The following is a 57,671-nucleotide window of genomic DNA, read 5'->3' as shown; positions in this document are numbered from 1 at the left end:
CTGAGTATGGAGCAGGAATTTGTGCTGTCACTAAGACTAGCTTTACAATACTCATAATATTCACGGTAATTGCCGGCTTTTAGAACTTTAAACCCCTGTTGGATTGTCTCACGAGCAAAAGTAAGTGAGTTTTCATTGATCGGTTTTTCTTTTTGACAATCGTAGGCTTTCCCATAGTGGCAAAGATCTGCAGTAGCAACAACTACAGCATTTTTAGCAATTTCTCGAAGTTGATCTATTCCGGGCAATAACTCAGGTGCACGATTGACAAGAAAAGGATATTTAATGACCAGCTTAGGAATAGCAGAGTCGCGTCTCGAGCTTTCAAGCTCCCAAAGGAGCTTGAAAAAATATAGGGAAAACTCTGCTTTCAAAATGGCATTGTTCTCATCAGGGGAAAAAATACCCCTATAAGGATTAAGTGCAATATCCTCTTCCCTTTCTTCCTTTTTCTTAGCTACCAATAGTTCGTCTGTAAGGGCATGAAGGACTCCAAGCACGACTACAGTTTTTGCACCGCTATTCAAACAGCCATGAACGACGCTTGCAATTTGATGCCCACATTCATTTATGAACGTATGAGGGAAAATAGCACTTCCTCCCCGTTGCAAAGTCCGGGATAAATCCCATTGCTTACCTGCATCAAGGATTTTTAATAAACATTCTTCTCCTAGAGAATCAGCCTCGCTGTAGTATTCTTGAATTGCATTTGCCTTTAAAGGGATCATTTAACCTCTGTTACATCCCATAAGTTGAGTTGATCGCGCACCTTACTTGTTTTTTAAAAGTGTAGAAGTTGCAGATGACAAAGTTTGAGTAGAAACAACCCATCTTGGATCAAAATCAGCAAAATCATATCGCATTCCCCCTCCGGAATATCTTTCAGTTTTGAGGGCTCTATCCTTAATATATTGAATATATTCTCCGGCAGGAATTCTCGCAAAGGTAACCTGATCTACTTTTTGGTTCCCAATAAATTTATCTCTAACTTGCTTTAAAGAGCTTAGCTTTTTAAGATTAGACGCTCTTATAAAACCGGCATACCCTTCATCTCCCCTTTTATGAAGTCGAACTAGAGTCAGATCTTTATGAAGAATCTCCGTCTTGACATCAAAGCCTATCAGATTATTTGCCCTAATCCGATGTCCATGTCTAGTTACATCAAAGCAGCCGATGAATTTATCTCCAAAGGATTTATCATATTGACGTTGCCAAAAACGAATTTGACTCCCTTTAACTACAATATCTTGTCTGCCAATATCTTCCGTTGCAGAAATAACCGTTATATTTTTTCTTACATTTTCTTTAACTAACGGAGGAATCCCATAATCAAAGATGTTTTGAAGTTTCTGAGCAAAACTCAACCTGCCATTACCCATTTCAGCCCCTGTTGAACAGCTAACAAGAATGACTTGAGCTTTGTCATTAAAATTTTTAAGCGCCCAATCACGCACGAGTCGCTCCGGAGACACCCCTCTTAAATTATATCCCAGAGTTGAGGGCTCCCCGTGTACGGCAAGAATGACATGCGAGATGTTTTTATTTGTTTCAGTTAATCGCGCAATTTGATTTGCAGCCCCAATTCGATGAATTTTTTCAAAAACAAGTTTTCTTTCCCTTAAAAAGGGATACACCCAATCGTGAGATCTAGATAAAGCTCTAAATAAATCCCTATTAGCAGAAGCATAAATAACAGTTTCAGGACCATGACTAGCAAGTGCGATCCTATGAAGATTTAAATCTGCTTTCGAAGCAAGCCCAAAATGGCGCATGACCATCCGATCATGAAAATTTTGAGCAAATGTGTTCAGAGTAGGTCTTATTTTCAAAGCGAATGTTTCAAATTGTCTTATTGCAACAGTACTAACTTGTGCAGCGGTTGATTTGATTGTCGATGCAATGCTTCCGAGACGGTTTATCTCCGTTAGTTTTTCTATGCCTGTTTCTTCAACTTCCCGTACATTTGGAACCCACTTAGGAGCGACTCTACTAACAAGCATCGGAAGCGCGATGGCCGATACAACACGTGCACCTATCTCAACTCTTTGAAATCGATCCGCTACCTCAACGGCTTGAGTTAGCTCTTCAACAGGCATCAGTATGTGCTGAGCTGCCGCTTCAGCTATTGAATGGTCAGCAAGAGCAAAAGTATCCGGGCCTGAACCTGCAAGCCTAAGAAGATCAAGCCCCACCCTAGAAACAGCCATCACCCTGTCGCCCATACGATGTTTAGCCTCATCTAAAAGAGGATTGGGGAGTTTTTCTCGAGCAATAAAGGGATTACAAGATTCCTCAATTGCGTGCTTCCCGGCTAGAAGAACGAGCGAATCTCCTGTAAATTGGGCAACACTTTTCCCCACATCTTTGACAAACCCATAAACACCCCGCCCAACAGCTTTTGCATACTTGATAGCATCAGACTCATCTGTTAAAGAGCTTGCTAACTCTCCTCCAACATTTGTACCCTGTTGATCATCCCACCGAATCATCGACAACGACTCATCTCTCGAAGATAGACTTGCACTTTTTAGGCTAGCCAATATCGATTCGGGCCTTTGATAAGCAGCAATCATTGGCCCACGACTCAATTGAGAAGCCATCTCAGGTATAGCTCCATCCATGCTTCTCATAAAAAGAGAGAGCACCAAGCCTTTATCCTTTGCACTAACGGAAGTGACGCTCTCGTTTTCCGGAGTATCATATTCTAATTTTCGTGTGGGGGAAATAGCTTCAGACATGCATTAATCCTAATGTAAAGACTAAAAATCATATAGCATCCTATCATTATACTGAACAGAGATCAGCAATATCAATCATCCAATAAAAATATCATTAAGTTATCCTGCCCAAAACAAATAAAACAACTTTTGAATCACGAGCGGTATATGCGTCCTCTATTACATAAATTCTTTTAGCTTTTATTAATTCAATTAAACTCATAAAATAGCCCCTCCAAATCAATTTCATTTAACTAAGGATATACGATGGCATCCGTACTCGCTATTCCTAGGTCTGCTCCAACGATGATCGAACCGCTTGTTGCGATTGAGCCCCCGAGAATGACCCTCACGCTACATTCAATGCAAGCAGTTGCCAAAAGAATTTTTGAGATCTGCGATGAATGCAAATCTTGGACAGATCCCCTTTCCTGTGAATTACACATATGGAAAACAAGAGCGCAAGGCGTTGATCTATCCGATCTATCCGATGACGATCTGGATAACCTTTCTAAAGACATCGACGAATTGGCAAAAAAGCTGATCAATTCTATTGATGAGGCGCCTCTTGTATCTCCTACCCTCATATGCAACAAGTTTGTCGTTGAACCGTTCATGGTAGAAGAATGGAAAGAGCTATTTGCGGGAGCCAATCCCATTGATAACAGACTCGTATCAGATGCAAAACCCCATTATTTTGCCGCTTGTTTTCTCGAAGCACTCTCTCCTTTTGCTTCTCGATTTGCTAAGCCTCGACAAATCACCCCTTTACCGCCGGATGCTTCTAAAGACGATAAAATACGTCAAGCCATTAAATATAATGACTATGCCGAAAGAGCCTTTACAAAACTCAATAACCAAGAAACACGCATCGTCCTGAATTTATTAGAACAGGCTCAAGCCGAGTCTAATGACAGAGAATATGAGCGTCTTGAGAGCCGCGCTAAAGAAATTGAGCTCCAATTAGAGGCGACGATGGCAGCCTTTTCTTCTCGACTAGAGCATGCCGAAATGACCCATCAAGCTGAAAACGAAATTCACAGTACGGAAATCGGAAAACTTAAAACGGATTGTAGTGCATTGGCAGAAACAGTCGAAACCGAAGTCGCTCATAGAATCACGCTTGAAGCCCAAGTCACGAAGCTCAGGCAAGAACTCAATTGTACACGAGAGCTTCAAGCTCACTATGCAAGAAAAAGCGGTGGTGGTAAATGTTGCTGCATGTGATCCGCATACCGGTTTTAAAACAATAGGAGAGGACTATGTTACCCATAACTCCTAGGGCTGCTGCTGCAGAGGCATTGGTTGCCGCCCCGCGAGAAGAGACACCTCAGACGGGTATTTTAGGTGCGATTCAACTTCTCGCTACCACCCAGCAAGAAAATACGCGAGCTCAAGCTGAAGCCGCTCTACAAAGTAGAATGATCAGCGCCCAAAGAAGTCGCGAAATGACAGAAATGCACCACTCTATAGCCCGTACCGACAAAGAACTTAGAGCCTGTGTAAAACAAGTCAGTAGCGCAATCCGGCGCCTCCCCACTTTTGATGCTGACGCTGCGGCAACCCCTTCCAAGCGCTCAGACAGCATCAGAATGGATCGAAAGGCTTTTGAAGAACATCTTGAAAAGACCATTGCAGCCGGTTATGAGGAGATTAAAGACGCACTTGAAGGCGAGCAATTTGAAAGCGCGGCTGAAATATTAACCCTCTGTGAAGACATTAGCGCTTACACAACCCGTTATGGCGAACCTCTTGTCTCTATGGATATAAAGACAACCGGAACAGTCGAATCCATGCTCTTTTTATGCTCAAAAATCAAATACAGAGCACCCACGCTTCTAACATGGGATGAACTGGAAGGACTCCCCCTCCATGCTCAACCACTAGCTCACAATTTTTTCTTAATCCGAGAATACCTCCTCCCCGCCTACAAAAGCTTAAGGGCTGCTCATCCCCGTTATGATCAGACCAAAGCACAGCTCAATCGAGTCAATTTAGAGCTGCAGTCCCTCTGCCCGAATGCACTCTGTAGCCACATCATTGCATCCCACTTTGGTATACTAAAAGAGGCGTTCGATAGGATCAAAACGTATATCCCAAAAGTAGCAGGGGAAGCTCCAATGATCTCAACGGATGCATGTGAAGCGCAAGATGATGCCGCCTGTTTAATGATTCGAAAACAAATTTTAGAGAGACTTGAAGCCAACCCTCAATTCAAAGATTATATGGAGGTGAAAAATGACATCTATATTCGAGTCCCCTTCCTCTTAAAAATAATTGGCATTGATGAAGCATTAATCGACCGGTTCAAAGAAAGCGCAGCGTCTCTTTTTTCATTGAATACGACTCACCCGGAAACTCCTTTTTTTCAATTCAACGGCGCGCTGATTGAATCGTTAATGGAAACATTAAATACAAACAGCCTAACAGAGAAAATGCTATGACAGGACCGGCCCTTGCTCTCACAGCAGCGCCTTTAATGACTCTTGACGAAGTTCGAGGAGCTATTCAAAAAAGAGCGCTTGTCCGGCAATCAAATCAAGCCGTTTTGGGAGCTATACAGGGCCTCTCAACCACTCATTCCGAACAAAAACAACTGCAACGAATCGCTCTCATACAATCTAAAACCGAAGATGCTATTCAAACGCAATTTGTTAAAGCATTGCCCCGATTTGTCGATCACTCCATGCGATCCGCTCAATCCCTGATGAAAACTCTACAAGATTTAGTCCCTACCGCCCCTTCGCCGGAAGATGACGACTCGGATGCTTCTGACTCTTCTGATGACAACTATCCCGCTGTGCGTCTTCTCAAATACAACGTGCGTCGTCCACTCGAATGGATGTGGATCATTGGTCCTATCTATGCGGAGGTCAAAGCCGCCGTTGCAACAGGTGTCAAATCCGCCATAGAAAGTATAGAGCAATCCCGTCGCCGGAAAACATACAATCCCACTTCGATTCTTTTGTTGTGCGATCATATTGAGTGCTATGAAAGTCGCTATGGAGAGCCTCTTTCTAAGATAGATATCAAAACCATTGGCAAAGTAGCCTCCCTGATCTATCGATGCCTTGAAGAGCCCTACCCCGTTTCACAATTTCTCCCCAAAGAAGACCTTCTCTCAAAGGATGAGCTTAAGCTTTTTCCCCAAACTCGTTTCTTTAAAAAAACTTATACACCCATCCCCCCACTGGCGCATTTTGGCCCCTTCGTATATTCCCAATTCCATCAAGGTATCCAAAAGTTCATTATCGCTCGTAACCTTTCTCTTTTTTGCCGACTTCTTCCCGCTTATCGCCGGTTACGAAAAGCCTGTCCGAGTTATGATAATCACGATTCGGAGCGCTTCTTCCCAATGAACACTAAACTTTCATATTTATCTCCTGATTTTACATACTCTATTCCTAATATTGTCTTAAACAATAGAAAACGCCAAATCCACCTAGCATGCAGTGAATTGCTCTCAGTCGCTGAAAAAGTATCTGATGCTTATGGAAAACTAGAGATCAATCCTACCGACTCCCTTCTTGAAATTAAAGCCAAAGCCCTAGAAGCAAGACGCCACATTGTCGAGTCACTCAAAAAAGATACCACCTTTTCAAACCTTATGCATCAGGTGAATGAAATCTATCGTCGAACATACCCTCTTTTAGAAATGATTGGACTTGAAGAAGAAACAATAGAATCCATAAAACGCTCCCAAGAAACTTCATTTGCGCTGAATACCGAAACGGCCGATGCTCCGCTCTTCTCTTTTACTAAGGAGTGGAGCCCATCACCCTTTGATATCATACTAGATGTAACCAAAGACAGGAAGATCATATGACCCCTTGCGCAAGAGCATCGATGCCTTACATGAACACATTAATTTAGAGGAGATCGTACCCTATGCGCACTAGAATAGCCCATAGTGGAGCCGGCAGAACCATTATTGAAGAGCTTCCGGCTCCGGTTGCACCCGCTTTGCATCTACAGCTTCGATCGCCGGCCATCAGTTTAGTCCATGCGATTAAAACGAAGATCACAAGCCTCAATGATGAGCAGATCAAGTGGCTGGATGCTTGGCTTGATAAATATAAAGAAGCCCCCGATGAACGCTTTCTATGTTTAAAAGACACTCCTGACAATGAGCGATTTCTATGTTTATGTGAACTCCATGAACAATTTTTGATGCCGCTCCATGCTAACTCATCTTATCGTGAACGGCCTATCATCGATGACCTATTGAAAGAAACTCTAAGAGCTCTCGATGCGGCGAGTAAACCCCTAGGCAAAACATCTGAGGCGTGTCTTTCCGACTATAAGAACTCTGCCCTCAGTTTAGTCCACGCGATCAAAGTCAACATCACAGGCCTCAATGATGAACAGCTCAAGTGGCTAGATGCTTGGATGGATAAATATAACAAAGCGCCGGAAGATCGCCGGTATTTATACTTATGCAGGATGTATCAAGCTTTTTTGACGCCGCTTCATGATAAAGCGTCTCCTAATGACCGGTCTATGATTACCCTTCCCTTATCAAATAAACTTTTGGACATCCTCGATGCGGCGAGTAAACCCCTAGGCAAAACGACTGAAGACTGTCTTGCTGATTTTCTAGCTATCAGCAGAGAAGCCCAAATCATCCGAGCTCAAACTAAACAGCTTACAGAAGCTGCAGTTACTCTTGCAAGGCGTGCCGATGATGCCGTTCAAGCTCATTTTGGGGCCGCTCGAAGCGCCTTAGTCGGTGTTGCTGAAACAATCGAAGAAGATGCAACGGCAGGGGCTACCGCCATAAGCACTGTTGTAGAGAGAGTCAATGAATTAGGCGTAGCCATCTTAGCCAATAATACTGAAGCGCATCGACTGGATGAAGCAATCAAACACAACACGGCTGAATTGAATACATCAAAAAATCGCTGGGAGAGTGAAATATGATACCCCCTCTACATGATATCGAAGCCGATTTTGATTATATCGATGCGCGCATGCGCGGGAATGTTCCTATAGTAGATGCCGCGCCCCTCCTGATTGCGCGAGATGATGCGGCTCTAACCGAGCTGACAACGCGCATCATCCATGCCCTCTCTGAAAGAGCAGATGAGGCTGAGGCCTTGTTTGAACAATTATTAGGTCGGGTGGATGCAATGAGTGACTCCATCCACTCTGGAGAAAAACTTAAGTTAAAAGAAGTCACCGAAGCAACCCAATCCCTATTCACAGAATCTAAAAGATTAAAAGAATCGATAATAGCAGCTGAAGAAAAACTCAAAGAACAAAATCGACTAAAGAAAATACTTATTTCAAATCTTAAAGGTCTAGAAGCAAAAGTATCCGGTCTAGTTCTTGACCATTTTTATATCGACGAAGAAGGGAATCGTGTCGATGTTTACCTCTCCCCTCCTCCTTCCGCTCAAGCGCCCGGCTATAATACGGGAGACCCAAGACATCTGACCCCCCAAGACCATCGAGGGATATTTAAAGGGGCAACCGATATAAAAATCCCCCCGCTTGTAGGGCCCGGCCCCATCATAGCGCCTCCGGAAGTAGAGCCATTCGATGTGTCCGCTCATCTTCCCGCATCCACCTTAAGAGCTCTTGAACAAACAGATAACGCATAACAACAAAGGACTTTAAAGCATGGCAATCCCTCCTCTTGTAGCAGCCGCAAACGCCGGAGCCGGTGAAGTGCTTCCCGAAGAAGATCCGGCAGCATTTGTGGCCAATGTCGCATATCTCAGACAAATCCAACCTGAACTCAACGATTTAAAAGTCCTCTTAGACCGTAGCCCGCTCAATGATGCGCTAACACATCATATTCGTGACTGGCATACCGGATTCGACCAAGCAAGAAAAGAAATCCTTCGATCACGCAATTTAACCGGGCCCCAACAAGACGCCGCCTTAATAGCGATCCATAACCACTATGTTGAAGCTTTGCAGGCTTGTCTTCGCGATGATTTAACACAAACTCCTTTAGATAATAATGCCGTTATCGGAACAGACGGGCATTCATACAACTCAATGGAATTGACAATCTATCTCAGTCGTTTCGGCGTACAAGAATTCTATCGAAGCCCATTTGATGTCAGACCTGATGCCGACGCAAGACCTGATGCCGACGCAAGACCTGATGCGTATCCCGTCTTTACAGTTCAGCCCCATTTTATCGCCCAGCATATGGTTGAATGGCTTAAAAAACATGGCATCGAAGCCGATTTTAGAGCACTAAGGCGCGATTATAATGCGCTTGGAGAGAGATTTACTCCTTTGCCCTCTCCCTATAATATCCGCCAGCGGCGAATTCAAATGCAGGCAGAAGATCTTGCAGCTCCCGATCAGGCAGCAAGAGCTCAGGCCTTACGCGAATTTTTAAGCGAAAGAGCCGCAGCAATGGCAGATCCATTTGCCGCTATTGGAGCTCGACTCAATGCTCAACTAGAGGTAATGGGGCGAGGGATTGCAGAACTTCAAGAGCGCGATGCCAGAAGGCATGGAGAGGTGGCTCAAGCGATCGCAGAAATAAGAGAAGCCCATAATGCCCTAGCCGGTATTGTTGAAGAAAATGGGGCTCGTCTCGTCGGGGTTGACGGACAGGTCCAACAGTCTTTCCGCGATAACGCCGAAATTCGAAAAAGCGTCGATAACCTCATTGAAAAAAATAGACACAAGACATCTTGGTTCCAAGAAGCGCTAAGAATTGCAGCCGTTATCGCCATAGCGTGCTGTATACCGGAAGCGTCAATACAGCTTACAGGCGGCAGCACAGCAGGAGGGGCTCAAGCCGGTGCTACAGCAACACGTTCATTCGCTTTCTAATACCATTTATGAAAAATAGAAATAAAAGGAGGGCCTTGCATGATTCTAAAAAAAGACTTCTTCTTTGTGCGTCATGGACAAACGGACTATAATCGATCTTCTAATAAGACAGATCACGGGGATATTTCCTTGAATGCTACAGGCAGGATGCAAGCACTCACGATAGCGCCCCTCCTAAACCAATTTCCCTTTCAAACGATTTGTTGTAGTCCCCTAAAAAGAGCAAAAGAAACTAAAGAGCTTTTAACTCCCGGCAGAGAACATCAAGAAATCTACGCTCTTGGAGAATGTACGGCTGAGATTTGGAGTGGTATGACCTCTTTAGGTCAAGACGCATTCAATAAAGGCTCTTCAACAGTAAGAAGTTTCCTTGAACAAGCCAAAAACGGGCTGAATCAAGCCTTACAACATCCCGGACCCGTCCTTATTATAGCCCACGGTGGAACGCATTGGGCAATATGTTACTGGATGGGTATCGAGGATCACAATTGGGTCATCGACAATTGCAAGCCGGTCCATTTCTCAACAACCCAAAATCCGGACCGATGGACAGCGAAATTGATTTGAACGGAAGCCAAGCTGCCATCTCCCCGGATCCAAGCGGGGAGCTTCTCACGCAGCTTAGAACGGATAGCGATAACCAATATTTCTTGACCGTCAAAAAATGTCCTCTATTTATGGGAGGGGATTTCTTAAAATCATAGACATCTGCGACTTTTCCGGGCCTAGAAAAGCAAAGTGAGTTCGTAAGATTATTGCAACGATCTCTATCTTATACGGCCATTTTTCAAGCCATTTTGGCCGTATCTTGGCCGTATTTACACTAAAATGGCCGTATTCATTAAAATACGGCCATTTTTCCAATGAACGGAATGGGTTAGATAGGACACATGTCGCACTACTCAGCAGACTGCTTCCTACCACAATCCTTGAGCGCTTGACCCAGTGACATTTGCAATTGAGGTGCAATTCTTCCGGGAATGTTAACTTTAGGAAGCTTTTCTCCGGAAAACCCATCGACCCCTCGCGCTACATCTACAACAACAAGCGACGCCCCCACACCAATACCCAAATCATTTTTTTGAGAGTTTTGAAAACGTTTGGCTGCGAGTGTGGCTACCGCCTGCGTAATTCCTTTTTCCGAAAAATATGGTATATCTTTAAGAGAAGATCGCTCTCCTAAACATCTTTTTAGTTCATTGCTCTTTGGAAAAGAGTATTCAACCGTTCTCCGGCTAAGCCCTGAATGACTTTTATCAACAACGCTTCCACGTCCGGATACTGTGGCATTATGACTGCTTTGATTCATAGCTACCCGACTGCCACCGGGTGCTGTTACTGGGGTAGAAACCTTTCCGTCTTCAGACAGAAACTTACGGGTCTCAATATCACGAGTAAGATACCCACTTGCAACTGAACCGGCTTCTCTTAATTCTCCTTGGACAAATGCCGTCACTTTAGCAGTAGAAATCCCGTCGTTATTAATTAATGATCTTGCAGCATCATCAAGCCCTCGTACTTGTGTGCACAGTCTACGTGCAATATCTGATCTTTCTCGAGAGACAGCTTCTTCAGCTAATGCTTGTATGAAACTCATCTCGGGTTCAACAGCTGCAGCAACCCTTTTATCCATCGGCCAAAATGGTTTTCCTCCTTCAATTGAGCAGCGCCCTTCTCGACCTTCAACGTATGTTGTATTGGATCTTGCTATGATACTTTGAAGACCTGATGCAGGAAGCTGCGCCCCTTTAATGCCATCACTTGGTCGTTGTGCAGGAGGCCTGTGGGACCCTACCCGTCTCGGTCTAAAAGACGCATCTTCTCGCCCCATCGTTGGGATAAAAAGGCGGCTTGCCGCATTAAATTGAGTCGTAACATCTCTTTTTCCCTTTGTAGTCAAACCGGGCTTTCCTGAAAGCATTCCATCTTCAGGTCCTTCAACCGGTCTACCCGTTTTAGTTATAGCACTCATTGCCTACCTCTATTATTAGTCATTAAAATTAAGTGTCTTTTTCATCTGAAATTTGATTCAGAGCATCAAATGCCTCATCACAAACCTCTTCCAATTCTAAAGCAGCGTATGTAGCAGCTATTTTATCCTTGATAACCGATGGCGCTACAAATAGCTCCTTAACCTCTTCATTAATCTTAGAAATTCCATCACAGATCCGATCTGCTTGAGCTGACATTCCCTTTTCAACAAGGAATGCCGCGGCGTGCCCCAATCCTCTCATTGTATAAGAGAGAGGTTTTTTGTCTTCGGGTGTATTAAATAGCCTTGGATCCATTTGATAAAATGGTTCTCCCTCTCTAAAAGAACACTGCTTTTTCGATCCCACAAAATCTTGTACTCTTTTAGTAGAAGGATCAAAAGCCGTAACCCTCAAAAACTGCTTTGCGAGCCCTGTCGCCATTGTTGGAATAGGGCATTCAGCAGCCGCTCTAAATTGAGCTCCCACGCGCGCCTTTTGCTCTTCACTTATCCCCTGCTCGTCGGGCCTTTCATCTTCAGGAGCTGTTGATAGACGAGTTGTACTAATTGGAGTCATTGGATGTGTCCTTTTTTTTATTCTTCTTCCGTATGGGCGCTATCTCTTAGACGAGTTTCTCTCGCGCAGTTTTTGAGCTGCTGTGCGACACCGGTTATCGAACTATAGCCGGTGTAGCGCTGGGGCCACATCTCTCTAACACGCTCTCTTAGTTCCCCGGTTGGAATCGCCGTATCGGCAAACTCACTGCTGAGCGACTGCCTGAAGTTTTCCGCGGACCTTTTCGGCAATTCCGTATCTAAACACGCCTTCAACTCTTTCCATTCGGGAAAGACTAAAGCGGGAGTTGTTTTTGTTTCGGGTGGCAACCGTTGCCCTCCTTTATAGAGATCAGCTAATAGTGGCCCATCTTTAATAGGCACGTAAAGTACGGGCTTAAAAGAGAGAGCCCCCTCACTTGCCATAGGAGCCGGACCTGCTAATGCCCATTCAAAAAGGCGGCTCACTCCCTCTTTTTCCTTACGAGAGATGCGAAGATCTTCAGCCCCCAAAGTTTCATCACCTGGATCTTCAGCTTTTACACCCACTGCTGAAACAGACATTTTGTCCCCCTTATTATTAAATAATAGGAGGGGACATTAACATTTTCTTTAAATTGCAGCAATTTAATTATTGCTTAAGGTGCACTCGCAGTATAATATACAACGAATGAAAAAAGACAATGTGGCTATCGTCAAACGCTTGCTAAACAAACACTTTCCCCATCCCGCTATTCCCCTCAAGCATCACAATGCCTACACACTCCTTATTGCCGTCCTCCTATCTGCACAATGCACTGATGCGCGAGTGAATGACATCACCCCGCTTCTATTTAAGGAAGCCGATACACCGGAAAAGATGGCCAGGCTCAGCGCTAAACAAATCGAAGGGATCATTCGCCCCTGCGGCTTAGCAGCGACCAAATCAAAAGCCATTCGCAATTTATCAAAAATCTTAGTTGAACAATATAATGGACATGTCCCGCGTACTATGGAAGAGCTCGAAGCGCTTCCCGGCGTAGGGCATAAAACGGCAAGTGTTGTGATGGTGCAAGCCTTTCATCGCCCTGCCTTCCCCGTTGATACGCATATCTTTCGCTGCGCACAGCGCTGGGGCCTCTCGAGTGGAAAAAATGTCAAACAAGTTGAGGCGGATCTCAAAGAGCTCTTTGCCAAAGCCACTTGGGGCAAAGTCCATCTCCAAATCATTCTCTTTGCCCGCGCTTTCTGCCCGGCGCGCGGCCACAAAGTGGAAAACTGCCCCATCTGCTCCGCCCTACACCAATAAGTTCACCCTTCAAATTCCGAAGCATGACAAGGCTAATCTCCGCAGAATATGCGGAGATTATTCGGCTTATTCTCCGCATATTTTTTAAATCGTTTATTATCAGTTCTTAAAAGGTTCTACACAAAGCACTACACCCCTAACCAAGCCAAATCTATTTTAGCAATGGAGATTTGGCTCAGTATGAAAAACTATACCAAGCCAAATCTCTTGAATCGGTTGCCCCCGGAATGTTGTTTAAGACCGCATTTAATTCGAGTCTGTGTTTATCTTTTATTACGGACAGACTTTAAGAGCCATGACTTGCCCCATATGGGCATACGTTTCAATTTGATTTTGGGTGTTTTCGATGAGGTCTTGAGAAAAGAGGATGCGATTTTGTTCAAAGAGAAGGATGAGGCTTGATCCGCCAAAAGAAAAATAGCCCTTTTCGTCCCCTTTTTTATAGGGCTGTCCGGGAGTGAAGGTTTGATGGATCGATCCGACATGGGTTGCGCCGATTTCAATATAGGCAATCACGCCAAAATCTCGAGTCTCTAAGAGAGTAAGCACCCGCTTATTTTGGGTCAGGTAGCGGATATTGTTCTTTAGGGCAATAGGATTGACGGAATAGAGGGGACCATTGATTAACTTTGGCTCTGAGGGGATGCAATCGCAAGGAAAATGAAAGCGGTGATAATCGACAGGGGCGAGTCGAGCGATGAGCATCGAGCCCCAATCATAGCGCTTGATCAGCTCTTGATCGTAGCCGAGGAGTTCTTTGATATCAATGGATTGTCCTTTAACCCAAATCTCCCCCGATTCATAGGCATTAGGCAAGGCTAAAAAGCGCCCGTCGCTCGGTAAAATAAGAACATCATCCCGCATTTCAATGGGCCTTGCGTCTCTTTTGAGTTTTCGGATAAAAAAATCATTAAACGACTCAAAAGCCTCCACAGGCTTTTCAAATTCATCCGATGTGACATGAAATTTATGGATAAAGGGAATAATTTTTGCTTTGGAAAAACTTCTTTTTTGCAAAAATCCATACCATTTTGATGCCATCGGCAATCGACAAATGAATGGAAGCAAGACTTTGCCAATCCACGACACAAAAGGAGCATTGCCATAGAGAATTTTGAGGAAAGTCCCCCCATAAATTTTTTCTTCGACAACGTTCTTTGTCAGTCTGTCATAGACAAAAAGGCGGTTTTTCAGCCGTCTCGATTGATGTTTCAAACACATTTTTTCAGTAGGAATTGCTGCTTTAAACAAAATGATCTATTATAATCGATTTAAAACGCAAAGGTTAGTTGATTATGGCAGGCATTTTAAAGAAAATTTTTGGAACGGCGCAATCAAGACAGATTAAAAAATACCAAAAAATTGTCACTCAAATTAATGCCTATGATGAAGAGTTCAAAAAACTCTCCGATGACGATTTGAAATCGAAAACGGCCGAATTTCAAGCGCGATTCGCAAATGGAGAATCCCTTGATCATATGCTGCCGGAAGCATTTGCCGTCGTTAAAAACACCTGCCGCCGCTTAGCCGGTACGGAGATCCACGTATCGGGATATAATCAAAAGTGGGATATGATTCCCTATGACGTGCAGCTTATCGGCGGCATTGCCATGCACTATGGCTGCATTGCAGAGATGGAAACGGGAGAAGGAAAAACGCTCACGGCGACGATGCCCCTTTACTTAAGGGCTCTCACAAAAAAACCTGTCCACCTTGTCACGGTCAACGATTATCTTGCAATGAGAGACTGCGAATGGATTGGAAGCATTTTTAAATGGTTAGGACTGCGCATTGCAGCGCTGACAAATGAAACTTCCATAGAAGAGCGTCAACATATTTATGAGAGTGATATCGTTTACGGAACTGCTTCTGAGTTTGGCTTTGATTACTTGAGAGACAACTCAATGGCTCAGCGCAAAGAAGATCTCGTTCAGAGGGGCCACTATTTCGCCATTATCGATGAGGTCGACTCGATCTTAGTCGATGAGGCGCGCACCCCCTTAATTATTTCAGGACCTATGGCTGCATCGAAGCAGATGTATGATGAGCTTAAAAGTCCGGTGAGTGAAATCGTCCGTCTACAGCGCAATTTTTGCAATGAATTGGCCTCAAAAACATCAAAGAAACTCGAAGAGCTCGGCTTAATGCAAGCGAGTGATGAAGCTCTCATCATCCCTAAAGGCAAAGAAAAAGAAGTCGATGACGCCTTTCGCTCATTATGGCTTTTGAGCAAGGGGATGCCCCGCCATAAAACGCTCAAGCGCATTAAAGAGCATCCCGATTTACGAGCACGCCTGGAAACTTGGGAAACAAATTTCTATTCCGATCAAAATAAAGAAGAAAAACTCAAACTCTTATCAGAGCTCTATATCATTATCGATGAGAAAGCATCCGATTATGAATTGACCGACAAAGGGATCCATGCTTGGGCAAATGCCGGAGAGGGAACGCAACAAGACGATTTTGTCATGATGGATCTTGGCGACGAATATGCTAAAATCGATGCGGAGCCGATTTCAGATAAAGAACAGCTCAATCGCAAAATTGCGCTAAGACAAGAAGATGCCGCGAAAAAAGAGCGCGCTCATAATGTGCGCCAACTCTTCCGCGCTCACCTCTTAATGGAAAAAGATATCGACTACATTGTTCAAGACAATAAAATTGTTATTATTGATGAACATACCGGACGTCCACAACCCGGACGCCGTTTCTCTGACGGACTCCATCAGGCCATTGAAGCAAAAGAAGGCGTCTCTATCCAGGGAGAAACACAAACCTATGCGACCATTACGCTTCAAAACTATTTCCGCATGTATGACGGACTGGCCGGCATGACCGGAACTGCAATGACGGAAGCGGGTGAATTTAAAGAGATTTACAAACTGGATGTTCTCGAAATCCCAACACATCGCCGCTGTGTTCGCGCTGATTTTAACGATGAAGTGTACATGACGGAAAGGGAAAAATACCAAGCGATCCTTAAAGAAATCCAAGCAGTCCATGAGAAGGGTCGCCCTATTCTCATCGGAACGGAATCCGTTGAAATTTCTGAAAAATTATCGCGCATTCTGCATACGGCTAAACTCGATCATACGATCCTTAACGCAAAAAATCATGCGAAAGAAGCTGAAATCATTGCCCACGCCGGTAAAAAAGGCGCTATTACCGTTGCAACGAACATGGCGGGACGCGGAACCGATATTAAACTCGAACCCGGCGTTTCCGAGCTCGGCGGTCTCTATGTGATTGGGACAACACGTCACCACTCGCGTCGTATTGACCGTCAGCTGAGAGGCCGCTCTGCGCGTCAAGGAGATCCGGGATCTTCTAAATTCTATGTCTCTTTTGAAGACTCGCTCATGCGACTATTTGCCTCACCGCGCATCACGGCCATCTTACAACGCTATCGCCCACAAGAAGGCGAAGCCATCACTGCAGGCATTCTCAATAAATCCATTGAAACGGCGCAAAAGAGAATTGAACAGCGCAACTATTCCATTCGCAAACACACGCTTGAGTATGATGATGTGATGAATAAGCAGCGGCAAGAAGCCTATACTTTCCGTGAAGCGATTCTCCATGAAGAGGACTCTTTCCTTATTGCTTATGATGTGATTGAGCAGCTGATGACTCAAACGACCATGCAATATTTACAATCAAGAGAGCAAGAAAACAGCTGGGATCCCAATGGCCTTCGTCTTTGGCTTAACGAGCACTTCCCCATCTCTTTTGATGAAACGCTATTCGATGACGATTATATCTCAGCAGAAGCCCTTGAAACTAAAGTGACTGATACCATCATCAACGCCTTTAAGAAAAAACTCGAAGGCGAAGCGCAACTCATTGCCGTTGTGCAAGAGATGTCTCAAAGAGAAATCGATCCCCTATCCGTCTTACGCGATGTGGTTCGCAATCTCTTGATTAAGACATTTGATTCTCACTGGCAAGAGCATCTTCTTGCGATTGATAATCTACGCACGGAAGTGTCAATGCGCGTTGTTGGACAAAAAGATCCTCTGATGGAATTTAAACATGAAGCTTTTGCCCTATTTAATCGCTTTAGCCTCGATTTAAAAATAGATGTCGCTCATGCCCTGTTTGCATTTGAAATGATTTTACCTCAAACACAAGAAATCAAAGAGACGATTCATCGATTGCAAACGCGCTCGATTCCCCATAAGACATATATCGATCTCTAAAGGATAATATGACGGCTGTTCTTCCCTTTGATTCTCCCACACTCCGCTCAAGAACCCTGCTGGGAGCATGTGCGGGGGTGCTCCTTTATGGATATGAGCGGTATCTCAAAACACCCCAATCCTGGATGCAAATCCCCCACACCCCCTTTCGAGTGATTGCCGTGGCAGCACCTGTTTTCTTTGGCATGCAATATATTTTCTCAGCAGCAAAACACCCCCTCACGTCTTTCTTCTGGGAAAATCGTCTTGTTCATGAAATCACTCAATGCCTTCCGGCCTACTTCGTCACCCATTCCCTTGTCAGCCTATTTTTTCAATACCGCCTGTTGGAAAATCCCTATCTCCACTTTCCACTCTACATTGTGTCAGTGGCAAGCACCATCGTCTCCCTTGCCCACACTGTCTTTCATTGGCTTCATCTTATTTCTTTCAATGATTTTACCCGTACAGAGCCTAAAGAGCTCCCTTCTACCGGCTCAATGACTTTGACTTATCATTTAAAAGCTCGAGACATTGACACCCTCTTTACCGTCCGTTTATCCCCTAGCGCCGATGACACATGGGAAGTAAGGCTTGGCAAAGAGGCTCCGCCATTACTTAAGGAAAAAGCGCCATTAGAAATGCTCTTCAAACGCATTAGGCTCGATCTCATTGCAGAAAAGAAAGCTAAAACCCCAAAACTTTTAAAATCCCACGCATAATACCATTTATCAAAAATAACGTTTAGTTGTGCTGCGCCTTGAACAGCATAAAGACCGTCTTTGGTACGCTCAGCAAACGATCAAAAATGGATGGTCTAGAAATGCTTTAGTGATGTGGATTGAATTTGAACTACACAAGCGTAAAGAGAAGGCGGTGAATAATTTCGCTTTAACCCTTCCGGGGCCTCATTCTGATTTAGCTGTTGAATCGCCTAAATTCCAGTAGCATTTTAAGCAAAATCTTTCTAACATCTGGGATGCCAAATCCGACTCCATAATGGAATAAGAGGGATATAACCGGCCCCGATTATAAAAAATTAGGACTCCTTTATAATGAAAAACAATGTGCCTGATAGCGATCTAATTCTATATCAAACCGAAGACGGTCTTACTAAAGTTGAAGTACGACTTCTCGATGAAACTGTTTGGCTAAATCAAGCTCAAATGAGTGAGCTATTCGATAAAGATAAGAGAACGATTTCAGAGCATATAAAAAATATTTTTAATGGGGGCGAACTAATAGAAGATTCAGTTGTCCGGAATTTCCGGATAACTGCCGCAGATGGTAAGAATTATCAGGTTATTCACTATAATCTTGATGTTATCATCTCTGTTGGCTACCGAGTTGCATCGCATAGGGGTACACAGTTTCGCATTTGGGCAACTCAACGATTGAAAGAATTTCTTATCAAAGGATTTGTCTTAGATGATGAGCGATTGAAACAATCTGGTGGGGGTAATTATTTTGATGAGCTTTTGGCTCGCATTAGAGACATCCGCTCATCGGAAAAGGTTTTTTGGCGGAAGGTACTCGATATTTATGCCACCAGCATTGATTACAACCCACGTTCAAACTTATCTGAAGAGTTTTTTGCTATTGTGCAAAACAAAATGCATTGGGCTGCTCACGGATATACCGCGGCTGAAATAATCCATACTCGAGCGGATTCTACAAAGCCAAATATGGGGCTTACCTCATGGACCGGCAACAGTTTACGTGCTCCAGATGTTGGGATTGCAAAAAATTATCTAAACAACCAGGAACTCGAAACTCTTAATCGCATTGTTTCAATGTATCTCGACTTTGCAGAATTACAAGCTCTCAGTCGTAAACCCATGTATATGAGAGAGTGGATAGTCAAATTAGATGATTTTCTACGCATTAGCGATCGAAATATCCTTACCCATGCAGGAAAGATTAGTCATCAAATTGCTCTAAATAAGGCAAAGGCGGAATACGCTAAATACCGGCAACAATTAAATGAGCTTTCTTCTCCAGTTGAAAAGCATTTTATCGAGGCTATTAAAGAAGTTAAACAAATTAACTCGATCAGTCCAAAGAAAAGCTCAAAAAAACGCAAACCTTCTTAATCCCACGGTGCACAGGCGGTGCAACGACTTGCCTATTGCACCATCAAAACCCAATAAAATCCAGTAGCATTTTAGCCATAAATGCCTTATCATCTTACTCATAGCGGTTGGATGGTATTGGGTTGTATGGCGGACCGCCGCCCTCATAATCCGTATTTTGGAGCAATGCGGGTTAGCCCGCATTGCCGTCGATTTTTCGAAGTGATCTTCTGCCGAAAAAAAGAAGAGGCAGTGCAAGCAGGCTATAGATATACCAATACTTACTCTTCCACTGAAGCGTGAGCTCCCCATCCGTTGAAAAAAACAAAATCAGAAGACCGATCGTTAAGAGCTGCGCTCCAATTGTCAGCAAGAAAATAGAGGCCAAATGCATCTTTCCCTCTTGAGACTGAAGGGGGGCTTTTGGATTGGCTTGCTTTACATTGCGCTCAAACTCAGCCTTATGCTCTGCAAAGGGATCGGAAACATTCGTTTGAGGATGGGATCTCTTAAGTTTAATATCGGGAGCATAGGGTGGATCATACCGATTGGCGAATGAAGAGGCCGCCGGGGGTTCATCATCAGGTGATGCAATGGGCTCAGATAAAAGTTGTCCACAAAAAGGGCACTCTTGTGCATCTAAAGGAACATCTCCTTCACAGAATTGACACAATTTTGTCCGCTCATGCAACATAATCTCTTTATCCATCTTCTCCTCAATATTTTCGACTCCTATCGGTATACACAAAAAGATAATTCTATTTCCAATGATTTATAACGACTTTCATTTCTTTTTTTAGAGCTTCAGAGAGATCGGAATGCGAAAGCAGTGCTTTAAACCGAGCGCGCTCTTTCTCATGCATCAAACCCGAGCAAGTAAAAATCAGATAAATACAAAACGCTTCATGCTTGCGCATTTCCTCGTCTTCTAAGACAGATAATGCGACATGTGCCACTTCCGGATCATCCCCTAAAGAAGAAAGAGTGATAATGGCATGCTCATTGTCTTTTGTATACGGTTTTGTAACCAACCGCTTGATCAAAAAATCTTTTGCAGGAGCTCCAAAAGAGAGCAGCGCTTTAATAATTTCTTCATCAGTAAAAAAGTTGTCTTGATTAAGTGCGGAAAATAGAAAGGGAATCACACTCTCATCTTGGATTTTAGCCAAGCACTGCGCAGCAAAAATAGGCACGCGTCCATATCCCGGGAACAAGGGGTCATAAAACACATCGGAATTGAGCAGATGTATTAATGGTTTAGTCACTTTTTTTCCCAAAGCCACTAGTTTTTCCATTTCTTCTTGAGGCACTTCTTCTTCGGATAGGATCAAATCGCTCATTAAACAGGGCATGCTATCGGAAGACGAGGCTGTTGCGTACACATCGCGCAAATCGTGATACAATTTTTTAGCTCTCTCGACGATTTGTTGAGCGGGTAGAGGCATGAGAATCTCAGAGAGATTTTGTCCTACAGCTTTTTCTTGAGCTTGAAGCTCTTTGATTCTCTTGATTTCAAAGTCATCGACAACACCCACGCCCCCCTCTTCGTAATAATCGAGCATCACATCAAAATTGCTCCCAAAATGGGCATCCCGATGCATTAGAATCTCGACATCCATGGCATCAAGTAGGGGAAGTAGGGGGAATCCATCATTATCTTGCATCGTGTGTATCCATTCTAAAGAGATTGAGTGAGAAGATCTGCATTGTAACTTGAGCGAACAAAGGGGCCACAGTACATATGGCGTACACCAATTGAGTGTCCATACTCTTCATAAAATTTAAATTCCTCAGGGGAAATAAAAGCTTTAACAAGCGCACGCGAGCGCGAAGCCTGCAAATATTGCCCAATGGTAATAATATCGCACCCCGCCTCTTTTAAATCTCGAATTGTCTCTTTTACTTCCTCTTTAGTTTCTCCAAAGCCAAGCATCATTCCCGATTTGACATAAGACGTGGAATGCTTTTTAGCAAGACTGAGCACTTCAAGTGTGCGATCATACTCAGCTCGATATCTAATGCGCGGTGTTAAGCGCCGCACGGTTTCAATATTGTGATTAAAGACTTCAACGGGCTCATTCAAAACACTCTTTAAAGCCTCCCAATTCCCATCAAAATCGGATGTCAACAGCTCAATTGTCCCCTCCGGACGACTCTTTCTAATGGCCTGCACAATGTGCACGAGGTGATCGGCGCCCCCATCGGGAAGATCATCACGAGCGACCATCGTAATCACAACATGTTTTAATCCTAAATCCCTCACACATTCTGCAATGCGCTCAGGCTCATGCGGATCGGGAGCCGCCGGCATTTTTGAAAAGTCAATATCACAAAAACCACATTGTCTCGTACACTCTTTGCCAAGCACTAAAAATGTCGCTGTTTTCTTTGAATAACATTCAAAGCGATTCGGACACTTTGCCTCTTCGCAAACGGTATTGAGCCGGTGTTTTTGCAAAATGGCATTGGTCTCAAAGAGCGCCTCACCTTTAGGCAATTTTCGATGGAGCCAAGAGGGAAATCTCCCCTGTCCCTTTTCGGGATTAGCAGGGAGTCGATTGGGTTTATTGACTTTAGGCCGTTCATCAAACATCTCGAGCTTCACAAGCTTTGATCTCCTCTTATCGTTTAGGGGGGAAATGAATCGGTGTATCATTGGCAATCAGCGATGCCTCGAGCCAAGCCTCAGCCATTGTAGGGTGTGCATGGATCGTCTCAATCACGCAATCAACCGTCAACTCATTATTAACAGCTAATGCCATTTCAGAAATGAGGTCAGCCGCCCCATGTCCAATCACCTGAGCCCCTAAGATTTGTTTTGTTTTAGCATCGATAATCATATCGACAAAACCATCCGTATCTTTTGAAGCTTGCGCTTTCCCAAGTGCTTGCAAGGGGAATCTAGCCGTTTTAATCTGATACCCTTCTTCCGTTGCCTCTTCTGCCATCATTCCAACCATCGCAATTTCAGGTGATGTAAAGATGACCGCAGGCACTGCATGGTAATGCATATAAGCATTTTCACCACAGGCATTAAGTGCAGCCGTAATGCCTTGATGCGAAGCGACATGAGCAAGCATCATCTTCCCGGTTACATCGCCAATGGCATATATGCCATCGACATGCGTTTGCATCTTGCTATCCACCTCAATGATCCCACGCGGCCCGGTCGATAGTCCGGCATTTTCTAACTTAAGTCCATCCGTTACAATGTCTCTTCCAACAGCGATGAGAGCCATTTCACTTGATAACACCCTTCCGTCATTTAAAACAACTTCAAGACCGGAAGCGACGTCTTTGATCTCTTGGACAGAAACGCTCGTTTCTATTTTGATATTTCTCTTTTGGAAAGCGCGCGATAGCGCCTCCGAAATGGTTTTTCCTTGCAGTTTGACAATCTGATCTAATGCTTCAACAATGGTCACATCTGAGCCGAGTTCACCAAAAAGCGATGCAAACTCACACCCGATATATCCCCCTCCGACAACAATAATCGATTGAGGTAAATGGGTGAGCTCTAAAATCGATGTCGAATTAAACACCTTTTTATGATCACAGGGAAGCGAAGCAATCTCCATCGGCTTGGAACCGGTTGCGATAATGATCTTATCTGCACGGAGCATCGTTGGCTCATCACCGGTGATTTTCAAATGATAGCGATCGACAAATTGCGCAGATCCGCGAATGATCGTGATCTTATTGGATAAGATCAACCCTTCCAAACTACTGCGAATCTTACCGACAACCTGATCTTTTCTCTCGGTCATCTTGGCATAGTCAAATGAGACCTGGCCAACCGTGATTCCGAATTCCGATGCGCGCTTAATATTGTAGACGACATCGGCATTGGCAATCAAAGTCTTGGTTGGAATACACCCGTAATTTAAACAAGTCCCACCTAATTGATCGCGTTCGATCAGAGCAACTTTTTTGCCGCTTTGGGCAGCCTTAATCGCCGCAACATATCCGCCGGGACCCGCGCCAATCACTGCAATATCAAATTCTTTTACATCTGCCATGATTCTATCCTATTGAAATCAAGAGTTTGCACCCTATCTTACGCTCAATAGGAAAAAAATAAAATAGCAGATATCAGACCTTTGATGATTTATATAAAAAAGGTTGATTCGGAATCGTCTTGCTCCTCCCAAGGGTGGGTATATTCAAATACTTCAAATTCTGCCATCCAATCATCGAGTATCATCCGTTCAGAGTCGATATATTTTAAGCTAAATCCTAGCATAAAAGCCCCCGGGTATGTCGGCTATTGTATTGCATAAGCATTTAAATAAAAAACACTTATACGATTATAAGAATAAGAAGAAATCTTGCATATCCTTATCTTTTTGAATACCTGAAAAATCATTAAAAGCTCAAGAAATCCAACCGAATTTTTCAATTTAAAACGCAAACCTTTCACGCTCTTAATCTATCACCTAAAGAATTAATTTTTCTATAGATATACTGGATTTAAAACCTCATCATATATTAAATAAAAGTAAAAAGAGTGGGTTTATTAATTATACCACATTATAAAATAAGAGTTTGTTTTGGATAATTATGCGCGAGATGAGGAGTTTAATGTAGCCACTATCATCTTAGCCGGTGGTCAAGGGACCCGTCTTTACCCCCTCACTGAAACGCGCTGTAAACCCGATGTGATTTTCGGAGGCAAATACCGCCTCATTGATATTCCCCTTTCAGCCTCCATTAACTCGGGAATCCCCCACATCTTTGTCATCGCACAGTACTTAGCCTCCCACCTCAATAAACACATTCGAGAGACGTATCAACTGACGGCACACAATCAAATTGACATTCAACTCCTTAGCCCTGAAGAGACTCTACACGATAAGCTCTGGTACCGGGGGACTGCAGATGCCGTGCGCAAAAATTTAGAGCATCTTCTCGATATCCCCTCCGAATATTACCTGATCCTCTCAGGAGATCATCTCTATTCAATGGATCTTAGAAAACTGCTTAAATTTGCAATGACCATGGAAGCCGATCTCACCATTGCATCCATTCCCGTTGGCAAAAAAGATGCGCCTCGGATGGGATTGCTTCAAATCGATGAAGAGCGCTGGGTTCAAGACTTTTATGAAAAACCGACGGAAGAATCCATTCTCAATCGCTTTAAAATGCCCAAAAAATTAGCCGAGGGTTGTTTTAAAACACACGATCAGAGCCATGACTACCTTGCTTCAATGGGGATTTATGTCTTCAAAAGAGATGTCCTCATCCGCCTACTCGATGAGGTTAAAGGAGATGATTTTGGAAAGGATCTTATTCCCCATTTTGTTCGGAATAAGGGTAAAATCGCCAGTTTTATCTATCAGGGTTATTGGGAAGATATCGGCACCGTCTATTCTTATTATCATGCGACAATGGCTCTTCTTTCAAATCGGATCGGACTCAACTTTTATGATGAGAGCTACCCCATTTATGCCCAAGTTGTCAACCTGCCCTGCCCACTGATTACCAACGGAAGCATCCTTAACTCAATTATTTGTGACGGATCTATCATCAAGGAAGCCAATGTCGTCAACAGCCTTATTGGACTGAGAACCTACATTTTGGAAGGAAGTACCATTAAAAACTCAATTGTAATGGGAAATCCCCACTACTTCCATCAAGAAGGAGATCTCCCAACCGATATAGGTCACTATACGATTGGCAAAAATTGCCATATCGAAAATGCCATCATTGATGAAAATGCTCAAATCGGCAACAACGTCACCCTAGTTAATAAGGATCATATCGAGCATTTTGATGGGGATGATATCTGTATTCGAGAGGGAATTATTATCGTCAAAGCTGGCGCTAAAATCCCTGATGATACAACATTACAATCTCTAGCAGCTTAAATATAAAAGAATAACGATGAAAGTTTGGGCACTTGGCGATACCCACTTATACTTTGGCACACCTGATAAGAATATGAGTCTCTTTGGAGATAAATGGAGAGACCATCCAAAAAAAATTGAAGAGGCTTGGCGTCAACACATTGCGGATGAGGATCTCGTTTTGATCCCGGGTGATATCTCTTGGGGAAAACAAAAAGATGAAGCCATGCCGGATCTGTACTGGATCGACCGGCTCCCCGGACTGAAAATCATTTCAAAAGGGAATCACGATTACTGGTGGCCATCCAATAAGCAATTAAAAGAGCTCCTCCCCCCCTCGATCCGTTTTGTCAATAAAACAGCCCTTGATATTGGCCCTTATTCCATTGCCGGAACACGCCTTTGGGACCATCGCGGTGTCGATTTTTCACCCTTTATCCAATTTCGCTTTAACCCAAAAGCAACCCATCCGGGGCCAAAAACAGAAGAAGAAAAAGCACACGATGAAAGAATCTATCAAAGTGAGCTCGAGCGACTTGAACTCGCACTCAAAGCCCTCAATCCCTCGAAAATCAAAATCGCCATGGTGCATTACCCTCCCCTCAATGAACGCTTTGAACCGACTCCGGCCTCAACCCTTCTTGAGCGCTACAATGTCGACACCTGCATCTTTGGCCATATCCACAATATTAAAGAGGGAGTGCATCTCTTTGATCAAAAACACAATGGCGTGCGCTATGTCCTCACCTCATGCGACTACCTGCACTTCAAACCCACCCTCTTATATACCGATTCCCTATAGCTCTGCCCGTTTTTTTTCTAGGCTTTGGTCAAGAATGAGGCGATGTTTGTGCCTTTTATCGAGAGTTTTGGTGTATTCCATTGCAATTTTAGCAAGATGAGAAAACTGTCCTTGATTTGAAATGAGCTTAAGAAGGTCAAAGAAAAATTTGAAGAAATGAGAAAATTCCCCTTCTTCAAGCAAGAATCGCAAAAAATCTAATCCCAAATTGCCATTTTTCTCTTCAATAATTTGCTCTGCAAATCGCGAAAGCATCGCTTCAGTATCAAAAGCATCAGAAGTAAAGAGTAATTTTAATTTTAAGAAATCATATTGCAATTTGTTAGGACTGTAATCTTCAAAACGATCGATGATTTCAGATGCTGCCGTTTCATTGTGGCTGCGGATTAAATCAGAGCTAAAATCATAAACAAAATGATCCACATCATGTGCCAGATAGGATGTGAAATAGCTATATATCATTTCAACGGATTGCCCGGCATCTAAACTTTCATCAAATAAATCACAAAACTCGATGAGCTGAGCATAAAGATCATCCACATTGGATAAATCGCCACTATCATAAGTACTCATTAAAAAATCGAGTTCATCACAAAAAATAGACAGCGCATGCTTATGCGATAAATGACGTCTCCACAATTCAAAAATAATTAAATAGACTTGCTCCGCTTTTTCTCGATTGGATTCATTAGACACCAAGTATTGTAGGAGATCTTCAGGTGAATTTGAATTGCCGGCAAAAATAATAAAACTATCTAAATCAAGAAAAATCTTAAGATGATGAAGCCGCTGCAGTAATTGGTCATCCGTTAAATTGCGATAACTTTCAATTTGCCAAGGCTTCACCTTGTCGCGCTTGACATCGAGATGGGTCAATTGCAAAAGATTATAAAGTGCTCTACCGCGAATTTGCATCGCTTATTGTTCCTTTTAAAAAATCCCCTCCATATCCCGCTCGTGAGATCTCCCCGCTTGGCCTTGATTCAGCAATTCCCTTTAAAAGATTTCATGTTTTCAGTTTACTTCAGGGTTGAACTCAGTGTATGCTTTTTCATTTTAACATGTCAAATTTTAGAAGGCCAATCTTTCTCAAACGGTGCCAAAAAAAGGCATATATTCTCACGGAAGTTCTCGTGGCTTTTATTATTCTTGGCCTTGCCATCACTTCTTCGTTGGGCGTCTTTACCTACTTTTATAAGACACAACTCAGATCATGCTTATTAACGGAAATCGAACTATTATCTGATCGTCTCTTTACCGAATTACTCTCGGAACATCTCACGGCTACCGCTCTGAAAAGCGTCATAGAAACACAAGGCTCACCTATCATCGCCCTACCAACTCAAACTATTTCGCTTGAAGACCATATAAAATGCACGATCCATCCCTCTTACCAAATCGTATTTGACGCAAAAAAAATAAAGAGTGTCAAAAACTCGAAATCAAAAGCGGCTCATATTGATGTTTGCCTGATCTTTAACGCACACCCATTTAAAACACCAAAAATAATGACCTATCCAATGATTCTCTATCTCGACCCCCCACCTGACACCATTTAACGTTGATAAAAAATACTTTTTTAGGCACATCGAAAACAAACCATTTTGAGTTTGATATGCCTAAAAAAGATACGTTTAAGCCATATATTTCATCGAGTACATCTCCAAAAGAATTTTCTTTAAGAGCTATCGTTCTCGGAACATTGCTGGGATTATTATTTGGAGTCGGTAATGCCTATTTGGGATTAAAAATTGGGACAACCATTTCCGCATCCATTCCCGCTGCCGTCATATCAATGGCCATTTTACGCCTTTTTTTTAAACGGGTCAGTATCCTTGAAAACAACATTGTTCAGACGGTTGCCACTGTGGGTGAAGGCATGGCCGCAGGAATTGTTTTCACCATTCCCGCCCTCTTTTTTTTAGGAGAAAAACCTTCCCAATTTATGATTTTTTTTCTCGCTATTTTAGGGGGGATTTTGGGGATTTTATTCATGATCCCCTTAAGGCGATATATCATCGTGAAAGAACACCACAAACTCCCGTTCCCCGAAGGAACCGCCTGCGCCCAAATTTTAAAGGCCGGAGAAAAAAGCACCCACAGCGCCCTCAAAGCGGGAGTCGGGCTCATCATCAGCGCTGCATATAAATTAGCTATGAGCGGCTTCTTTTATTTTAATGAAATTGTCAGCTATACGATCAAGAGTTTAAAAGGCACAGCAATTAGTATTGACTGTACACCCGCTCTTTTAGGCGTTGGCTACATTATTGGCGCGCGCACGAGCATGATCATGTTTGCAGGAGGAGGTCTTGCTTGGTGGGTTTTGATCCCATTAATTAAGGTCTTTGGCGATCAAAGCACTCTTATTTATCCATCCCCTATTCCCGTCGCTGAAATGCAAGCACTTCAAGTCTGGGATAGTTATATCCGATATATCGGTGCCGGTACGGTTGCTGCCGGAGGGTTATTGAGTCTCGTTAAAATCATACCGATGGTTAAAAAAACGATGATTGAAGCCTTTAGAGAGCTTTTTAAAAATGTTCATCCCATGTTGAAGCTCAGAACGGATCGCGATATTTCTCTTCGATGGCTAGTCTTAGGATCCGTTGCCGCTATTTTAGCATTATGGCTCTTCCCCGGATTCCCCCTGAATTTTTTAACGATTGTGCTCATCATCATTTTGGGCTTTTTCTTTGTGAGCGTCACTTCCATCACTTGCGGTATTGTTGGCAGCACATCAAACCCCGCTTCCGGAATGACGATTACAACACTACTCATCACCTGTTTTATTTTTGTGCTTCTCGGCTGGACAGAGCGTATTTATCTTATTTCGGCTATTGTGATGAGCGCTGTTGTAAATGTCGCAATTACAATGGCATCCACAACCTCTCAAGATTTAAAAACCGGATATCTTCTTGGAGCCACGCCTCGCTCCCAACAAATCGCGGAAATGATCGGACTGATTCTACCCGCACTAGCCATTGGAGGGACCATTTATCTACTCAATGAAGCATATGGACTCGGAACGGAAAATTTACCTGCTCCACAAGCAACGCTGATGGCGCTTATTGCAAAAGGAGTCCTCCTCGGAAAACTTCCGATTATTCTTGTTGTCATTGGGGCATTGCTCGGCTTCATTGTAGCTCTTCTTCGCATCCCGGTCCTCCCCTTTGCCATTGGCCTCTACTTACCGCTATCTCTTTCCACAGCAATTGCAGCAGGGGGACTTACACACTACTTCATAGCAAAAAAAGCAAGTGAGCCGGCCATCCAATCGGGAATTCTCGCCTCATCGGGGCTCATTGCAGGCGATGCTTGCATGGGCGTGTTCATTGCCCTCTTGACAGTGCTCAAAGTGATTCCCGCAAGTAAAACCGCTGCATTATCGGCCCCCTTTACGCTGCTATTCTTTTTTCTACTCATCCTTTTCCTCGTGCGGATTACATTTGCTAACACCAAACACAAAAAATAAACGATTTTTTTCCTAATTGCTATATAAAGGAGGGTCATATTGGAATAATACAAAGCCTGAGATGATAAAAACAAAACATTCACTGACGTTAATCGAAGTCTTAGTAGGATTTGCCTTATTTGCCGTTTTAATGACGGCTTTGATGATGTCGTTTAAATCGATCTCGCTGAATCACGCGCACATCCAATCAGCCGGGCATCATACGGCAGCAAAGCGGCATGCCTTTTATACCCTCTCCTATTTCTTCGATAAAATTGTCGATAGGAACACCTCAACACTGCAAATTGAATCCACCCCTTTTGGCCCTCGCCTCTCCTTTATTTCGGGTGAACATATCGATCGGGACCCTCTTTTTTATGGAGAGCGATTGATTCAGCTCTATAGGGAGAATCGCCAACTCATCCTAGCTCAGTCTTCTTTAAAAAATAGCAACGCGGTTCGAAAAACCATCCTTTATGATGAGATTGATCATTTTGATCTCTCTTTTTTATATCCGGACCCAACTTTAAAAACCGGGATCGCCCAATACAAAAAAACTTGGGTCAAAGGAAGCATTCCATTTGCGATTGAATTGCAGATCACAAGACACAATCAGCCGACCTCTTTGACCCTCCTGACCCCTCCCGATTTGCAACCTAGACTCGGCATCCCATTAGAAAACAGCGATAAGGAAACTTAAAAGTGAATATCCTTATTTTTACGACCGTATTTGCCGTTTTAATCACGAGCCTTGTGGTGCGCATTGCTTCGACATCGGGCAGTGATTTTTATATCGCAGATCATTATGACGCCTATTTTTCAGCTAAACACACGCTTTATCAATCCATTTCAGAAGCCGAATATGAAAAAATTAAATCTGAACCAAAACCTCGGGAACCTTCTGAACCAAAAAAAACAAGGCCATCCAAAGCAACAGGCTATGTTGCTCAAAAGAGGCATCCCGGATCTGATCGAACAAAATTTAATCTCTCATTTCTCTTTGAAGCCAATCCGGAAAATAGAGCGATCTGCCGTCAAATCTTCCTTAAACTCTATCCCTCTCTAGAAAAACAACCCGATCGCCTTGAAAATCTTTTAAATGCCATGTACGAGATCGGCACTACGCGCGCTAAGAAAGATTTAACAACAGACTTTGGAGATCTTTTAACCCTTCCCGATCCGGAAGGGCAACTTTTGTGCGATATGCTCGAAGGGAATATGACTCCCTATCATCCGCTGAAAGACTATATGTACTTAGCCCCACTTAAAGACCCTGAACCTTTATATTTCCGCTATACTTCTAAGTTACTTCTCGAAGCTGTCCTCCCTCCGAATATCACTGAGCAACTCTTAGGCCTTGAAAAGCAAAGTGAACACAAAGAAACGCCTGAACACCGTCTGGATCGGCTTCTCTCCTTTTTATCCGATGAAATGAAAAATCAAATCACGAGATTATTTTGCTTTCATTTCAGAAAAGAGAATAACACAACACTCAAAGCAAAACGCAATAAAAACGAACAAGAAGAATCCAATCAAAAAGAAATCGTTGTCTCACGGACTATTTCGAAAAAACCATAATATGTTGTCAAGTGTTCTTCAAGAAGAGGAAAAAATCGCTAATGCAATTGCTGATTCAGTAACCCCTTTTCCTCAGGCATTGGAAGGAATTCTTGGATTTATCCGCCGTCACACATCTATCAGCTCTTCTATAAAAGGGCTTAGACGAATGCTGGATACTTGCCGACATCAACAAATTTCAATGCCAAAATTTGAAGAATTAGATCATTTCTTCCGCGTAACGCTTTACCCAAAATCAACCAAAACCGTTCCTTCTGCTTCATGGCAAGAGCCGATTTTCCAGTATCTACAAAAGCATGACAAAATTACCGCTAAAATTGCTCAAGAAATCTGGCAAGTAACACGCCGTACCACCACAACACGTCTTAAAGAAATATGCCAGGAGGGATTACTTATAGAAATATCTACTAGCCCCAAAGATCCGCAAAAAGTTTTTGTGCTACCCACACATAGAAATTAACATAGAAGTATTAGAAGACTGAGCGCTTCCATGTTAAAAAACACTAAACCTTATCAATCTTATTATTAGATGATTGTATACCGCTCGTGATTCAAGAGTTGTTTTTTTGTCGCCATCAGATTGGCGCAAGATGAGTGGTGTAAGCTAGAAACGTCATGATAAATGCCGTTCCGTGATTCTTTTTAGATGTCACGCAGATTTCTCCATGGTGCTTCTCGATAATTGAGTGAACAATCGATAGACCGAGTCCGGTTCCCCCCAGTTTGCGAGAACGGTCTTTATTCACGCGATAAAACCGATCAAAAATATGGTTGAGATCGTCTTGTTCTATTCCAATCCCTCGATCCTGAATAGTCAGCGTCACTTTGGCCTCTTCTCTTTTAATTGTAACCGTAATATGCGCCGGTTTCAAAGAGTAGCGAATGGCATTTTCAAATAAATTCATGATCGCCTGCTCAAATAGATCGGGATCGGCTTCGATGAGAATTTCATCTTCATTTTGCAGCGTTTCAATACACACCTCGGGATGAATTGCCAAAATCGAATAGCTGCAACTTTCAATAAGGGAAGCGAGATCACAAGGGCGAAAAGAGAACTTTTTGCTATGGTCGAGGTCCGCTAAAAGAAGTAAATTCTTAACCAAGGCATTCATCCTTTCACAACTACGTATAATTTTATCCGTAATATCTTCGAGCATCGATTCGGAAACGGTAGGTAAATCCTTTAATGTTTCCGCAAAGCCCTTAATAATTGTGACGGGCGTTCTTAACTCATGCGACGCATTGGCAATAAAATCTTTCCCCATTTGAGAAATTTTATTGTTATTAGAAATATCTTGCATAATCAAAAGAATACGCGGCGGGCTCATGATCGGAGAAGCCGTGAGAGCCATTTGTTTCTTTTGATCCACATCAACCGTATCTTTTAACACACACCCCGCATCAAGCGCTTTGTGAATCAGGAAAAGAGCTTTTTTAATAATGGTGTGATTTTGCACAGAGGTATAGTTCAATAAATCTTTTTGACTCTCTTCAAATTTAACCTCCAATAGCAACTCAGCCATTTTATTCCATATGACGATGTTGCCATCAAAGTCAAAGACTATAATTGCCTCATCAAAGACATTGAGAATATGGAATAATCTTTGATGATCGATCAGCAAGACATTAGAATCGTCCCCTTTTTCCTCTTTTGAAGGCGTTTGCAATAGCAAATAGCAAATGACATTAATAGCGATAAAAAAGAGGGTAATTAAGAGAAAGCAAATCAGTTCAATATTGAGAAAAGCATATCGAACGGCTCCCTGCAACGAATAATAACTCTCGAGCGAAGCGAGCAATAAAATGATCAGCGCTAAAAAATAGCATATCGTTGTCACAACAAAAAACTTAGTTTTGAGTAGCATCGCCTAATATCCTTCCACCACTAACCCGTATTCTTCACTCATTCGGGCCGAATCATCTTCAATGATGAGTCGATATCATACCATTTCCGACGATAAATCCACTATTTTTAATATTTCATTAAGATTTTATAGCGATTTATAGCAAAATGGGGTGATTTTCATGCAATGGCATACTAAGATTGAGCATGAGTGATGAGAAAGACTTCAACGGGTTCGGAAAACCCTTTTAACGACATTTTTTCTAGAGCTTGTGTTTCAAAGCTCTGTTTAACGCCCGGACTCTCAAGCGTGCCGCGTGAGATTAAAATTTCGTGTGGTTTAGCTGCGGAGCAAAGACGCGCCGCTAAATTGACATTGGCGCCGAGAACGGTATAATTAAGGCGATTTTCCGCCCCCATGTTTCCTGCGACGACCAGCCCCGTGTGGATGCCAATCCCCATTTCGACCGGAACAAGATTTTGATTTTTGCGCTCTGCATTCCACTCATCGAGAACCTTTAAAATTTCAAAAGCACAAATAACCGCTTTTTTTGCCCCTTCTTCATCATTGATTGGAGCTCCAAATAGAGCCATCACTTCATCGCCGACAAATTTGTCAATCACCCCACTGTGTTGATCAATCGCATGTGAAATCTTGGTCATGCACGTGTTCAGCATATTAATCACATCATGAGGCTCCATATTCTCGGACATCTTAGTAAAATTGCGAATATCGGCAAACATGACGGTGACATTCTTCTCTTCTCCCCCGAGATGAATGGTCCCCGTTAAAATCTCTTTGGCAATTTCAGGAGAGACAACTTTATTAAGAACCCCCTGCACCTTATCTTTTTCCTTTAGTCCATCAATCATCTCATCAAAAACACGATAGAGCGTATGCACCTCATCTTTAGAGTCCCCTTTGAGCGTTGGAAGATGCACTTCACTCAAATGCCCATGTCTTAATACGCGGCAGGCATTGGCCAAATGAGAAATGGGATCCGTCATGTGCTTTGCAATTTTATTGAGAAAGAAAAAGACGAGAATCAATGCAATAAAGGCAATCACTTGCATTTGATGGCTAATTTTATGAATTAAGTTTTTGGCACTTTTTTGAATCGACATTGCCAATGAAAATTCGCGGTATTGAGGGGTCAATAAATAAAAATCGATATCCAATTCAGAATAGGGTGTGATTTTCATAAAGAAATAATCACCCCCTTCAAATGGAATAAAACCTGTTGTTTTGCCCTTTAATTCGTCAAAGGGAAGGTTTAATTTGGGGCCAATCAATTCTATCCCCTGGCGACTAAACCCCTTAATCACATGATTTGAAGAGCAGAAATAAATATCGGCCGCTGTAGCCAGCGCAATATTCTTTACTAAAGACTGAGCATCAATTGCTACGGATAATGAGCTGTTCAAATCAGGATTTTGTGTTGATTCCAGCCTCATCGTACGGCCAAAAAATATCCTCCCTTCACCATCACTCGAAACCGTCTTTGGGAATTCGGTTTGTCCATCTCCATGTAAAAAAATCGAGGTGCGGGTGAGCGTGCTCCTCATTGAATCGCTGAACACGTCTTGATTGAGAACGGCATAGCCACAGGATCCATTGGACTGAATCTGCACCATTCCCTTTGGGAAAAGGGCTTCCATCGGATCATCGCCGAGTAAATTCGTAGACAAAAATAGCGCCATATCTCTCACAATGGCAATCTCTAAATATCTGAGCATGTAGCGATCGATATTGTTAAATTGCTTATCTTGACTCAATAAAGTTTGGCATTCTTTATCTTGTATTTGATCCCCCTTCTCGCCATTAAAAAGGCGGCCCGCTATCAGCGCTTGCTTGGTTTGGCGCAAGTGGTTGATCAGCTCCTCAAGGCCACGCTTCATATAGGGGACACTTTGCATCTCTGTTTTTTTCACCATAGCATCCATATCGAGCTGCCTGATTTGCTCAGGTGTAAAGAGGAAAAATCGACCTCCCACATTATCTTGATCCATGGGCATGAATGAAAGTGTGTAGGGAATAGCGAGATAAATAGATGGTGGGGATGGATCATTTTGAATCGCAACTACTGAAAAATTCTCACTCTTTTCGAGTTCCACCCCAATGGTTGGCTTGAGTGGATCAACCGTAATCAGAGAGGCAATGCCCGATGCGCTTTTGTTTTCAATCCAATCGAGCCATTTATTTTGATTCAGTAAGGAGGCTGCAGCAAACCATGTCTGATTGAGCCGACCATCTTGTAAGGGGAGAAAATGGCGATATAAGAGCGGCGCTTGTTTGACTTGGTTTAAAATGACATAGAGGCGATCAAAGCAATCATCAATTTCACTTTGAATGTAGCTTTGAATTTCAAGCCGTTTTAGCTCTTCATTTTTGATGATTTCCTGATGGATTTCACTGCTTTGAAGCTCCAAACTTCTTGAAGTAATGATTTCTTCCAGAAATTGCGCTGCAACAAACGCGAAAAAAAACAAACCACCGATGAGAACATAAATCTTAGTGCGCAGTTGCATGAACGAGCCCTGTCTATTTCCCCTCTGATTATCACGGATATCAACATTTGTCTATACCGGAAAAAAAAGATGCGCTTTTTCATGATCCATATAAACCATGTTCTCATAGCGCACGCCGCCAATATTGGGTAAATAAATCCCCGGCTCTATCGTGAATACCATCCCCTCTTTGAGCACACCTGCGCTCGATTTTTTGGGTCTTAGAAAGGGAGTCTCATGAACCCACAAGCCAATACCGTGACCAAGGGAGTGGATAAATTGTTTATCATAGCCATAATGGCGAATGACGTCGCGGGCAGCGCGGTCTATATCGGCAATCGGAGTTCCTACTGTGCACGCTTTCAGCGCCTCATCATGCGCCTGCTTTGCAATGCGGTAGAGTTCGGCGATCTTTGAGGGCATTGTATCCAGACAAATCATCCGTGTCATATCGCTACAATAGCCCCGGTATTTAACTCCGAGATCGAGAAGAAGCGGTTCATCTCTCTTCAACCTTCTCTCTTTGGGACGGTGATGGGGAATGGCAGCATGTTCATTGATCGCTACGATGGGGCTAAAAGAGTGCTCTTCTCCCCCCTTTTCTCGCAAAACCCTCTCAAACTCCCTTGCAATGTCAATTTCACTCATTCCCTCTTTGATCCACCGTTTCAAATGCTCATAGGAATCATAAACAATGGTTGCCGCTTGATTGAGTAATTGCCATTCATCAATGGTCTTGATTATGCGCATTTCTTGCAATAACGATGAAGGAACAAGTCGAATACAGCCCGATTCTGCACACTGTTTTTTTAATTCCAGATAGGCTGAATGTGTGATCATATCAGGATCGAATCCAAGCCTTATTTTCTTGGGCGTAGAAAAATGAAAAATCCCTTTTTTCATTTTTTGGACGTTAAGCCACTCAACTCCGTCACATTCGGGAATCGACATTTCGGCAAGATATAGGACATGCTTTTTGGGCGTTATGAGGAGATACCCGTTTGAGAGGGAAACCCCGGTTAAATAAAAGAGATGGGTCTCATCGGTAACGACAAACGCATCGAGCTTCGCTTGAGCTAAGGAGAGAGAGAGTCTTTTTATCCTTTCTTGTGACATGGAAACTCCTCAAAAAACCGGGGGAAATCCTCATGGCGAACAAGGCCAAGCGTAGGTTGTCCGGTTGGGCTTAAAAAGGGCGATGCGCTTTGCATTAATTCAACGAGCGCCATATGAAGATCCGTCTGGATGCGATTGACATAACGGCTTGCGACTTCGGCAATATGTTTTAAACGCATCTCTTCGATCTGTCTGTGTCCGATGGTTTCAATCAAATCAGTGATCAATTTTTGCATATCCTGTTGTTCAAAAAATGCGGTTAAACTTTCAATAATAAAACAATTCTTACCAAAAGAGCGCATCCCAATTCCCAATTTATCCAGCAGAGGCAAAATATCCACTAGCATCATCGATTCATGATGTGAAAATTCAAGAGTGATCGGAAAGAGAAGGGCTTGAATGGGCATTTTCTCTTTTTTCCCTGTCAGTGACTTATACAGCGTATCATAAGCCAAGCGGCGAGCAATGTTTTGATGATCGCAAAAAAGAAGGCCCGGATCAAATGCATGTTTTGAAAATACTTCATTAAAAGCAGGCGTATCCACGATAGATATCCCTCCCCAAGTCATGAGGGGTTTAATCCTCGCCTCCGGTTGAATTGAAAAAAACGAGACTTGTTCGTAGGGCGTTTCTTGAAAAGCCATTTTTTCAAAAGGGGCAAAATCTTGAGGCATATCAATAGGATCAAAGTCGATTTCAATGGATTCATCCATTCCCGGTTTGATCTTTTCATGCTTTGCAAGCGCCTGCAAAGCAGCTCTTTTTAGCCGCATGACAAGCTCTTTTTCATGCGATAGCCTCACTTCTCTTTTTTGAGGATGCACATTCACATCAATATAGCTCGGGTCGACAGTGATCTGTAATACGAAAATCGGATGTTCTCTCGTCTCGAGCCGCGTTGAAAATGCCTCTTGCAATGCACCGGAAATCAAATGAGAGTAGACAGCGCGTTGATTGATGAATAGATATTGCCCCGCTCGGTTGAGCCTTGATTCTGAAGGCAATCCAACCATTCCATAGATCTTGATGAGATCATCTTCATACTCAATCCTACATCCTTTTTCGACATAGTTGGAGGGAAGCACATCGCGAATGCGCAAGGCCAAATGCTCTTCAAATGTCCCATTACGACTTGCAATCGCCGTAATCACCGGTTCGCCATTTGCAATCAGCTTAAACGTGACATTCGGGAAAGCGAGCGAGAGCTTTGTCACTACTTTTGTGATCTCACTCATTGAAGCCGCGACCGATTTTTGAAATTTCTTCCGAGCAGGAACATTGTAAAAAAGAGCCTCAACATCGATTGTGGTCCCCCTTTTGCGCGCGGCTTCCTTCAATTGAATTTGCCCGTCTATGACAATCTGAGTCGCAGGCGCCTCTTCTTTTGCATCTCGGTGTTTAGTCAGAAGTGAAAATCTCGAAATCGAAGCAATGGATGAAAGGGCTTCCCCTCGAAATCCCATGGTTTGAAGCGATGCAAAATCATCAACTCCTTTTAATTTAGAAGTGGCGTGCCTCTCAAAACAGATGAGTGCATCCTCGCGCACCATCCCCTCTCCATCATCGACAATGCGGATGCTTTGATATCCCCCATTTTGCACTTCGATCGTGATATTTAATGCACCTGCATCGATCGCATTTTCAACGAGCTCTTTTACAACACTTGCGGGATTTTCAATCACTTCTCCTGCAGCAATTTTATCAATTGTCGAGGAGGTGAGTCGTTTTATTTTTCCGATCATGAGACTTGTTTCATTAATAGATTTAAATCTTATTTTTTAGTATAAGTATCTACAAATACTACCTAATATTATTTTCTCAATGCAAGGAAATTAAATGCATTTTAAAAACACATGGGACCTATCAATTTTTTTCAATGATACTTCCGTGGAAAATGTTCTTAAATCTCTGATCAAGCAACTGAAGACCTTATCTCATATTTCCGATCTCGAATCCTTTATATTATCACTTCAAGAGGCCGATAAACAGTTTAAGGAATTGCAATCCTATATTTTATGTTTACAATCTGAAAACACTCAAAATAAACAAGCCGACGCCCTCTACTTCATCATGCTCGAAGCGCAGCAACATTTAAATGATGCTTTTAATCAACTCGAGCAGCAGCTAGCCCATACGCCTCTCGAAGAGCTCCTCTCGTCTCCCGCCCTTCAACCCCTCACTTTTTTCTTAAAAGAGAGGCATGCTCTTGCCGCTTTTAAACTCCCTTTTGAATATGAACAGATTATCAATGCCCTTGAACCCGATGGCTTTCACGGCTTTTCAAGCCTGTATGATCATTTGAAAAATCTAATCCGAATCCCTTCATATGAAACAAAGGAACTCTTGTCCTATCCCGAAGCGGAAAATCGCCTTTCCGACCCCAATCGCCTTGTGAGGCAGCACACGCATAGAGCTCTAATGAGCGCCTTCGAAAAATATGAAGATCTTTATGCTGAAGCGCTCAACCACATTAGCGGATTTCGCCTTAAGACCTACGCACTGCGCCACTGGGATCATTTTTTAGATGAGCCGCTGCGCCTCAATCGCCTCTCACACAAAAGTCTAGAGGCTCTCTATACCGCCATCCAATCGATTCAGCCTTCTTTTGAAGACTTTTTTATGACAAAGGCGCAACTTTTAAATATCGATCAAGTCTCTTGGTATGATATTGAAGCCCCTATTAAAGAAAATGAACCCACATATTCTTTTGAGGAAGGAGCTGAGATCATTTTAAAAGCCTTTGGAAGCGTTAGTCCACAATTAAAGCAATTTGCGAAGGGAATGCTAGAGTCGTATTCAATCGATGCACAAGAGCGCCCTCATAAGCGTGCAGGCGGTTTTTGCACATCGTTTCATCAGGCTAAACAAACGCGCATTTTTATGAGCTATCAGGGGACCTTTGTTAATATCATTACCTTAGCTCATGAACTTGGACATGCCTTTCATGCCCATGTCACGTTTGATCTACCACTATTTAATCAAGATTACCCGATGAATCTCGCTGAAATGGCTTCAACGATGTGTGAGCAAATTGTTCTTGATTATTTGATTAAAGAGAGCAGATCCAAGCAAGAGCGCCAAATCCTTCTCGATAAAAGAGTCTCTCGCGATATCTCCTTTCTAACCAACCTCGTGTCCCGGTTTTATTTTGAGTGCGATGTGTATGAAAAAAGACAACAGGGATATCTCGATGCCAATACGCTGAGCGACATGATGCTACAGGCACAAAAAAAAGCATTTAATCATGGTCTTGATGAATACTGCCCCCATTTTTGGGCTTCGAAACTCCACTTTTATTTCACTGATATCCCCTTTTATAATTTTCCTTATACCTTTGGATTTTTGTTTAGTCTAAGCACCTATTTAATTTTGATGAAAGATCCCTCTACTTTTGAATCGCGCTACATTGACCTGCTTCGCGATACGGGGATCATGACAAGCGAAGAGCTCGCGCAAAAACATCTCCATCTTGATCTCTTTAAAGAGACTTTTTACCAACCTGCTCTTTGCGCTATTCAAAATAACATTCAAGAATATAAAGAAGGGGCCTTATGAAACGATCACTACTTCCTATCCTCTCTCTCTTTTCCTCATTGATATCTAGTCACGCCGATGAAGGGATGTGGACTTTTGATCAATTACCCCTTACACAAATCAAAATGCGCTATCAAGTCGATCTGACAGAGCAGTGGATTGAGCATGTACAACAATCCTCCCTACGCATCAGTTTAGGCGGATCGGCCTCCTTTGTTTCTCCCAATGGATTAGTGATGACAAATCACCATGTCGGATCAAAAGCTATTTACAATTTATCACAAGAAGATTGCAACCTAATAGAAGAGGGATTTTATGCAAAAAGCCATGCTGAAGAATTGAAATGCCCCAATGTGTATATCGATCAACTCATTGCCATTCACGATATCACAGGAAAAGTCAATGCAGCGTTGACTCCTTCAATGAGTTATGCCGATAAGGAGGTGAAGCGCAAAGAGCTCCTCGCTCAGCTCAAAGAAAAAGCTCAGACAAAAACAGGTCTCCAAGTCCAAGTCGTCACTCTCTATCAAGGGGGAAAATACCAACTCTATTTTTATAAGCGCTTTACGGACGTGCGCCTCGTGATGGCTCCTGAAAAGGCCATTGCTTATTTTGGGGGCGATATTGAAAATTTTGAGTTTCCCCGCTACGACATGGATTTTTGCTTTTTCAGGGTTTATGAAAATGAAAAGCCCCTATCGACATCAAATTACTTTAAATGGAGCCCCTGTGGCCCTACTGCGGGTGAGCCCCTATTTGTGATTGGCAATCCCGGAAGCACGCGGCGTATCTTTACCGTTGCACATAAAAAATTTATGCGTGATGAATCACTCCCCCTTGCCTTGCACTTCATCGATAAAAGACTACAAAGTTTAAATCAATATGCCGCCATTGATGAAGAACATCAACGCCAAGCAGAACAAATGATTTTTTCATTGAAAAATGCCCAGAAGGTCTTAACTGCCGAAAGCAAAGGCCTCAATGAAACCCCGATCCTACAAAAAAAAGAAGCTGAAGAAAACGAGCTTCTCTCTTCTTTAAATAGTGAAGAAAAACAACCATGGGAACAAATCAACGCGGCTTTGATCCAAGTCAAACCCCTCTATCCCCAATACTTTTATTTGGAAGGGATCAATATGCGCCTCTCACAAGCTTATTCGCAAGCGCGTACTCTAGTGAGACTAAGCGAAGAGTATGGCAAGCCCAATGATCAACGCCTTCCCGAATATCAAGAAACCGAACGGCCTACGATTGAGCGCTCTATCCTTTCAACTGAGCCCTATTATCCCGATCTCGAAGCGATGCTTCTGGCTGAAAGTTTAAATGATTTACAACAACAACTTGGCGACAACGACCCTACTATCCGCTCAATTCTAGGGAATGAAACCCCCGAACAAAAAGCCAAGGAAATCATCGATCACTCACAAATTGGGTCGATAGAATTCCGAAAACAGCTCCTTGAAAACCCCTCTTTAGTCGCAACAAGCAGTGATCCGATGATTGTCTTGGCGCGCACGCTTGATCCTCATGCACGTGCAGTGCGCTTAAGTTATGAAAATCAGTTCGACAGCATCAAACAAGAAAGTTATGCCCAAATCACACAGATTCTCTATGAGCGCTATGGCGATCGACTCTATCCCGATGCAACATTCACACTCCGCCTCTCTTATGGGCAGATGAAGGGATATGATGAAAAGGGGTGCTGGATCCAACCGACAACCCACCTCAAAGGCCTCTTTGCCGAAAGTGCGCTGCATTGCAATATGCCCCCCTATCGCCTTCCCGATCGCTGGTCCAATCTCGAAAAAAAACTCAACCGGAGCGCCTTTGTTAATTTTGTTTCAACCAATGATATCATTGGTGGTAATTCGGGAAGCCCTATCATTAACCAAAAAGCAGAAATAGTCGGACTCATTTTCGACGGCAATAAAGACTCTCTTCTATGGGATCTGGAATACTCCGATGAAACAGGCCGCGCCGTGAGCGTCCACTCGCTGGGGATCCTGTACGCACTCGAACACGTCTATCATGCGAAGAGCCTCGTTAAAGAGATTGATGCTGCACGCTCAAAACAATAACGCGATGGCACACTAACCGGCATTTACAAATGGTATAACCTGAACTTTGACTTTGCTGTAACGTTACATATGATACCTTCAGATCTAACCCAACTGATGAGCTATATCGGCTAAGATCATTGATTTTATTTCTTCGTCAGAGATCGAATGGGCAATTTCAAGCGCTCGTGCCGTCTCTTTCGCTTCAACATATAATTGGGCTATAGCCACTAAGCAAAGATGATTTGCATCTGCTGCCGTCGTCAGCAATCGAATCGGCCACCGCAAAGGCTTGCGCTAGAACCATACGAGCTCGCTCTAGATCTTTGGCTTCAATATATACCCGGGCTATACAGTTAAGGGTCGATGATTTTAAATATGCGTCGGCTATCGAATCGACAATTTCAAGAGCTCGATCTAACAGCATATAAACTCTCTCTAAATTTCCGGTGCAAATATATGCTCGGGCTATAGCGCTAATGACCTCTGACTTTGAAGCTGCGCTAGAAATCAAATCAGCAATTTCAAGCGATTTCTCTAAATCTCTTATTTCAATATATCTGCGGGCTACACAAGTAAAGGAACATGATTTTTTGTCCGAATCAGAAATGGAATCGACAATTTCAAGCACTTCTTCTATACGCATACGAACTCGTGCTTGATCCCATGTTTTATAGTACTCTGCTAGGGCCAGATTTAAAAGAGTGGATGTTTTTTCAGCCGGATCAGAAATCGAATCGGTAATTATCGCAAGAGCTTTCTCTAAATCTCCGGCTTCAATATATGCTTGGACTATATCCCGAAAGGCCAGTGTTTTTACGAGTGGACCGGAAATCGAATCGGTAATTATCGCAAGGGCTCCCTTTAGATCTCCGGCTTTAGTATATGGGGAAACTATACTCCGAAGAATCCCACCTTTTAGAGGGTCACTATCATGAATCGAATCGGCAATCTTAAGAGCTTGTCGCAAATCACCTGCTTCAATATATGCTTGAGCTATATCGCAATAAATCTCCGCTTTTAGACGTTCATGCTCATGAGGAATCAAATTGGCAACTTCAAGGGATCTCCTTACCCTCCCTGCCCGGATATATTGTTTGGCTATAGTACAAAGCTCGACCGTTTGCAATCCCTTATATCTAAGGCTTGTTATTATGTCTTGAAATAGGTGGGGAAATTCTTCAATTACCTTATATAATGATATTTTAGCTTCATCATTAAGAGAGCTCAAAATACCATGCATTGCTTTTTTATGCTCCATGGTCCTTTTAAAAGGCTGTTCCGTATCGTTCGCAATTCCCCGAAATTTTACTCGATCCTCAGGAGATATTTTATCTCCAAAGCACTTGATAATAGCTTCTATGAACCTCTTCCTTGAATTTGTTAAACACTGAATTGAATATGTGTTCCATCGCTTACTGACTATGCCGAGCCGGCCGAGATCAGAAAGAGGTAAAAATTCACAGATATTGCTTTTAACTCTATCTGATACCATGCCGAATGCATCTTCAGCCAATGCAACATGAACCATTTCCGGCGGACTAATTGGAAAAACTGCCATCATCACCCCTCAATTTAACATGTATACCGCTCGTCATTCAAGGGTTGTTTTTTTGTCGCCGGCATCCCAGCTCGGTCGATTTACCTCACCTCTGCCTATTGTCAATAGCGCGCCCTTTCAGGTAGAAGGACCTTCGGCCCGATCGACCATCGCTATAGCCGGCTTCTAAAAATTCCAACTCTTGAATCACTCCCGGTATATTAAAATACTAAAATCTTTTAATAAGAAATTATTATTATAATAACATTAACATCTGTCAGAAAACAATAATCCCTAACAGTATACCAAATTGCAGCCATTCCCACTAGAAAAACTATAACCACCTGCATGTATACCGAAATGAGTTGAAAAATTGGGGTTTTAGAAAAACTCTGTTTTTTGTATGCTGCTTTCGTGTTTTTCTCAAAAAGGATGTTGATATGCGCCTAGAAATTGACTGCAGCTGGAATGGCAGCGCCGCAAGTGCGAAGCATATCATCCGCTTTGATCACGCTCCGAAAAGCCTTTTCAATATGCAAGAGGAGGAGATTATCTCTCTTCAGATGAAGATGAAACAGCTTGCCGAAGTGGGCCCCAGCTATCTCGAGGCCTTTGAGGGGGCATGTATGGGGCATCCCAAAAGCCTTTACGCCGGCTACCTCCTCAATCAGGTCTACCAGTTTTTCCAATTGCATGATGAGTCGCTCGAATGGATCCATGCCCTATTTAAAAAATTCCCAGGCCAACTCATTTCCCGTTGTTTAATTGCTAGCATCCATCTCAAAGATGGAGATACTGAGGCATTCTGCCGCGATTTAGAGAATCGACAGGTGTTAAGAGCGCTTTTCCCGGAGAGAAAACAGTTTTTTTTCGAAGAAGCGCTTCTCTTCCATGGGTTGTGGGCAAAGGTTTTCCATCTACAAGGGGATGGCATTCAAAGCACCAAGCATCAAAAACTGTGCGGATATATTGCCCATAGCTTTCAGCTTTTACATGTCTCTTGAACCTATCTCACTAAAATTACCTGCGTATTTCTTGATGATTTTCAACTTAAATCTAAGTGACTGTCTACGAAAATTTTAATTTGATATACTTGTTAGTCTCAAAAGGAGGTTGATACTATGCAAGTTAAAAAACGTAAGGCCTACACAAGTGACCTGTCGGACGAGGAGTGGAACAGAATCAATCACCTAATAAAGCAGGGGATGCTTATTACGGTCCAAAGGCCCATACGAAGTTTTCTAGGCGAGAGATGTTGAATGCGATGTTTTACATTTTGCGCACGGGGTGTCAGTGGAGAGATATGCCGAATGACCTCCCTCCCTGGAAAGCAGTATATGCCCAATTCATGAGATGAAAGGAGAAGAATTTGTTCAGAGAGATACATAATTATCTACGAAGGACCTTACGAGAAGCTTTGGGGAAAAGCGCAGATGCCTCGGTGGGCATAGCAGATAGTCAAAGTGTAAAAACAGTCGAAAAAAGAGCGCTGTGGATATGACGGGGATCTGATGGTGGGGATCTTTTAGTTTGGTGTAACGTTACATATGAGAAACAATAGAGCCCGCAACCTGTTGTGGCTCGATCCATTTTCCATGGGCACGGATGAGATCGATGAGTTTATGGTCAGCTTCAGCGTGATCGATGTTGCGCTCAACGCATGTCTTTCCCACATAGAGATCGATTTTACCCGGCCTAGAACCGACATATCCAAAATCAGCATCAGCCATCTCACCCGGACCATTGACAATGCACCCCATGATCGCGATTTTAACTCCGGGCAAATGGCTTGTGCGATCACGAATACGCGCAGCGACATCCTGTAGGTTGAAAAGAGTGCGCCCGCAACTTGGGCATGAAATAAATTCCGTTTTGACAGTGCGCAGGCGCGATGCTTGCAAAATATTAAAACTAAGCTGACGCCACTGCATTAAAGAGCCGGTGCCGCGTAAAACAATACCATCTCCAAGACCGTCACACAAAAGCGAGCCGCATTCAGCAGAAGCTCTCATCACAATATCCTCCCACTCTCCCTCATAATGGAAATGGAGTAGAACGGGAACTTGACAGTGATTGAGTTGTAACCAATCAAAAAATTGCCGTGCAAAAAAGAGTCGATTTTCAACCGGTGGAGCGAGCAATATTCCCTTCAAGGGCAGCTTTAATAACAAATCCCAATGCCGACCATCTTCTACGCGCACATATTCGGTTAATGGATCAAGTGCGCTAAATTGTTCCTTCAAATTGAGTTCATTTAAAGAGGGCAAAAAGCAAAGTGTGGGTAGGGCGCTTCTTAAAGTGTCATCAATCACAAAATCAACATTTGCAATCTGTTCGTCATCCATCGAGCGCATCTCTGTCAAATCAAGCCCCACACTTGCCTGTGGATGTAGAATGGATCCTTTTGGGATCGTGGAGTGGCGTTTCTCATAGACAAATGGATTGCGATGCTTTTCTATAAAAGGGACCCCTTGCATGTGTTGGTACTTCTCTGCAAGGTCTTTGAGTCGCCGGCATGGATCGATCTCATGCTCGGGCTCTTCCGTGAGGGAAACACGGATCGTATCACCAAGGCCATCGAGGAGTAATGAACCGATTCCAATCGCTGATTTGACTCGCCCATCTTCACCTTCGCCCGCTTCCGTTACCCCCAGATGCAGCGGATAATCCCAATTGAGCTTGATCATTTCAGCAACTAATAGGCGATATGCTTGAATCATCACGAGGGGACTTGATGCCTTCATTGAAAAAATCAGCTCATGAAACTCATATTTGCGTGCAATATGCGCATACTCCAAGGCCGACTCAACCATCCCTTGAGGCGTATCTCCATAGCGATTCATAATTCGATCGGAAAGCGAGCCGTGGTTACATCCAATGCGCATCGCTCTTTTTAATGCTTTGCACTTCAAAACAAGAGGGGCAAACTTCTCTTCGATGCGATCTAACTCTTCTCGATAACTCTTGTCGGTATAGTCAATGTGTTTAAATGTAGCTCGCTTGTCCACAAAATTGCCGGGATTAATCCGCACCTTGTCGACAAAATCGGCCACAATCATGGCTGCAGGGGGATAAAAATGAATATCAGCGACGAGAGGAATATCGAGGTTGCGCTTCAGCAATTGATTCTTAATTTCTTCGCAGGCAAAAGCCTCTTTTTTCCCTTGAACGGTCAAGCGCATAATTTCGCACCCGCTATCGTATAACCGAATGATCTGATCTACGCTCAGAGCGACATCATCGGTTGGCGTGGTTGTCATGGATTGAATGCGGATAGGATGAGAGCCCCCGACAATCACTGATCCCACAGCGACCTCTCGAGTGATTCTCCGACGACAGGCTGATGTTGATTCCGAATACCTCATAATATAGTTAGAATAATCAAATCTATCTACAAAGTAAAGGAAAACTACACAACATCTTTAAAAACCATTAACATAATTAATTTTGTAAATATTTCTTTTTAATATTTCATTTATTTTAATCAACTGCATTGATAAAAAAAAGAAAATACGACAGTTTAATTAGGTTGACAAGGCGATGAAAACACTATTTTACTTGATGACACTTCTTGTTCTTTCTATAGGAGCTTGGTGGGGAGATCGTACTCACCCGGAATATCGAGCTAAAGTCATCGACTTCTTTAGCCCCGATAATTTCAATACACTCGAAGTAAAATATACCGCCGAACAGCTGATGGACACTCAGATGTTTGCTCTTCTCAAATCCGATGAGCACCGTTATCTCGATCCCGAAACCAAATACTATCCTTACCTCCTCATGGAAGTTAAATATCCCGTTGACGAGAGAACAACCAACGAAGGGGTGATTCTCTGGGATATGATTGACGGAGAAATGGTGATCAATGAACAAAACTGGGAAAAAACATCGGGCTTTGGCGATTGCATCAAAGCAAAAGTCGATAAAAGCGAATTCAAAATTATTAATTTGCTCGCGCAACGCGGCGGCAATATGGATCGCGATACCCTCTCTAAATATTTGCGCGTTGAAAATGAAATTCTCGATGGGTGGATTGAGAGTTGTCGACAAAAAAAACTCATCGTTCAATCGGGGAATGACTACCGACTGCACATGCAAACGCCCCGCCTGCATGTGATTCCCGAAACCCATGTGAGCGATAAACTTGTGACTAAAACATTTCGCAAGGGAGGACGAATCCCTAGACGTTTCTCCCCTGCGCAAATCAAACGCATTTCCGAAGCTGCTTTTGGAAGTGACTTTGTCGTGCGCAAAGCAACCAAAGTTTTTCTTCCCGTTTGCACCATCAGTGTTGAAAATCCCGACGGTTCCATGCACACCAGTTATTGGAATACCCTCAATGGGAAAGAACTCTCTTTTTATACCCTATTTGAGTAACTCACCTCCCGCAAATAAAAATACAAGTTGCAGACTATCTACCGGATTGTTAAAATCCTTTGAGCATACAACTTAGAGGCTATCTCCTAAGTACCCGGATTATGTTTATAGCATAAAATCATGGAAAGATGGCTGAGTGGCCTAAGGCACGTCCCTGCTAAGGACGAGTACTCTCTGGGTACCGAGGGTTCAAATCCCTCTCTTTCCGAAATGTAGAGCCTCGAGATTTTCTCGAGGCTCTTTTTGTCCAACAGCAATGCGAAAAACAGCTTCGTATTTGAGTATTGTATTTTTCTCGCACTTACATTACCTTCTGATAAGGAAATTCCCATTATTATTTTGCCATTATGACTGAAGAAACCGATAAAAAAGTCCTTAAAAAAATTAAAATCGCCCCCAATTCCAAAGAATCTGAAATGATGGTTTTGGGCTGTATGCTAACAAGCGTAAACAGCCTCAATATCGCTGCCGACTCCCTCTCTCATAAAGACTTTTACTACTATGAGCATCAAACCATCTTCAGCTGTTTGCACAATGCCTATAAAAGCGACCGCTCTGCGGACGTTCACCTCATTTGCGAAGAACTCAGGCGCATCGAGAAGCTTGAAGAAGTAGGCGGTCCTCTTTACGTCACGACACTCGCCCAATATGCCGGAACATCTGCTTATATCGAAGAATATATCGAAATTGTCAAAAACAAGTCGCTTCTGCGCAAAATGATTGAAGCGGCACAAGGTATTGAAAAAAAATCTTTTGATGAACCAAAAGATGTCTCTTCTCTTCTTGACGAAGCACAAAACACCCTTTTTGTGATTAGTCAAGATGCCAATCAAAAAGAAGGGCTCTTGATCAAAGACCTTTTGGACGGGAAAAGCAGCAAGGAAAAGCTCCCCTATCTCAAAGAACTTCAAGCAAGGCAAGAAAACTATTACAATCGTGAACCGGGCGAAACACCGGTAACAGGCCTTCCCACCCATTTCAAAGATCTCGACACCATGATTAATGGACTGAACCCGGCGAACTTGGTGATTATTGCAGGGAGACCTTCAATGGGAAAAACGGCGCTTGCGATCAACATGGTTGAACGCATCGCAATCAAAAATAACGAAGCAGTTGCCATCTTCTCACTTGAAATGACATCGGAAGAACTCATTCACCGAATGATCTGTTCACAAGCCGAAGTCGAGTCGGATAGAATCAGAACCGGCTCTCTTGATGGAATGGAGTATCAACGCATCGTTGAAGCGGTTAATAATCTTAAAAAACAAAAAATTATTATTGACGATCAACCGGGGCTCAAAATCACGGATTTACGCGCTCGCGCTCGACGATTAAAAGAAATTTATGACGTCAAATTGCTCGTGATCGATTATATGCAGCTTTTATCAGGGGCAAAAACCTATTATAATCCCGAAAATCGCCAGAGTGAAATCTCCGAAATTTCAAGGATGCTCAAAACCCTTGCTCGAGAACTCAATATCCCCATTATTTGCGGCTCTCAGCTTTCGAGGAAGGTCGAAGAAAGAGCGGGACACCGGCCTATGCTCAGTGACTTGAGAGAATCGGGCTCGATCGAGCAAGATGCCGATATTGTGATGCTCCTCTTTAGACCCGAATACTATAATCCTCAACACAAGCCGGGGCTTGCCGAGATTATCGTGGCTAAAAACCGGCATGGTAAAGTGGGCAGCGTCAACCTCACCTATCGCAAATCATTGGCCCAATTTCAAAATTATACCCCTATTGAACCTGAAGAGCCCAACACAAGCGCATCATCCTTTGCCGCCTTTTCCCCTTAAAATAAAGCCATTTTCTTGCTTAACCAAATATTTTTTACATCATATTCCATTGAATATCAGCTATTTACGAATACTATGCAATTTTCGATTGCACAGTATTGCACAGTAAATTGCACAGCTGTGCTATCATAGCCGCATATGATTGAGCAGCTACTAGCCGAAAACGAAGGCAAAACAATTGAATTCAAAGAGACGGCCCGTTCTTTAGGCGGGATTATGAAGACGGTGGTCGCTTTTGCAAATAGCGCTGGAGGCATCATTGTCATTGGGGTAAAAGATAAAACCAAAGAGCTGGTAGGGCTCCCCCAGATTCTGTCTGAAGAAGAACGGCTTGCAAATGCGATTACAGATAGCGTCCTTCCTCTCCTTACTCCCGATATCGAAATTCAGTCTATTCGGAATAAGGAGTTGCTGATTATCCGAGTTGCTCACAGCATAGGCCCCTATTATTTGAAATCTGAAGGACCTGAACGGGGCGTCTATGTGCGATTTGGGTCTACAAATCGCTCAGTTGATGCTGAGATGCTTGATTCATTGCGTCTTTTAGCCAAAAAGGTCTCTTATGATGAGCTTCCCCACCCGAAAGGAAAACTAGACACAGAAGTTATAAAAGATGTTTTTGAGTGGGTAGGGAAACGGCCAACAGCTACAGCACTGGAAAATTTGGGAGTAGAAACTTCTAGCAGTGGGAAAAAATACCCAAGTAATGGGGGAGTGCTTTTATTTGGAATCAATCGGATGCAGCTTTTCCCTGATTCACTAGTGCGATGCGCCCGTTTTGCCGGCTCCAATCGAGAGAAGATCTTGGATCAGGCCGATATCAATGCCCCTCTTCCCTTAGCAGCAGATCTTATCATAGCTTTCATTGAGCGAAACATTTCAAAAGAAGGTCGAATTGGGCGCATGCAGCGCGAAGACATTCCCCAATACCCTTCCGTAGCGATCCGGGAAGCTGTGATGAACGCTTTGCTTCATTCAGACTATGCTATGACCGGATGCCATATTCAAATTGCTATTTTTGATGATCGCATAGAATTTACAAATCCTGGAGGGCTTCCATTCGGACAAACAATTGAAAAGGCTCTTGCCGGGTCTTCAAGAATTAGAAATCGTGTTATTGCTCGTGTTTTTCGGGAGTTGCATCTCATAGAACAGTGGGGATCTGGGTTTCGACGTATTGTGGAAGCGTGTCGAGGGCAAGGGCTTAAACCTCCTCTTATGGAAGAACTAAACAACCAGTTCAGACTCGTTCTTTACTCTGAACAAATCGAAGAAATGATCGTATTGCCATGGATACAAAAACTCCTCGAATATCTAAAAAAAGAAAGCGAGATCAGTGCAAAAACGGCTATGAAACTCTGGGAGGTCTCCTCTCGAACGGCTAGGAGTCGTTTAAAACGGCTTCAAGAACAAGGGATTATTGTTCGTATTGGTACATCAGAAAGCGATCCGAGCGCCTCTTACATATTAGCAAAACGATCTTCATAATATATGTTTGATCCACTGTCCTGCCATATCGCTACCCTGTGATAATGGTATGTAGGCTCTGAGTAACATCGGATGAAGAGTTAGAATTCATAAGAGCACTCTTTTGGTTTAGAAGGAGGGGATTTTACCAAATTGTCGCTTTATTTAAAGCGCTTAAATGTTCTCCAAAGCATTTTGGCCTATCTGAATAATTGGCCAGCGCAGTGATCAGTTATTCTTGACTACAAGAGGAACGCCATAAGGGCGCAGAGCATTTACATGTATGGCTGGACGAACTAGAATCGGCGATTAATTTTTTAGAAATATCCTTATTGGTTTTGTGATGTTTGAGGCAATTATTTTAACGCGATTTAATAACTCTTTAAAAAAAGAGCCGTTGGATATCGGTCTGCTAGTAGAGTGCATGTTATTCTATGGGACAACAACAGTAGTACCTGATTTTCAGATTTTAGATCAGCTGTACCATTACTTTGGAGGTGAGAGACTTCTTCAACTGGTGCAGAAAAAATATTTGCAAGTAGTTTATTTAGAACACCCGATAGGTGTCTTTACTAATAAAGAAAATTCAGTTCAATCCGATAAGCACTCCATCCACCACCTCAGAGAAAATTAAGTCGACCATCGCTATAGCCGGCTTCTAAAAATTCTAACTCTTGAATCACTCCCGATATACCTTGGAATATGGGACTCACCTTTTTAAATAAAGTTTAATATATTCTGTAGTCTACCGACTATCATTTTCAATTGTTCAAACATCTTATCACTGATATATGGAATCTGCACAACCCTCAGGGGTCAACTTTTACCTGATCTTCCCTGCTACGGCAAACATGTCTTTACATTTTCTCCCTCAGAGGGTATGATGTGGCATCGTTTTATTTCAAAATGAGTAGAAAACATGGCATCAGTAAAGAAAAAGCGTCGCTTGAAGATCAACAAGCACAAGCGCAAAAAACGTAGAAGACGTGATCGTCACAAGAAAAAATAAGGCTTAGCCCTTCTTTCCCGACTTTGTGAAAAATGCGGGTTAGGAAAGACGCTGCTTTGCAGCGTTTTCCCTAAAGCATTTTTGATCCCTAATTCTCTTCAAAATTTAATTTGCTTCGACTACCCCTATAAGAAACAATGTGGACTTATCCCGAAAGTTATGATGTGATTGTCATTGGAGCCGGTCATGCCGGTGCGGAAGCGGCACATGCTGCTGCAAAAATGGGGGCAAAAACACTTCTTCTCACAATGACTCTCGATACGATCGGCAAAATGAGCTGTAATCCTGCTATCGGTGGAACTGCCAAGGGGCATATTGTCAGAGAAATCGATGCCTTGGGGGGCATCATGGGAAAAATTGCTGATCGCACGGGCATTCAACAACGGATGCTTAATCGCAGTAAGGGCCCTGCCGTCTGGTCTCCCCGTTCTCAGTCAGATCGAGCCCGCTATCATATTGAAATGAAACATTTCCTTGAAAACACCCCTAATCTATATATTAAGCAAGCAACCATTGAATCTCTTCACGTTGAAGACCAACGAGTTACGGGAGTTGTAACCCAGGAGAACATCCTATATAAGGGAAGCGCTGTGATCATTTCATCGGGGACCTTTATGCGGGGGCTTATCCATATTGGCGATGTCAATTATGCCGGAGGAAGGGCAGGGGATAAACCTTCTGTCGGACTATCCAAAAGCCTACAAGACTTAAACTTCACCCTAGGTCGCCTCAAAACAGGGACTCCTCCTAGAATTAACAGCCGCAGTATCGACTATTCGTCATTAGAAGAACAACCCGGGGAAGACGATGTCCGGTTTTCTTATGATGAGAAAGAGCCTAAACTTCCCCAAATCTCTTGCCATATCACCTATACGACACCTAAAACCAAAGAGATTATCCAAGCCAATTTACACCGCTCGGCAATGTATTCGGGGAAAATCCAATCGATTGGCCCTCGCTATTGCCCATCCATCGAAGATAAGATCGTCCGTTTTGCAGATAAAGAGCGCCATCAGATCTTTTTAGAGCCGGAAGGCCTTCTCACGAACGAAGTCTATGTCAATGGCATTTCATCTTCTTTGCCTTTCGATGTCCAACTCGAAATGATCCACTCCATTATAGGACTTGAAAACGCTGAAATTATGCGTCCCGCTTATGCGATCGAATACGATATGATCACAAGTGGACAATTGCGCCCTACGCTTGAAACGAAACGCATTGAACACCTCTATCTCGCCGGACAGATCAATGGGACGACGGGATACGAAGAAGCCGCAGCTCAAGGTCTCATTGCTGCGATTAATGCCGTTCAAAAGTTGCGAGGCCTCCCTCCATTCATCTTAAAACGTTCTGATGCCTATATTGGCGTGATGATTGAAGAAATTATTTCAAAACAGATCGAAGAACCCTACCGCATGTTCACCTCAAGAGCTGAACACCGCCTTCTTCTTCGACAAGACAATGCCGATTTGCGTTTGCGCAAAATGGGATATGAGCTAGGCCTTATTTCTGAAGAGCAATACCAACGCGTCTCAGTTAAAGCAAAAGCCATTGAAGAAATGCGCGCACTTTTCCATAAAACGATTAAAGAATTTGAGGGGCGCAATGTCTCACTCGCTCAACTGATGCGACGACCTGATATGAGCTATCAAGATCTTTTAACTCATTTTCCCCTATTTGTTAAAGACTACGGAAATGAAATCAACCGCCAAATTGAACTCGAGCTTAAATACGAGGGCTATATCGAGAGACAAAAAAAAGACATCGAAAAACTCGAAACGCTCGATCAGATCAACATTCCCACTCATGTTGACTACCGACAAATTGAGGGACTCAGGCGCGAAGCGCAAGAAAAATTGCAGCGCTTCACCCCTCACAATCTGGGCCAAGCTTCACGCCTAGCGGGTGTTTCCGTCGCTGATATTTCCGTCTTGCAAGTTTTCCTCAAGCGGCATCAACACCTCTGACGTTTTTTTTGTTAATCCATAAACTGTTTCGAGTGTCATCATTAAATCATCGTAATAGCTTTCAAAATGCTCCTCAGCCGGATTGAAAATAAAATCATGCTCAAATTGTTGAGCACGTTCATAGGAAAGGCGCACTTCTTTAAAGACTTGTTTTTGATTTTTAGAATTCATCCTATAATGCTCAAAATTTTCTACGTCCTCTTCTTGAGGGGTAATTAAAACATTAAATACCTGGAATCCCAATATCTGCATATGTTTGCGGAAGACAGGAATAATATATCCCAAATCCCCATCGATAATGAATAACTTGTTATGCAAGTTTTTTGTTAATAATCGACGAATAACATCTCCATAAAACCGATGAATCGCCCTCAATCCCATCATAAAACGTTGATCGGGATTTTTATTGTATTTCTTAAAGAGCTCGACCACCTCTTTCTCATTTAGGTAAATCCCATTCAGATCTCGCCTTAAGCATTGTGCTATTTTTGTTCGATCCTGTCCGGGCATTGAAGTAAATATCATGACAACCCCCGGATTGACAATATCAAGTTTGGGGCAATGAGAAACAAATTCTTCCACCATGGGATTTGCCATGAGGGGATAGTGCGCCAAGACTAAAAATAGCGCTAATATGAAACTTTTACCTAATCTTTGCATGACCTTCGCTCTACTTTTTGCTTCAATAAAAATACTTTTTTTTCTAATGAAGTAATTATGCAAATAATTCAAGATTTCACTCCACCACTTATTTTAATCTTCACGCGCGCCTCTCTTCACGTTCAATTTTTAAGAGAATGCCTGCGCAAAGGCAAGCAATACGATCTTGTCGAAGCAACAAGCGATCAAGCCTGCTTGGAGATGCTCTCTAATCTCAGCGTCAACTTTCTGATTTTTGATGAACGCCTTGTCAGTGAAGAACTCGAAGTTTTTTTGAAATCCATCAAAGAAATCTCCGGATATGAAAAATTGCCGATTTTAATGATTAGCCGTAATTTGAAAAAACCTTTCGTAGACCAAGTCAAAAAATTCGGAGTGAGCGCGATCCTGCGTGAACCATTAGATGAAAATGAAATCCTGACCTCTTTAAAAAAATGCGACCCCAAAAAGCAAATTGAAAGAAAAATTTCTAAAATTGCCGCGCGCATCCCTTCCCCGGAACAAGATCCCGAACTTGACTTCAAACACCGCTATCTGCTCAATGACAAAGCTGCTAAAAAAATTCATGCTATTTTGAAAGAGAAACAATCGATTTCACTGCTCATGCTTGAACTCGATCAATTCCATGAGATCCTAAAATCGATGCAAGAAGGGATATCGAGTTCAATCTTAGATCAGGTGGACAAAAAAATTGAATCGGTACTGCGCTCCCAAGATATGATGATCTCCCTCGGCGGAGGTAAATATATGATTATTTTACCTAAAACATCAAAAGCAGCAGCGACTGTGTTGGCGGAAGATCTCCAATCTCTCATTGAAATGACCCCAATCCAAATTGAAAACGATTTTGTTCATATGTCAATATCCATTGGAATTGCCTCACGACATGTGGATGAAATAGAAGACAGAGCCCAATCAATCCAACAGCTCAACCGACTCGCCAATCTCGCTCGAGGCTATGTGATCGAATCGAAGCATAGCGGCGGACAAATTATAAGCGACACACTTTACGAAAAAGGGATTTAAAATGCGTCAACCATTCGCAATCATTTTGACACTTTTCTCAACAGGAATTTTTGCCGCCCCAACGGCCATTGACGGGATTACACCCCAACTTAAAAAAGAATTTGATGAAAAAGCGGCGATGATGGGAGCCCAACAATCAAGTGGCAAGACAGGTCTTCAAGAAGTGATGATCATCGACCCTCAAATGCGGGCCAAAGATTTCAAAACGGCTTATGACATTTTAAGCACACAAAATATGAAAGAACATGTCACATTTTATCTCTCTGATAAAACAGTTCTTTCCGGTATCATCGGAGTCGATGTTCTCCCGGGAGGAACTATGATGAGCTTTAAATTGAACACGACCCAGGGGATTAAATACAAAGTGATTCCAATTGAACAAATTTCGTCGGTTGGGAAATAATAAATGGACTATGTGGTTTGCCCGGCATAGCTCGTATTCTATCGTGATTATTTTTCGGTTTTATAGGAGTTCCCCGGTAAGCCAACAATGATTTAACAATATTGCTTATCTATCAAAAAATTGAGAATAATAGTATGAATAAGCTCTGTTATTTAGCTCTTGTAGCTTTTTTACTTTCACAAAACATTGTAAATGCAGCACCCGCCTCCCAAGAAAATACGGTAGAGTTGAGCCAACAACCGTCTTCAAATTGGTCTGGATTCTATCTAGGAATTAATTCTGGATATACTTGGGGAAATGCTCATGCAAAAACTACTGCTTCTAACCCACCCTCATCAGGATATTTTACACAAGCTGATATCCAATCCATTAATGCAAATGGCAACTTTCATCTCCATCCTCAAGGCTATGTAGGTGGAGCGCAAGTTGGTTATAACAAATGTTTTACAAATGCAATCACATTAGGGATTGAAACTGATTTTAACGCATTCTTACTCAGTACATCTAAAAGTGTTTCTGCATTTTACCCTGAGGCAGGCGCAGGAGAATACACTTTAACTCAAAAGGTAAGCACAGATTGGCTCTACACGTTAAGACCTCGGATCGGTTATGCCTATAAAAAAGCATTTGCCTTTTTAACAGGAGGACTCGCACTTACAAATTTAAAATACACCCAAGTATTTTTTGATAATTCTCTCTCAGCTCAGGGCTACTCTCCTAGCCTTGATGCTTATACAACCGCTTCAACAAATAAAGTCTCTGCTGGGTGGGCTATAGGAGCCGGAGTAGAATATCTATTATGTAAACGACTCTCCATTTGTCTCTCCTATTTGTATGCCTCATTCAATTCCCTTTCCAACTCTGATAATATCCGACTCGATTTTCAAAGCACAATCTATAGAAGCTCATTGAATAACTCCGCAAATTTAAATACAAATATTGTTCGTGTGGGGTTGAATTGGAAACTATACCGGGAGTGATTCAAGAGTTGGAATTTTTAGAAGCCGGCGCACCGATGGTCGATCGGGCCGAAGGCCCTTTACCGAACCGACGCGCTATTGACAATAGGCAGAGGTGAGGTAAATCGACCAAGCGGGGATGCCGG

The 57,671-nt window shown here is 42.9% G+C and carries 50 protein-coding genes and 1 tRNA gene (1 of these 51 running past the window's edge); 33 read left to right on the top strand and 18 right to left on the bottom strand.

The annotated features are described in order from the left end of the window. Both K9M07_02130 and K9M07_02125 read right to left on the bottom strand, forming a co-directional pair. A protein-coding gene (locus K9M07_02130) for a hypothetical protein (protein ID MCF7852020.1) crosses the window boundary here: on the bottom strand, positions 1 to 728 show its 5' portion. It extends 127 nt beyond the left edge of the window; the window shows 728 of its 855 coding nt (coding positions 1–728); the start codon lies at positions 726 to 728; its stop codon lies off the left edge, out of view. 42 nt (positions 729 to 770) lie between these two features. Then, positions 771 to 2,738, bottom strand: coding sequence for a hypothetical protein (locus K9M07_02125; protein ID MCF7852019.1), 1,968 nt, complete (start codon positions 2,736 to 2,738; stop codon positions 771 to 773). 246 nt (positions 2,739 to 2,984) lie between these two features. Here K9M07_02125 and K9M07_02120 point away from each other — a divergent pair, with 246 nt between their 5' ends. The 7 genes from K9M07_02120 to K9M07_02090 all read left to right on the top strand — a co-directional run bounded on the left by K9M07_02120 (position 2,985) and on the right by K9M07_02090 (position 10,085). Next, entirely contained in the window at positions 2,985 to 3,944 is a 960-nt protein-coding gene (locus K9M07_02120; GenBank protein MCF7852018.1) for a hypothetical protein, read from the top strand. A gap of 35 nt (positions 3,945 to 3,979) precedes the next feature. Then, on the top strand, positions 3,980 to 5,161 hold the full coding sequence (locus K9M07_02115; protein MCF7852017.1) for a hypothetical protein: 1,182 nt from the start codon (positions 3,980 to 3,982) through the stop codon (positions 5,159 to 5,161). Continuing rightward, positions 5,158 to 6,543: a hypothetical protein gene (locus K9M07_02110; GenBank protein ID MCF7852016.1), complete on the top strand. Its 1,386-nt coding sequence runs from the start codon at positions 5,158 to 5,160 to the stop codon at positions 6,541 to 6,543. The genes K9M07_02115 and K9M07_02110 overlap by 4 nt, the downstream gene beginning before the upstream one ends. 62 nt (positions 6,544 to 6,605) lie before the next feature. Further along, on the top strand, positions 6,606 to 7,637 hold the full coding sequence (locus K9M07_02105; protein MCF7852015.1) for a hypothetical protein: 1,032 nt from the start codon (positions 6,606 to 6,608) through the stop codon (positions 7,635 to 7,637). Next, positions 7,634 to 8,320, top strand: a complete 687-nt coding sequence (locus tag K9M07_02100) for a hypothetical protein (GenBank protein ID MCF7852014.1) — start codon at positions 7,634 to 7,636, stop codon at positions 8,318 to 8,320. The genes K9M07_02105 and K9M07_02100 overlap by 4 nt, the downstream gene beginning before the upstream one ends. A gap of 19 nt (positions 8,321 to 8,339) precedes the next feature. Then, on the top strand, positions 8,340 to 9,518 hold the full coding sequence (locus K9M07_02095) for a hypothetical protein (GenBank protein ID MCF7852013.1): 1,179 nt from the start codon (positions 8,340 to 8,342) through the stop codon (positions 9,516 to 9,518). Positions 9,519 to 9,557: 39 nt separating this feature from the next. Next, positions 9,558 to 10,085, top strand: coding sequence for a histidine phosphatase family protein (locus tag K9M07_02090; protein ID MCF7852012.1), 528 nt, complete (start codon positions 9,558 to 9,560; stop codon positions 10,083 to 10,085). A gap of 331 nt (positions 10,086 to 10,416) precedes the next feature. Here K9M07_02090 and K9M07_02085 read toward each other — a convergent pair whose 3' ends face one another. Genes K9M07_02085 through K9M07_02075 form a run of 3 tightly spaced genes read right to left on the bottom strand, consistent with a single transcriptional unit; the run spans position 10,417 to position 12,609 of the window. After that, positions 10,417 to 11,490 carry a hypothetical protein gene (locus K9M07_02085; protein MCF7852011.1) on the bottom strand — a complete coding sequence of 358 codons (1,074 nt, stop codon included), beginning with the start codon at positions 11,488 to 11,490 and terminating at the stop codon, positions 10,417 to 10,419. A 28-nt stretch (positions 11,491 to 11,518) separates the two neighbouring features. Then, entirely contained in the window at positions 11,519 to 12,067 is a 549-nt protein-coding gene (locus K9M07_02080; protein ID MCF7852010.1) for a hypothetical protein, read from the bottom strand. A gap of 17 nt (positions 12,068 to 12,084) precedes the next feature. Further along, positions 12,085 to 12,609: a hypothetical protein gene (locus K9M07_02075; protein MCF7852009.1), complete on the bottom strand. Its 525-nt coding sequence runs from the start codon at positions 12,607 to 12,609 to the stop codon at positions 12,085 to 12,087. A 106-nt stretch (positions 12,610 to 12,715) separates the two neighbouring features. Here K9M07_02075 and nth point away from each other — a divergent pair, with 106 nt between their 5' ends. Next, positions 12,716 to 13,333, top strand: a complete 618-nt coding sequence (gene nth, locus K9M07_02070; GenBank protein ID MCF7852008.1) for an endonuclease III — start codon at positions 12,716 to 12,718, stop codon at positions 13,331 to 13,333. A 273-nt stretch (positions 13,334 to 13,606) separates the two neighbouring features. On the opposite strand, the gene asd is transcribed toward nth, so the two are convergent. Beyond that, positions 13,607 to 14,554, bottom strand: a complete 948-nt coding sequence (gene asd / locus K9M07_02065) for an archaetidylserine decarboxylase (GenBank protein MCF7852007.1) — start codon at positions 14,552 to 14,554, stop codon at positions 13,607 to 13,609. 74 nt (positions 14,555 to 14,628) lie between these two features. On the opposite strand from asd, the gene secA reads away from it, so the two are divergent. The 4 genes from secA (at position 14,629) to K9M07_02045 (ending at position 19,604) form a co-directional block, all read left to right on the top strand. Next, on the top strand, positions 14,629 to 17,532 hold the full coding sequence (secA, locus tag K9M07_02060) for a preprotein translocase subunit SecA (GenBank protein ID MCF7852006.1): 2,904 nt from the start codon (positions 14,629 to 14,631) through the stop codon (positions 17,530 to 17,532). Between the two features lie 8 nt (positions 17,533 to 17,540). Continuing rightward, entirely contained in the window at positions 17,541 to 18,233 is a 693-nt protein-coding gene (locus K9M07_02055; GenBank protein MCF7852005.1) for a hypothetical protein, read from the top strand. Positions 18,234 to 18,261: 28 nt separating this feature from the next. Further along, positions 18,262 to 18,459 (top strand): hypothetical protein, encoded by a 198-nt coding sequence (locus tag K9M07_02050; GenBank protein MCF7852004.1) that lies wholly within the window; start codon positions 18,262 to 18,264, stop codon positions 18,457 to 18,459. A 107-nt stretch (positions 18,460 to 18,566) separates the two neighbouring features. Continuing rightward, complete coding sequence (locus K9M07_02045) at positions 18,567 to 19,604, top strand: virulence RhuM family protein (GenBank protein ID MCF7852003.1); 1,038 nt, start codon at positions 18,567 to 18,569, stop codon at positions 19,602 to 19,604. 172 nt (positions 19,605 to 19,776) lie between these two features. Here K9M07_02045 and K9M07_02040 read toward each other — a convergent pair whose 3' ends face one another. From K9M07_02040 to lpdA, 4 genes are read right to left on the bottom strand one after another with little or no spacing between them, the layout of a single operon-like run. After that, positions 19,777 to 20,292 (bottom strand): hypothetical protein, encoded by a 516-nt coding sequence (locus tag K9M07_02040; GenBank protein ID MCF7852002.1) that lies wholly within the window; start codon positions 20,290 to 20,292, stop codon positions 19,777 to 19,779. 49 nt (positions 20,293 to 20,341) lie between these two features. Further along, positions 20,342 to 21,247 (bottom strand): HEAT repeat domain-containing protein, encoded by a 906-nt coding sequence (locus K9M07_02035; GenBank protein MCF7852001.1) that lies wholly within the window; start codon positions 21,245 to 21,247, stop codon positions 20,342 to 20,344. Positions 21,248 to 21,261: 14 nt separating this feature from the next. Further along, positions 21,262 to 22,176 (bottom strand): lipoyl synthase, encoded by a 915-nt coding sequence (gene lipA, locus K9M07_02030; protein ID MCF7852000.1) that lies wholly within the window; start codon positions 22,174 to 22,176, stop codon positions 21,262 to 21,264. Positions 22,177 to 22,204: 28 nt separating this feature from the next. Further along, on the bottom strand, positions 22,205 to 23,602 hold the full coding sequence (gene lpdA, locus K9M07_02025; protein MCF7851999.1) for a dihydrolipoyl dehydrogenase: 1,398 nt from the start codon (positions 23,600 to 23,602) through the stop codon (positions 22,205 to 22,207). Positions 23,603 to 24,133: 531 nt separating this feature from the next. Here lpdA and K9M07_02020 point away from each other — a divergent pair. Both K9M07_02020 and K9M07_02015 read left to right on the top strand, forming a co-directional pair. After that, positions 24,134 to 25,450, top strand: a complete 1,317-nt coding sequence (locus K9M07_02020; GenBank protein ID MCF7851998.1) for an NTP transferase domain-containing protein — start codon at positions 24,134 to 24,136, stop codon at positions 25,448 to 25,450. A 16-nt stretch (positions 25,451 to 25,466) separates the two neighbouring features. Then, positions 25,467 to 26,231 carry a metallophosphoesterase gene (locus K9M07_02015; protein ID MCF7851997.1) on the top strand — a complete coding sequence of 255 codons (765 nt, stop codon included), beginning with the start codon at positions 25,467 to 25,469 and terminating at the stop codon, positions 26,229 to 26,231. Here K9M07_02015 and K9M07_02010 read toward each other — a convergent pair. Next, positions 26,226 to 27,146, bottom strand: a complete 921-nt coding sequence (locus K9M07_02010) for a hypothetical protein (GenBank protein MCF7851996.1) — start codon at positions 27,144 to 27,146, stop codon at positions 26,226 to 26,228. The two genes, K9M07_02015 and K9M07_02010, sit on opposite strands and share 6 nt — an antisense overlap. 218 nt (positions 27,147 to 27,364) lie before the next feature. Here K9M07_02010 and K9M07_02005 point away from each other — a divergent pair, with 218 nt between their 5' ends. The 5 genes from K9M07_02005 to K9M07_01985 all read left to right on the top strand — a co-directional run bounded on the left by K9M07_02005 (position 27,365) and on the right by K9M07_01985 (position 31,720). Further along, on the top strand, positions 27,365 to 27,790 hold the full coding sequence (locus K9M07_02005; protein ID MCF7851995.1) for a hypothetical protein: 426 nt from the start codon (positions 27,365 to 27,367) through the stop codon (positions 27,788 to 27,790). 56 nt (positions 27,791 to 27,846) lie between these two features. After that, on the top strand, positions 27,847 to 29,703 hold the full coding sequence (locus tag K9M07_02000; protein ID MCF7851994.1) for an oligopeptide transporter, OPT family: 1,857 nt from the start codon (positions 27,847 to 27,849) through the stop codon (positions 29,701 to 29,703). 61 nt (positions 29,704 to 29,764) lie between these two features. After that, the gene (locus tag K9M07_01995) at positions 29,765 to 30,382 is read left to right on the top strand and encodes a prepilin-type N-terminal cleavage/methylation domain-containing protein (protein ID MCF7851993.1); all 618 of its coding nucleotides are present in this window, start codon (positions 29,765 to 29,767) and stop codon (positions 30,380 to 30,382) included. Between the two features lie 2 nt (positions 30,383 to 30,384). Beyond that, a complete protein-coding gene (locus K9M07_01990) occupies positions 30,385 to 31,260 on the top strand; it encodes a hypothetical protein (GenBank protein ID MCF7851992.1) in 876 nt (291 codons plus the stop codon). A 1-nt stretch (position 31,261) separates the two neighbouring features. Continuing rightward, positions 31,262 to 31,720, top strand: coding sequence for a hypothetical protein (locus K9M07_01985; GenBank protein MCF7851991.1), 459 nt, complete (start codon positions 31,262 to 31,264; stop codon positions 31,718 to 31,720). 115 nt (positions 31,721 to 31,835) lie between these two features. On the opposite strand, the gene K9M07_01980 is transcribed toward K9M07_01985, so the two are convergent. From K9M07_01980 to mutL, 4 genes are all read right to left on the bottom strand, one after another. Further along, the gene (locus tag K9M07_01980) at positions 31,836 to 33,125 is read right to left on the bottom strand and encodes an ATP-binding protein (protein MCF7851990.1); all 1,290 of its coding nucleotides are present in this window, start codon (positions 33,123 to 33,125) and stop codon (positions 31,836 to 31,838) included. A gap of 173 nt (positions 33,126 to 33,298) precedes the next feature. Beyond that, positions 33,299 to 35,632, bottom strand: a complete 2,334-nt coding sequence (locus K9M07_01975; protein ID MCF7851989.1) for an adenylate/guanylate cyclase domain-containing protein — start codon at positions 35,630 to 35,632, stop codon at positions 33,299 to 33,301. A 51-nt stretch (positions 35,633 to 35,683) separates the two neighbouring features. Then, the gene (locus K9M07_01970) at positions 35,684 to 36,727 is read right to left on the bottom strand and encodes an aminopeptidase P family protein (GenBank protein MCF7851988.1); all 1,044 of its coding nucleotides are present in this window, start codon (positions 36,725 to 36,727) and stop codon (positions 35,684 to 35,686) included. Continuing rightward, positions 36,709 to 38,469, bottom strand: coding sequence for a DNA mismatch repair endonuclease MutL (gene mutL, locus K9M07_01965; GenBank protein MCF7851987.1), 1,761 nt, complete (start codon positions 38,467 to 38,469; stop codon positions 36,709 to 36,711). The genes K9M07_01970 and mutL overlap by 19 nt, the downstream gene beginning before the upstream one ends. Before the next feature lie 94 nt (positions 38,470 to 38,563). On the opposite strand from mutL, the gene K9M07_01960 reads away from it, so the two are divergent. After that, positions 38,564 to 40,282, top strand: a complete 1,719-nt coding sequence (locus tag K9M07_01960; GenBank protein ID MCF7851986.1) for a M3 family oligoendopeptidase — start codon at positions 38,564 to 38,566, stop codon at positions 40,280 to 40,282. Further along, positions 40,279 to 42,339, top strand: a complete 2,061-nt coding sequence (locus K9M07_01955; protein ID MCF7851985.1) for a S46 family peptidase — start codon at positions 40,279 to 40,281, stop codon at positions 42,337 to 42,339. The genes K9M07_01960 and K9M07_01955 overlap by 4 nt, the downstream gene beginning before the upstream one ends. A gap of 184 nt (positions 42,340 to 42,523) precedes the next feature. On the opposite strand, the gene K9M07_01950 is transcribed toward K9M07_01955, so the two are convergent. Continuing rightward, positions 42,524 to 43,879: a hypothetical protein gene (locus K9M07_01950; protein ID MCF7851984.1), complete on the bottom strand. Its 1,356-nt coding sequence runs from the start codon at positions 43,877 to 43,879 to the stop codon at positions 42,524 to 42,526. Positions 43,880 to 44,298: 419 nt separating this feature from the next. Between K9M07_01950 and K9M07_01945 the strand changes: the two genes are divergently transcribed. Continuing rightward, positions 44,299 to 44,862: a hypothetical protein gene (locus K9M07_01945; GenBank protein ID MCF7851983.1), complete on the top strand. Its 564-nt coding sequence runs from the start codon at positions 44,299 to 44,301 to the stop codon at positions 44,860 to 44,862. A 167-nt stretch (positions 44,863 to 45,029) separates the two neighbouring features. Then, positions 45,030 to 45,215 carry a transposase gene (locus tag K9M07_01940; GenBank protein ID MCF7851982.1) on the top strand — a complete coding sequence of 62 codons (186 nt, stop codon included), beginning with the start codon at positions 45,030 to 45,032 and terminating at the stop codon, positions 45,213 to 45,215. 184 nt (positions 45,216 to 45,399) lie between these two features. Here K9M07_01940 and ispG read toward each other — a convergent pair whose 3' ends face one another. Next, positions 45,400 to 47,223 carry a (E)-4-hydroxy-3-methylbut-2-enyl-diphosphate synthase gene (gene ispG, locus K9M07_01935; GenBank protein ID MCF7851981.1) on the bottom strand — a complete coding sequence of 608 codons (1,824 nt, stop codon included), beginning with the start codon at positions 47,221 to 47,223 and terminating at the stop codon, positions 45,400 to 45,402. A 175-nt stretch (positions 47,224 to 47,398) separates the two neighbouring features. Here ispG and K9M07_01930 point away from each other — a divergent pair, with 175 nt between their 5' ends. From K9M07_01930 to mnmG, 7 genes are all read left to right on the top strand, one after another. Further along, positions 47,399 to 48,235, top strand: coding sequence for a hypothetical protein (locus tag K9M07_01930; GenBank protein MCF7851980.1), 837 nt, complete (start codon positions 47,399 to 47,401; stop codon positions 48,233 to 48,235). 122 nt (positions 48,236 to 48,357) lie between these two features. Further along, positions 48,358 to 48,443: transfer RNA gene (locus tag K9M07_01925), tRNA-Ser, on the top strand. Positions 48,444 to 48,582: 139 nt separating this feature from the next. After that, entirely contained in the window at positions 48,583 to 50,034 is a 1,452-nt protein-coding gene (gene dnaB / locus K9M07_01920; protein ID MCF7851979.1) for a replicative DNA helicase, read from the top strand. A gap of 138 nt (positions 50,035 to 50,172) precedes the next feature. Then, positions 50,173 to 51,522: a putative DNA binding domain-containing protein gene (locus K9M07_01915; protein MCF7851978.1), complete on the top strand. Its 1,350-nt coding sequence runs from the start codon at positions 50,173 to 50,175 to the stop codon at positions 51,520 to 51,522. A 322-nt stretch (positions 51,523 to 51,844) separates the two neighbouring features. Beyond that, a complete protein-coding gene (locus tag K9M07_01910) occupies positions 51,845 to 52,135 on the top strand; it encodes a hypothetical protein (GenBank protein ID MCF7851977.1) in 291 nt (96 codons plus the stop codon). 285 nt (positions 52,136 to 52,420) lie between these two features. After that, the gene (locus K9M07_01905) at positions 52,421 to 52,510 is read left to right on the top strand and encodes an AURKAIP1/COX24 domain-containing protein (GenBank protein ID MCF7851976.1); all 90 of its coding nucleotides are present in this window, start codon (positions 52,421 to 52,423) and stop codon (positions 52,508 to 52,510) included. A 137-nt stretch (positions 52,511 to 52,647) separates the two neighbouring features. Then, the gene (gene mnmG / locus K9M07_01900; GenBank protein MCF7851975.1) at positions 52,648 to 54,477 is read left to right on the top strand and encodes a tRNA uridine-5-carboxymethylaminomethyl(34) synthesis enzyme MnmG; all 1,830 of its coding nucleotides are present in this window, start codon (positions 52,648 to 52,650) and stop codon (positions 54,475 to 54,477) included. On the opposite strand, the gene K9M07_01895 is transcribed toward mnmG, so the two are convergent. Next, complete coding sequence (locus K9M07_01895; GenBank protein ID MCF7851974.1) at positions 54,409 to 55,137, bottom strand: hypothetical protein; 729 nt, start codon at positions 55,135 to 55,137, stop codon at positions 54,409 to 54,411. The two genes, mnmG and K9M07_01895, sit on opposite strands and share 69 nt — an antisense overlap. A gap of 57 nt (positions 55,138 to 55,194) precedes the next feature. Here K9M07_01895 and K9M07_01890 point away from each other — a divergent pair, with 57 nt between their 5' ends. The 3 genes from K9M07_01890 (at position 55,195) to K9M07_01880 (ending at position 57,546) form a co-directional block, all read left to right on the top strand. Next, a complete protein-coding gene (locus tag K9M07_01890) occupies positions 55,195 to 56,163 on the top strand; it encodes a diguanylate cyclase (GenBank protein MCF7851973.1) in 969 nt (322 codons plus the stop codon). A 1-nt stretch (position 56,164) separates the two neighbouring features. Further along, positions 56,165 to 56,566, top strand: coding sequence for a hypothetical protein (locus tag K9M07_01885; GenBank protein MCF7851972.1), 402 nt, complete (start codon positions 56,165 to 56,167; stop codon positions 56,564 to 56,566). A gap of 134 nt (positions 56,567 to 56,700) precedes the next feature. Next, a complete protein-coding gene (locus K9M07_01880; protein MCF7851971.1) occupies positions 56,701 to 57,546 on the top strand; it encodes an outer membrane beta-barrel protein in 846 nt (281 codons plus the stop codon). Positions 57,547 to 57,671 lie beyond the last annotated feature (125 nt).

It is taken from the genome of Simkaniaceae bacterium (assembly GCA_021734805.1).
In the GTDB taxonomy this organism is placed as follows: domain Bacteria; phylum Chlamydiota; class Chlamydiia; order Chlamydiales; family JACRBE01; genus Amphritriteisimkania.
Note: the sequence above shows the minus strand (reverse complement) of the source record. Positions and strands in the feature narration are given on the sequence as shown.

What these genes read in the sequence shown, in the direction of transcription:
- K9M07_02125 (MCF7852019.1), bottom strand. Translation starts at nt 2,738, where the DNA reads ATGTCTGAAGCTATTTCCCCCACACGAAAATTAGAATATGATACTCCG.
- K9M07_02120 (MCF7852018.1), top strand. Translation starts at nt 2,985, where the DNA reads ATGGCATCCGTACTCGCTATTCCTAGGTCTGCTCCAACGATGATCGAA.
- K9M07_02115 (MCF7852017.1), top strand. Translation starts at nt 3,980, where the DNA reads ATGTTACCCATAACTCCTAGGGCTGCTGCTGCAGAGGCATTGGTTGCC.
- K9M07_02110 (MCF7852016.1), top strand. Translation starts at nt 5,158, where the DNA reads ATGACAGGACCGGCCCTTGCTCTCACAGCAGCGCCTTTAATGACTCTT.
- K9M07_02105 (MCF7852015.1), top strand. Translation starts at nt 6,606, where the DNA reads ATGCGCACTAGAATAGCCCATAGTGGAGCCGGCAGAACCATTATTGAA.
- K9M07_02100 (MCF7852014.1), top strand. Translation starts at nt 7,634, where the DNA reads ATGATACCCCCTCTACATGATATCGAAGCCGATTTTGATTATATCGAT.
- K9M07_02095 (MCF7852013.1), top strand. Translation starts at nt 8,340, where the DNA reads ATGGCAATCCCTCCTCTTGTAGCAGCCGCAAACGCCGGAGCCGGTGAA.
- K9M07_02090 (MCF7852012.1), top strand. Translation starts at nt 9,558, where the DNA reads ATGATTCTAAAAAAAGACTTCTTCTTTGTGCGTCATGGACAAACGGAC.
- K9M07_02085 (MCF7852011.1), bottom strand. Translation starts at nt 11,490, where the DNA reads ATGAGTGCTATAACTAAAACGGGTAGACCGGTTGAAGGACCTGAAGAT.
- K9M07_02080 (MCF7852010.1), bottom strand. Translation starts at nt 12,067, where the DNA reads ATGACTCCAATTAGTACAACTCGTCTATCAACAGCTCCTGAAGATGAA.
- K9M07_02075 (MCF7852009.1), bottom strand. Translation starts at nt 12,609, where the DNA reads ATGTCTGTTTCAGCAGTGGGTGTAAAAGCTGAAGATCCAGGTGATGAA.
- nth (MCF7852008.1), top strand. Translation starts at nt 12,716, where the DNA reads ATGAAAAAAGACAATGTGGCTATCGTCAAACGCTTGCTAAACAAACAC.
- asd (MCF7852007.1), bottom strand. Translation starts at nt 14,554, where the DNA reads ATGTGTTTGAAACATCAATCGAGACGGCTGAAAAACCGCCTTTTTGTC.
- secA (MCF7852006.1), top strand. Translation starts at nt 14,629, where the DNA reads ATGGCAGGCATTTTAAAGAAAATTTTTGGAACGGCGCAATCAAGACAG.
- K9M07_02055 (MCF7852005.1), top strand. Translation starts at nt 17,541, where the DNA reads ATGACGGCTGTTCTTCCCTTTGATTCTCCCACACTCCGCTCAAGAACC.
- K9M07_02045 (MCF7852003.1), top strand. Translation starts at nt 18,567, where the DNA reads ATGAAAAACAATGTGCCTGATAGCGATCTAATTCTATATCAAACCGAA.
- K9M07_02040 (MCF7852002.1), bottom strand. Translation starts at nt 20,292, where the DNA reads ATGGATAAAGAGATTATGTTGCATGAGCGGACAAAATTGTGTCAATTC.
- K9M07_02035 (MCF7852001.1), bottom strand. Translation starts at nt 21,247, where the DNA reads ATGCAAGATAATGATGGATTCCCCCTACTTCCCCTACTTGATGCCATG.
- lipA (MCF7852000.1), bottom strand. Translation starts at nt 22,176, where the DNA reads ATGTTTGATGAACGGCCTAAAGTCAATAAACCCAATCGACTCCCTGCT.
- lpdA (MCF7851999.1), bottom strand. Translation starts at nt 23,602, where the DNA reads ATGGCAGATGTAAAAGAATTTGATATTGCAGTGATTGGCGCGGGTCCC.
- K9M07_02015 (MCF7851997.1), top strand. Translation starts at nt 25,467, where the DNA reads ATGAAAGTTTGGGCACTTGGCGATACCCACTTATACTTTGGCACACCT.
- K9M07_02010 (MCF7851996.1), bottom strand. Translation starts at nt 27,146, where the DNA reads ATGCAAATTCGCGGTAGAGCACTTTATAATCTTTTGCAATTGACCCAT.
- K9M07_02000 (MCF7851994.1), top strand. Translation starts at nt 27,847, where the DNA reads ATGCCTAAAAAAGATACGTTTAAGCCATATATTTCATCGAGTACATCT.
- K9M07_01995 (MCF7851993.1), top strand. Translation starts at nt 29,765, where the DNA reads ATGATAAAAACAAAACATTCACTGACGTTAATCGAAGTCTTAGTAGGA.
- K9M07_01985 (MCF7851991.1), top strand. Translation starts at nt 31,262, where the DNA reads ATGTTGTCAAGTGTTCTTCAAGAAGAGGAAAAAATCGCTAATGCAATT.
- K9M07_01980 (MCF7851990.1), bottom strand. Translation starts at nt 33,125, where the DNA reads ATGCTACTCAAAACTAAGTTTTTTGTTGTGACAACGATATGCTATTTT.
- K9M07_01975 (MCF7851989.1), bottom strand. Translation starts at nt 35,632, where the DNA reads ATGCAACTGCGCACTAAGATTTATGTTCTCATCGGTGGTTTGTTTTTT.
- K9M07_01970 (MCF7851988.1), bottom strand. Translation starts at nt 36,727, where the DNA reads ATGTCACAAGAAAGGATAAAAAGACTCTCTCTCTCCTTAGCTCAAGCG.
- mutL (MCF7851987.1), bottom strand. Translation starts at nt 38,469, where the DNA reads ATGATCGGAAAAATAAAACGACTCACCTCCTCGACAATTGATAAAATT.
- K9M07_01960 (MCF7851986.1), top strand. Translation starts at nt 38,564, where the DNA reads ATGCATTTTAAAAACACATGGGACCTATCAATTTTTTTCAATGATACT.
- K9M07_01955 (MCF7851985.1), top strand. Translation starts at nt 40,279, where the DNA reads ATGAAACGATCACTACTTCCTATCCTCTCTCTCTTTTCCTCATTGATA.
- K9M07_01950 (MCF7851984.1), bottom strand. Translation starts at nt 43,879, where the DNA reads ATGGCAGTTTTTCCAATTAGTCCGCCGGAAATGGTTCATGTTGCATTG.
- K9M07_01945 (MCF7851983.1), top strand. Translation starts at nt 44,299, where the DNA reads ATGCGCCTAGAAATTGACTGCAGCTGGAATGGCAGCGCCGCAAGTGCG.
- ispG (MCF7851981.1), bottom strand. Translation starts at nt 47,223, where the DNA reads ATGAGGTATTCGGAATCAACATCAGCCTGTCGTCGGAGAATCACTCGA.
- K9M07_01930 (MCF7851980.1), top strand. Translation starts at nt 47,399, where the DNA reads ATGAAAACACTATTTTACTTGATGACACTTCTTGTTCTTTCTATAGGA.
- dnaB (MCF7851979.1), top strand. Translation starts at nt 48,583, where the DNA reads ATGACTGAAGAAACCGATAAAAAAGTCCTTAAAAAAATTAAAATCGCC.
- K9M07_01915 (MCF7851978.1), top strand. Translation starts at nt 50,173, where the DNA reads ATGATTGAGCAGCTACTAGCCGAAAACGAAGGCAAAACAATTGAATTC.
- K9M07_01910 (MCF7851977.1), top strand. Translation starts at nt 51,845, where the DNA reads ATGTTTGAGGCAATTATTTTAACGCGATTTAATAACTCTTTAAAAAAA.
- K9M07_01905 (MCF7851976.1), top strand. Translation starts at nt 52,421, where the DNA reads ATGGCATCAGTAAAGAAAAAGCGTCGCTTGAAGATCAACAAGCACAAG.
- mnmG (MCF7851975.1), top strand. Translation starts at nt 52,648, where the DNA reads ATGTGGACTTATCCCGAAAGTTATGATGTGATTGTCATTGGAGCCGGT.
- K9M07_01895 (MCF7851974.1), bottom strand. Translation starts at nt 55,137, where the DNA reads ATGCAAAGATTAGGTAAAAGTTTCATATTAGCGCTATTTTTAGTCTTG.
- K9M07_01890 (MCF7851973.1), top strand. Translation starts at nt 55,195, where the DNA reads ATGCAAATAATTCAAGATTTCACTCCACCACTTATTTTAATCTTCACG.
- K9M07_01885 (MCF7851972.1), top strand. Translation starts at nt 56,165, where the DNA reads ATGCGTCAACCATTCGCAATCATTTTGACACTTTTCTCAACAGGAATT.
- K9M07_01880 (MCF7851971.1), top strand. Translation starts at nt 56,701, where the DNA reads ATGAATAAGCTCTGTTATTTAGCTCTTGTAGCTTTTTTACTTTCACAA.